This window comes from Kiloniella laminariae DSM 19542 (genome assembly GCF_000374005.1).
GTDB lineage: Bacteria > Pseudomonadota > Alphaproteobacteria > Kiloniellales > Kiloniellaceae > Kiloniella > Kiloniella laminariae.
This window is the reverse complement of the sequence record NZ_KB893137.1, coordinates 1-57671: the sequence shown is the minus strand read 5'-3', so window position 1 is coordinate 57671 and position 57671 is coordinate 1. Positions and strand designations below refer to the sequence as shown.

The 57671-nt window shown below is 52.5% G+C and carries 48 protein-coding genes (1 of these 48 running past the window's edge); 25 read left to right on the top strand and 23 right to left on the bottom strand.

Annotated features, from left to right (window positions below):
• Together cimA and mgtE are read right to left on the bottom strand one after the other, a co-directional pair.
• Window positions 1-25, bottom strand: partial view of a citramalate synthase gene (gene cimA / locus B152_RS0108435; RefSeq protein WP_020591970.1) — the start only. 1574 nt of this gene lie to the left of the window's left edge; the window shows 25 of its 1599 coding nt (coding positions 1-25); its start codon is at window positions 23-25; its stop codon lies beyond the left edge, outside the window.
• A gap of 200 nt (window positions 26-225) precedes the next feature.
• Window positions 226-1617 carry a magnesium transporter gene (gene mgtE / locus B152_RS0108430; RefSeq protein ID WP_020591969.1) on the bottom strand — a complete coding sequence of 464 codons (1392 nt, stop codon included), beginning with the start codon at window positions 1615-1617 and terminating at the stop codon, window positions 226-228.
• 115 nt (window positions 1618-1732) lie between these two features.
• Between mgtE and B152_RS0108425 the strand changes: the two genes are divergently transcribed.
• The 6 genes from B152_RS0108425 to B152_RS0108400 all read left to right on the top strand — a co-directional run bounded on the left by B152_RS0108425 (window position 1733) and on the right by B152_RS0108400 (window position 5922).
• Window positions 1733-2014 (top strand): hypothetical protein, encoded by a 282-nt coding sequence (locus B152_RS0108425; RefSeq protein ID WP_020591968.1) that lies wholly within the window; start codon window positions 1733-1735, stop codon window positions 2012-2014.
• A gap of 10 nt (window positions 2015-2024) precedes the next feature.
• On the top strand, window positions 2025-2495 hold the full coding sequence (locus B152_RS0108420; protein ID WP_245549959.1) for an ATP-dependent zinc protease family protein: 471 nt from the start codon (window positions 2025-2027) through the stop codon (window positions 2493-2495).
• A 59-nt stretch (window positions 2496-2554) separates the two neighbouring features.
• A complete protein-coding gene (gene rimK / locus B152_RS0108415) occupies window positions 2555-3460 on the top strand; it encodes a 30S ribosomal protein S6--L-glutamate ligase (protein WP_020591966.1) in 906 nt (301 codons plus the stop codon).
• Window positions 3460-4503, top strand: coding sequence for a succinylglutamate desuccinylase/aspartoacylase family protein (locus B152_RS0108410; protein ID WP_020591965.1), 1044 nt, complete (start codon window positions 3460-3462; stop codon window positions 4501-4503). Before rimK ends, B152_RS0108410 begins: the two co-directional genes overlap by 1 nt.
• 118 nt (window positions 4504-4621) lie before the next feature.
• Window positions 4622-5272, top strand: a complete 651-nt coding sequence (locus B152_RS0108405) for a LysE family translocator (RefSeq protein WP_157230990.1) — start codon at window positions 4622-4624, stop codon at window positions 5270-5272.
• A 161-nt stretch (window positions 5273-5433) separates the two neighbouring features.
• A complete protein-coding gene (locus tag B152_RS0108400) occupies window positions 5434-5922 on the top strand; it encodes a hypothetical protein (protein ID WP_157230989.1) in 489 nt (162 codons plus the stop codon).
• Window positions 5923-6038: 116 nt separating this feature from the next.
• Here the strand turns inward: B152_RS0108400 and cysS are convergent, their stop codons facing one another.
• From cysS to B152_RS0108355, 8 genes are all read right to left on the bottom strand, one after another.
• On the bottom strand, window positions 6039-7424 hold the full coding sequence (cysS, locus tag B152_RS0108395) for a cysteine--tRNA ligase (protein ID WP_020591962.1): 1386 nt from the start codon (window positions 7422-7424) through the stop codon (window positions 6039-6041).
• A 96-nt stretch (window positions 7425-7520) separates the two neighbouring features.
• A complete protein-coding gene (gene gltX / locus B152_RS0108390; protein ID WP_020591961.1) occupies window positions 7521-8906 on the bottom strand; it encodes a glutamate--tRNA ligase in 1386 nt (461 codons plus the stop codon).
• 16 nt (window positions 8907-8922) lie between these two features.
• A complete protein-coding gene (locus B152_RS0108385; protein WP_020591960.1) occupies window positions 8923-10644 on the bottom strand; it encodes an NAD+ synthase in 1722 nt (573 codons plus the stop codon).
• A gap of 159 nt (window positions 10645-10803) precedes the next feature.
• Window positions 10804-12087: an MFS transporter gene (locus B152_RS0108375; RefSeq protein WP_157230988.1), complete on the bottom strand. Its 1284-nt coding sequence runs from the start codon at window positions 12085-12087 to the stop codon at window positions 10804-10806.
• Window positions 12088-12172: 85 nt separating this feature from the next.
• Window positions 12173-12883 carry a TetR/AcrR family transcriptional regulator gene (locus B152_RS0108370; protein ID WP_020591957.1) on the bottom strand — a complete coding sequence of 237 codons (711 nt, stop codon included), beginning with the start codon at window positions 12881-12883 and terminating at the stop codon, window positions 12173-12175.
• A gap of 198 nt (window positions 12884-13081) precedes the next feature.
• The gene (locus B152_RS0108365) at window positions 13082-13516 is read right to left on the bottom strand and encodes a SufE family protein (protein ID WP_020591956.1); all 435 of its coding nucleotides are present in this window, start codon (window positions 13514-13516) and stop codon (window positions 13082-13084) included.
• 10 nt (window positions 13517-13526) lie between these two features.
• Entirely contained in the window at window positions 13527-14708 is a 1182-nt protein-coding gene (locus B152_RS0108360; protein ID WP_020591955.1) for a beta/alpha barrel domain-containing protein, read from the bottom strand.
• A gap of 28 nt (window positions 14709-14736) precedes the next feature.
• Window positions 14737-16122: a class II 3-deoxy-7-phosphoheptulonate synthase gene (locus B152_RS0108355; RefSeq protein ID WP_020591954.1), complete on the bottom strand. Its 1386-nt coding sequence runs from the start codon at window positions 16120-16122 to the stop codon at window positions 14737-14739.
• Between the two features lie 277 nt (window positions 16123-16399).
• On the opposite strand from B152_RS0108355, the gene B152_RS0108350 reads away from it, so the two are divergent.
• Window positions 16400-17191: an aspartyl/asparaginyl beta-hydroxylase domain-containing protein gene (locus B152_RS0108350; RefSeq protein WP_020591953.1), complete on the top strand. Its 792-nt coding sequence runs from the start codon at window positions 16400-16402 to the stop codon at window positions 17189-17191.
• 115 nt (window positions 17192-17306) lie between these two features.
• Here B152_RS0108350 and gor read toward each other — a convergent pair whose 3' ends face one another.
• The 3 genes from gor to B152_RS0108335 form a co-directional block, all read right to left on the bottom strand.
• On the bottom strand, window positions 17307-18683 hold the full coding sequence (gene gor / locus B152_RS0108345; RefSeq protein WP_020591952.1) for a glutathione-disulfide reductase: 1377 nt from the start codon (window positions 18681-18683) through the stop codon (window positions 17307-17309).
• A 180-nt stretch (window positions 18684-18863) separates the two neighbouring features.
• Window positions 18864-19865, bottom strand: coding sequence for an NADP-dependent oxidoreductase (locus tag B152_RS0108340; RefSeq protein ID WP_020591951.1), 1002 nt, complete (start codon window positions 19863-19865; stop codon window positions 18864-18866).
• 61 nt (window positions 19866-19926) lie between these two features.
• Window positions 19927-21390 (bottom strand): NAD-dependent succinate-semialdehyde dehydrogenase, encoded by a 1464-nt coding sequence (locus tag B152_RS0108335; RefSeq protein WP_020591950.1) that lies wholly within the window; start codon window positions 21388-21390, stop codon window positions 19927-19929.
• 316 nt (window positions 21391-21706) lie between these two features.
• On the opposite strand from B152_RS0108335, the gene B152_RS0108330 reads away from it, so the two are divergent.
• From B152_RS0108330 to B152_RS0108305, 6 genes are all read left to right on the top strand, one after another.
• Window positions 21707-22501: a DeoR/GlpR family DNA-binding transcription regulator gene (locus B152_RS0108330; protein ID WP_020591949.1), complete on the top strand. Its 795-nt coding sequence runs from the start codon at window positions 21707-21709 to the stop codon at window positions 22499-22501.
• Between the two features lie 237 nt (window positions 22502-22738).
• Window positions 22739-23782 carry an ABC transporter ATP-binding protein gene (locus B152_RS0108325; RefSeq protein WP_020591948.1) on the top strand — a complete coding sequence of 348 codons (1044 nt, stop codon included), beginning with the start codon at window positions 22739-22741 and terminating at the stop codon, window positions 23780-23782.
• Between the two features lie 89 nt (window positions 23783-23871).
• Complete coding sequence (locus B152_RS0108320; protein WP_020591947.1) at window positions 23872-25161, top strand: ABC transporter substrate-binding protein; 1290 nt, start codon at window positions 23872-23874, stop codon at window positions 25159-25161.
• 96 nt (window positions 25162-25257) lie between these two features.
• Window positions 25258-26139: a carbohydrate ABC transporter permease gene (locus B152_RS0108315; protein WP_020591946.1), complete on the top strand. Its 882-nt coding sequence runs from the start codon at window positions 25258-25260 to the stop codon at window positions 26137-26139.
• A complete protein-coding gene (locus B152_RS0108310) occupies window positions 26136-26963 on the top strand; it encodes an ABC transporter permease subunit (protein ID WP_020591945.1) in 828 nt (275 codons plus the stop codon). The genes B152_RS0108315 and B152_RS0108310 overlap by 4 nt, the downstream gene beginning before the upstream one ends.
• Window positions 26960-27823 (top strand): endonuclease/exonuclease/phosphatase family protein, encoded by an 864-nt coding sequence (locus tag B152_RS0108305; protein WP_020591944.1) that lies wholly within the window; start codon window positions 26960-26962, stop codon window positions 27821-27823. Before B152_RS0108310 ends, B152_RS0108305 begins: the two co-directional genes overlap by 4 nt.
• Before the next feature lie 27 nt (window positions 27824-27850).
• Here B152_RS0108305 and B152_RS0108300 read toward each other — a convergent pair whose 3' ends face one another.
• From B152_RS0108300 to rbsD, 5 genes are all read right to left on the bottom strand, one after another.
• Entirely contained in the window at window positions 27851-28867 is a 1017-nt protein-coding gene (locus B152_RS0108300; protein WP_020591943.1) for a LacI family DNA-binding transcriptional regulator, read from the bottom strand.
• Window positions 28868-28944: 77 nt separating this feature from the next.
• Window positions 28945-29826 (bottom strand): ribose ABC transporter substrate-binding protein RbsB, encoded by an 882-nt coding sequence (rbsB, locus tag B152_RS0108295; RefSeq protein ID WP_020591942.1) that lies wholly within the window; start codon window positions 29824-29826, stop codon window positions 28945-28947.
• Window positions 29827-29870: 44 nt separating this feature from the next.
• Window positions 29871-30815, bottom strand: a complete 945-nt coding sequence (gene rbsC / locus B152_RS0108290) for a ribose ABC transporter permease (protein WP_020591941.1) — start codon at window positions 30813-30815, stop codon at window positions 29871-29873.
• A 72-nt stretch (window positions 30816-30887) separates the two neighbouring features.
• Window positions 30888-32369: a sugar ABC transporter ATP-binding protein gene (locus B152_RS0108285; protein ID WP_020591940.1), complete on the bottom strand. Its 1482-nt coding sequence runs from the start codon at window positions 32367-32369 to the stop codon at window positions 30888-30890.
• Between the two features lie 11 nt (window positions 32370-32380).
• Complete coding sequence (gene rbsD, locus B152_RS0108280) at window positions 32381-32800, bottom strand: D-ribose pyranase (RefSeq protein ID WP_026261385.1); 420 nt, start codon at window positions 32798-32800, stop codon at window positions 32381-32383.
• 192 nt (window positions 32801-32992) lie between these two features.
• On the opposite strand from rbsD, the gene B152_RS0108275 reads away from it, so the two are divergent.
• Window positions 32993-33541, top strand: a complete 549-nt coding sequence (locus B152_RS0108275) for a type II secretion system protein GspD (protein WP_020591938.1) — start codon at window positions 32993-32995, stop codon at window positions 33539-33541.
• 7 nt (window positions 33542-33548) lie between these two features.
• Complete coding sequence (locus B152_RS0108270; protein ID WP_020591937.1) at window positions 33549-34382, top strand: type II secretion system minor pseudopilin; 834 nt, start codon at window positions 33549-33551, stop codon at window positions 34380-34382.
• A gap of 31 nt (window positions 34383-34413) precedes the next feature.
• On the opposite strand, the gene B152_RS0108265 is transcribed toward B152_RS0108270, so the two are convergent.
• From B152_RS0108265 to glmU, 4 genes are all read right to left on the bottom strand, one after another.
• Complete coding sequence (locus tag B152_RS0108265; protein ID WP_157230987.1) at window positions 34414-34920, bottom strand: hypothetical protein; 507 nt, start codon at window positions 34918-34920, stop codon at window positions 34414-34416.
• 133 nt (window positions 34921-35053) lie between these two features.
• Window positions 35054-35758, bottom strand: coding sequence for an RHS repeat-associated core domain-containing protein (locus B152_RS26525; RefSeq protein ID WP_211212170.1), 705 nt, complete (start codon window positions 35756-35758; stop codon window positions 35054-35056).
• Window positions 35759-35896: 138 nt separating this feature from the next.
• Window positions 35897-37720, bottom strand: coding sequence for a glutamine--fructose-6-phosphate transaminase (isomerizing) (gene glmS, locus B152_RS0108255; RefSeq protein ID WP_020591934.1), 1824 nt, complete (start codon window positions 37718-37720; stop codon window positions 35897-35899).
• Between the two features lie 6 nt (window positions 37721-37726).
• Window positions 37727-39121 carry a bifunctional UDP-N-acetylglucosamine diphosphorylase/glucosamine-1-phosphate N-acetyltransferase GlmU gene (glmU, locus tag B152_RS0108250; RefSeq protein WP_020591933.1) on the bottom strand — a complete coding sequence of 465 codons (1395 nt, stop codon included), beginning with the start codon at window positions 39119-39121 and terminating at the stop codon, window positions 37727-37729.
• A 281-nt stretch (window positions 39122-39402) separates the two neighbouring features.
• Between glmU and B152_RS0108245 the strand changes: the two genes are divergently transcribed.
• The 10 genes from B152_RS0108245 to B152_RS0108200 all read left to right on the top strand — a co-directional run bounded on the left by B152_RS0108245 (window position 39403) and on the right by B152_RS0108200 (window position 51255).
• A complete protein-coding gene (locus B152_RS0108245; RefSeq protein WP_083921843.1) occupies window positions 39403-40119 on the top strand; it encodes an HAD-IA family hydrolase in 717 nt (238 codons plus the stop codon).
• 240 nt (window positions 40120-40359) lie between these two features.
• Window positions 40360-40737, top strand: coding sequence for a c-type cytochrome (locus B152_RS0108240; RefSeq protein ID WP_020591931.1), 378 nt, complete (start codon window positions 40360-40362; stop codon window positions 40735-40737).
• 200 nt (window positions 40738-40937) lie between these two features.
• Window positions 40938-42263 (top strand): NAD(P)/FAD-dependent oxidoreductase, encoded by a 1326-nt coding sequence (locus tag B152_RS0108235; protein WP_083921842.1) that lies wholly within the window; start codon window positions 40938-40940, stop codon window positions 42261-42263.
• Between the two features lie 132 nt (window positions 42264-42395).
• Window positions 42396-42770 carry a c-type cytochrome gene (locus B152_RS0108230; RefSeq protein WP_020591929.1) on the top strand — a complete coding sequence of 125 codons (375 nt, stop codon included), beginning with the start codon at window positions 42396-42398 and terminating at the stop codon, window positions 42768-42770.
• 315 nt (window positions 42771-43085) lie between these two features.
• Window positions 43086-45353, top strand: coding sequence for a type I secretion system permease/ATPase (locus tag B152_RS0108225; RefSeq protein WP_020591928.1), 2268 nt, complete (start codon window positions 43086-43088; stop codon window positions 45351-45353).
• 61 nt (window positions 45354-45414) lie between these two features.
• A complete protein-coding gene (locus tag B152_RS0108220; protein ID WP_020591927.1) occupies window positions 45415-46743 on the top strand; it encodes an HlyD family type I secretion periplasmic adaptor subunit in 1329 nt (442 codons plus the stop codon).
• Window positions 46744-46941: 198 nt separating this feature from the next.
• Window positions 46942-47628 carry a transglutaminase-like cysteine peptidase gene (locus B152_RS23045; protein WP_020591926.1) on the top strand — a complete coding sequence of 229 codons (687 nt, stop codon included), beginning with the start codon at window positions 46942-46944 and terminating at the stop codon, window positions 47626-47628.
• Window positions 47629-47676: 48 nt separating this feature from the next.
• A complete protein-coding gene (locus B152_RS0108210; RefSeq protein ID WP_020591925.1) occupies window positions 47677-49773 on the top strand; it encodes an HD-GYP domain-containing protein in 2097 nt (698 codons plus the stop codon).
• Window positions 49770-50891 carry a trypsin-like serine peptidase gene (locus B152_RS25215; RefSeq protein ID WP_020591924.1) on the top strand — a complete coding sequence of 374 codons (1122 nt, stop codon included), beginning with the start codon at window positions 49770-49772 and terminating at the stop codon, window positions 50889-50891. Before B152_RS0108210 ends, B152_RS25215 begins: the two co-directional genes overlap by 4 nt.
• A gap of 97 nt (window positions 50892-50988) precedes the next feature.
• Complete coding sequence (locus B152_RS0108200; protein ID WP_020591923.1) at window positions 50989-51255, top strand: hypothetical protein; 267 nt, start codon at window positions 50989-50991, stop codon at window positions 51253-51255.
• 164 nt (window positions 51256-51419) lie between these two features.
• On the opposite strand, the gene B152_RS0108195 is transcribed toward B152_RS0108200, so the two are convergent.
• Window positions 51420-57671, bottom strand: a 6252-nt coding sequence (locus B152_RS0108195; RefSeq protein WP_020591922.1) for a DUF5801 repeats-in-toxin domain-containing protein, incomplete at its 5' end; no start/stop codon positions are given.

Sequence of the window (57671 nt, the reverse complement as noted above, 5' to 3'; positions counted from 1 at the left end):
ACAGATAAACACGATTTTCGTTCATGGGTCCTGATCGGGATTCTGGCGACATATTATTTCTTGTTTCTGGGTAAATTTATTCCATACCTGCTTTTGACCATAAGGATAACGAAAGGTCAATGCTGCCACACGCCTGCAGCGCGGGAGGTACCACTTCTCAGTTTAACAATATTCGCCTGCTGCCTATCCAGACAGATACAGACCACATAACGCCCCAAAGAGTCTTCAGACGAGCAAGGGCATGAAAAGTGTCGCAAGGCTAAGCACCAGAAAAAAACCAGCCATATCAGTGATGGTGGTCAGCAAAGGCCCACTGGCTACAGCCGGATCCTGGCCAATCCGGCGGAGCAACAGGGGAACAACACCTCCAATCGAGACTGCAATCATCGTATTGAGGCTAAGTGCCAACCCAATCACCAGACCCAGGAAGACATTCCCCTTCCAGACCCAGGCAACAACCCCGATCAACAATCCCAGAATCACTCCATTGATAACCCCAACGGATACTTCCTTGAGCCAGACCCGTGCCGCATCAACCGGACGAACCAGACCAAGGGACAATTCACGCATGGTCACCGCCACAGCCTGATTACCGGAACAGCCACTCATGTCCGATACCATCGGCAGGAAGATGGCAATCGCGATCACGGCAGCCAGAGTTTCTTCATAGGCCGAGATAACACTCGCCGCGATGACATTCAGAACGATATTGGCCGACAGCCACGCCAATCTGCGGCGAGATCGCAATATCAGCGGCATGGAGCGAACTTCTTCGCCCATAACCCCCTGCATACGCAGGCTTTCACTTTCAGCCCGTTCCAGCGCTGCTTCATCTACTGCCGAGCGGGAAACCACCCCGACCAGCTGTCCCTCGCTCTCGACAACAGGAACCCCGAGAAAAGGATAAGCATCAAAAATATCCCGCAACTGATCCAGCGGCAGATCAGCAGTCACTGTCATGGGCTCAACCATGATTTCGGTCAGTTTATGGCTGCGTTTTGCCGTCAACAACCCTCGTAAAGAGACGACCCCGATGGGCTGGTTTGCTGCATTGAGGACATAGGGATGTTGACCGCGATAGCGTTCAAAGTCGTCATCTTCACTCACCATTCGCCGCAGCACATTACCGACAGTGTCGGTTTCGCTAAAGGTGAAAGCCTCGGCAATCATCAAAGCTCCAGCCGTGTCTTCTGCATAGGCAGCCAGACGCCGAACATCAGCAGCATCTTCTGCATCCATACCGGCCAGAATTGCCTCGGCATCCTCTTCATCCATCTCCCCGATAACATCAGCCTGAACATCCGAGTCCAGTTCGTCGATAATCTCGACCGCTGTTTCCAGCTCAAGCCGTTCCATCAACTCGGCAGCAAGTTCGCTCGGCGCTTCCTCAATCAGTTCAGCTGCAAGTTCAGCCGGAATCAAGGTTAACAGTCGGTCTCGCTCGTCCGGGGTCAGTTGAAGAATTTCACGCAGGGCCTCACTCAAGGCCAGCGGATCAAGAAGATCAAACAGGCCTTCGGCATCATTCACTGCCAGATATTCCCGCAATCGGACTTCCACCAATGGTTCGGGCAATGGCTCCGGCACTTCTTTGTGCTGTTCTTCCATGTCTGTCATTGGTGCTCCCTTTCAGTAGCAGGGTGAGGCCATGGCTCAATAAGACAGCAATATCCACCCATAAGTAAAGTTTTTATTCTATAGACAAAAAATATTACATGTTTATGATTGCTGCATGGAAATAGACACCCATAGTTTCACCCATATTGCGGATCGGCTGGCAACCTTATACACCCAGTCTTTTGGCGGGAAGGCAAACGGACGCTACCGGATTGCGTCAAAGCTTGTCCGCAAACTGGCGAAACGCCGCCGTCTTTACGAAGAAGACGTCCTTGCCCTGACCCGGGCAATGATTGAACGCGGTTACATCCTCATCGATATGGACAATTTCTTCGTGGTTATGAACGCCAACACCTTTGTAAATTACAGACGCGTCAACGAAGACAGCCTGGAGTAAGCCCGAGTTGGTGCAAAAAAAACCGAAACTCACCACCGAGATTGGATGGCGGGAGGTCATTTCTCTCCCCACACTCCAGATCAAAGACATGAAAGCAAAGATCGATACCGGTGCCAGAACTTCTGCCCTTCATGCTGTCGATATCAAGCCTTTTATCCAGGACGGCAAGGACTGGGTCGAATTTTGGGTTCCCTTGCACCACCACCGACATGGAGTTCAATGTTTCTGTGAAGTGGTTGATCAGCGCCACATCAAAAACACGGGCGGGGAAGCACAGGAGCGCTATGTCGTAAAAACTACACTTGTACTGGGGCAACAAAACTGGCCAATTGAAGTCTCTCTTGCCAACCGCCGCTCCATGGGTTTTGCCCTGATCATAGGGAGAACGGCAATTCGGGGGAAACGCATTCTGGTCAATCCCGGCAGATCTTTTCTGGCCGGTCCTCCTGCGGTGTTGACGGCAACCACTCCGGAGGACTAAGAGACAGCATTAGCCGATAACAAGCTGGTTGCGAGACAACCAGTGACTGGAGAAACGTGATGAAAATAGCGATGATGGCCCGCAATGCCAACCTCTACTCGCACAAGCGATTACAGGAAGCAGCAGAAGCACGGGGACACGAACTCGATATCATCAATACACTTCGCTGTTATATGAACATCGCCTCCCGTCGGCCGGAAATCTATTACAACGGCGAGAAGTTGCCGCTTTATGACGCTGTCATTCCCAGGATTGGAGCCTCTGTCACCTTTTACGGAACAGCTGTCTTGCGCCAGTTCGAAATGATGGGCGTCTATCCCCTGAATGAATCCGTTGCTATCGGCCGGTCACGTGACAAACTGCGCTCGATGCAGCTGTTAGCCCGCGATGGTATCGGCCTCCCCGTAACCACCTTTGCCCATGATCCCAAACAGACCGAAGAGGTCCTGAATATCTCTGGCGGTGCCCCGGTTGTGATCAAGCTACTTGAAGGAACACAAGGTATCGGGGTCGTTCTTGCAGATACCGATCGCTCGGCAAAATCAGTGATCGAAGCCTTTCGCGGGGCAGGTGTAAACATTCTGGTTCAGGAATTCATCAAGGAATCAGCAGGAACTGATATCCGCGCACTCGTTGTTGGTGGCAAGGTCGTTGCCGCCATGCAACGCAAGGGCGCCGAAGGTGATTTTCGCTCCAACCTTCATCGCGGCGGCAGTGCAAAACCGATCAAGATTTCTCCCGAAGAACGGTCAACGGCTATCCGCGCGGCAAAATCCATGGGGCTCAATGTCTGTGGCGTCGATATGTTGCGTTCCAATCACGGTCCCGTTGTCATGGAAGTAAACTCCTCTCCCGGTCTGGAAGGCGTTGAAAAGGCAACAGGCATTGATATTGCGGGCCTGATCATCGAGTTCCTGGAGAAAAATGCCAAACCCGGGAAAACCAAAACCAGAGGCAAAGGCTGATGCCCCGTCGAGAACCTTTTGATATTGGCGGGAAGTCTATACTTCCCGGCACCCGCCAGACCATCGATGTTCCCGTCAGCTTCCTTTCTGATCACACACCTGTTTCCCTGTCAGTCCACGTGGTTCACGGCAGCCGCCCCGGACCAACACTGTTTGTCAGTGCTGCGATCCACGGAGATGAAGTCATCGGCGTCGAGATTGTCCGACGTCTGCTGCGCGCTCCCAATCTGGAAAAAATGCGCGGTACGCTTCTGGCCATTCCTATCGTCAATTCCTTTGGCTTTATGAACCACTCGCGCTATCTGCCTGACAGACGCGATCTCAATCGCTCTTTCCCCGGCAGTGCGCAGGGCTCACTGGCTGGCCGTTTGGCCGATATTTTCATCAAGGAGATTGTCTCGCGCTCGGATTACGGCATCGACCTGCACTCCGCTGCCATCCACCGCACCAACCTGCCCCAAATTCGTATTTCACCCAAAAAACCGGACACCCTGAAACTGGCCCAGGCATTTGGTGCGCCGTTGATACTGACTTCAAAAATACGTGAAGGGTCTCTGCGGCAGGCTGCTCAGGACCATGACGTTGACATCCTGCTTTATGAAGCAGGAGAAGGCCTCCGCTTTGATGAGTTTGCTGTACGTGCCGGTGTTTCCGGAATTTTACGTGTCATGCGTGAAGTCGGCATGATTTCGGCAAAAGGCGTCACAAAACCCAAGGCCCCTTCCATTCGCTCGACCTCCAGTTTCTGGCTCAGGGCCCAGGCCGGAGGCCTTCTGCGGACATACAAGACCAGCGGTGATGAAGTCAAAGCCGGAGATGTACTCGGTGCTATCTCGGACCCTTTTGGCGAGGTCGAGAGCGAAATCCTGGTTGAAGAAGACGGCCTGCTGATCGGCCGCACAAACCTGCCGATCGTCAATGAAGGGGACGGGCTGTTCCACATTGCCAGAATCAAACGTAGTGAAGATGCCGAAACCACTATCGACAGCCTGACGACCCAACTGGAAGAAGACCCGCTTTTCGATGAAGATGAAATCATCTAGGCCTCTCCAAGCCTCTTGACCAGGAGATATATCTGGCTCAATCTTCCCGGACGTTGCAAGATCAGAGTGCTCATTTCAGGCCCTGCCTTGCCTGCCTCTCATGGTCTCGGGTTTAAACATGCTCCAGCTTCTTCCGGAACTCTCCCTTCTCGTGCCCTTTATCCTTGCGGGGATAGCGCTCAACCTTACTCCCGGCGTTGATATGGCCTATGTTCTGGCAAAGACGACACAACAAGGACGGAATGCCGGGTTTTATGCTGCCCTGGGCATTTCTCTTGGCTCAATGGTCCATGTAACGGCCTCGGCACTGGGGATTTCGGCCTTGCTCGCGGCCTCTGAAACCGCCTTCCTTGTGCTCAAGATCCTCGGGGCCGCGTATCTTCTCTATATTGCCTTTAAAATCCTGACATCGCCCCCTTCAACCTCCTCCACAGAGGAAGGGGAAGAGGCACAAATACAGCCCTCTGCACTCAAGATCATTCTTGAAGGGGCGACCACCAACCTGCTCAATCCCAAGGTAGGCCTGTTTATGCTGGCCTTTCTGCCACAGTTTATTGATGCCGCTCCGGAAAATGTCATCTGGCAAACGCTTGTTCTTGGCCTCGTCTTCAATATCAACGGCTACCTTATCTTCGTCATCCTGATTACCCTGACCATGTTGGCCGCCACCAGAATCAAGGCCAGCACCAAAATACGAGCCCTGTTGCGCTGGTCCACAGCAGGCATTCTGGGTGGCATGGCTCTACGGCTGGCCTTTACAGATAAATAGCAGACTCCCCGGCATTATTTTCCTGTCTTCCCCCGCATATAACACCTGATTTCCGTCCAGCGTTTACCCGCAGGGTGGAAGATCAAATGCTTAGCGGAACTGGCACGCGATATGCGTTGGATTGTACAGGCGACCTGGATCAGATCAAAGGAGTCCAGCTCATGAACATTCAACAGACATTTGCGGCTTACCGTGCCTCACAACTGCGCAATGAACAAAACGTTCAGCGCATTCCTCCTCTGGCACGTGAAAAGGCAGCTACATCACGACGACAACAGCCCGAAGACAGGATCACTCTGTCACCAAAGGCCCGCGAAGCGATGAAGGTCCAACAACACGCCAGGAACTTTCACAAGACCAGCAATGGTCATGAGGGCAGAATTTCTGCACTGGAAAAGTGGATGAACAAAAACCTGTCGGGAGTTGAACAGAGTAACGATCCCCTGTCCACAGGAACGACCCGGAAACTCGAATATATCTCAAGCCGGATCAAAGAAGCGCTTTCAACAGATGCCGAAGGAAACTTCACCCGTCCAAATCTGACCGAAGACCAGCGCCTGAGGCTCAGAAACATTCAGGACAGGATCAACAATCTGCTCGCGCCACAACAGGCTGACGAAAAGGTTCTTTCTCCGGCAGGGGATGTCTAAAGCTTTTTCCAATTGACTGGGACCAATCAACAGACAAGAAATCGGGGCAAAACAGAACAGGAGCAAACCTTATTGGCCCGCTCCTGTTAGTCTACTTTGCGTTTAGAACAAAGGGGTTATTTACGGCGCCAGCTGGTGCCCTGCGGCGAATCAAGTAACTCAATCCCATCAGCAGCCAACTGATCCCGAATGGCATCAGCCCGGGCAAAGTCACGAGACTTTTTAGCCTCAACCCTTTCCGCGATCAGACTTTCGATTTCAGAGCTACCTTCACCCGCCCCCTTGAACCAGACTTCCGGGTCCTGCTGGAGAATACCCAACAGATACCCCCCCGCAAGAAGTTCACCCTTGAGGCGACCAAGCTTCTTGCGTTCCTTCTTACGATCATCACCAGTCTTGTTCAGCTCGGTTGTGATCTCATGCAGCACCGAAAGCGCCAAGGGCGTATTCAGATCATCCTTAAGTGCCTCAAGGAAGGCCTCGGAAGGTTGATCCGTATTAACCTCAACCTTGGCAACAGACTGTAACGCCCCATAGAAGCGATCGAGCTGGGTTTTAAACTCTGCTACCTTTTCACGGGTTACATCCAGCGGCTGACGGTAATGACCGGACAACAAGGTCAGGCGTAGAGCTTCACCATTCAGCCCTTCATCAAGCAGCTGACGAACGGTAAAGAAGTTCCCCAGAGACTTGGACATCTTCTCGCCGTTGACCACAACGTAACCATTGTGCATCCAATAGTTTACATAGGGCTTGTCGTTGCAGCATCTGGACTGGGCAATTTCGTTCTCATGATGCGGGAAGGTCAAATCCAACCCGCCACCATGCAGGTCAAAAGTTTCACCCAGGTGTACCCGCGACATAGCCGAACATTCAATATGCCAGCCCGGACGCCCCTTACCCCAGGGGCTATCCCAGCCGGGCTGCTCCTTGCTGCTCGGTTTCCAAAGAATAAAATCTGCAGGATCTTTTTTATAAGGCGCAACTTCAACCCGCGCCCCGGCAATCATGTCATCGCGGTTGCGGCGGGATAGCTCACCATATTCTGCCATGGACGCCACAGAAAACAGCACATGGCCTTCTGCTTCATAGGCATGCCCCTTGCGGATCAGCTCCGCACTCATGTCGATCATTTCCTGGATATGATCTGTCGCCCGGGGTTCGATATCAGGCTCCAGCGCCCCGAGCGCGGCCATGTCATCATGATAGGCCTGGGTCGTGCGCTTGGTAATGCTCTCGATTGGCTCGCCGGATTTGAGCGAAGCCTCGATAATCTTGTCTTCCACATCGGTGATGTTGCGCACATAAGTCACGTGCTCTGTGCCATAAACCGTCCGCAACAGGCGACTTAAAACATCAAAGACAACAACCGGGCGGGCATTGCCGATATGGGCCAGATCATAGACTGTCGGTCCACAGACATACATGCGCACGTTTTTAGGGTCGATCGGCACGAACTCCTGTTTTTCCCGCGCAAGTGTGTTGTAGACCTTGATCGTCATTTGTATTTCCCGTTTCTTTGGTATCTTGGTTTAAGCGTGGCCTTAAAAGCCATCGGGCGCCCAACATAGGCGCCTTTGTAAAATCAATCCAGCAAATTAAGCCGTTTTGCCCTGGAGGCGTGCAGCCGCATGAACCGGGCCAATCAACGGCAGGAGGTCCGCCAGTTCAGGACCATGATCCTGCCCGGTCAAAGCCTTGCGCAGAGGCAGGAACAGCTGCTTTCCCTTCCGGCCTGTTGCTTCTTTCAGCACCGTCGTCAGCTCTTTCCAGGTCCCCTTGTCCCAGGGTGCTGGCGGCAGATGTTCGGCGGCAAGCGCCAGAAACTCTGCGTCTTCAGCAAGGATATCGGGCTTCACTTCCCCCCGACAGATATCGTACCAGGCTTGGGCATCGGACAGCTTTTCTAGATTGGGGCGCACCACGTCCCAGAGCTCTGCATCAAAACCCTTCGGCAAACGAGACTGGACGGATGCGAAGTCAGCGGCATGCAGCACTTTGGCGTTGAGATGCCCCAGCTCAACCGGATCAAACCTCGGTGTCGCCCTGCCAAAACGGCTGATATCAAACAGCTCGGTCAGGGCCTGCGGGGTCTGACGCACCTCAATTGGATCAGGTGTGCCCAAGCGTGCCAGATAGCTGTTCAGTGCCATTGGCTCAAGGCCTTCATCCTCCCGAAGGGACCCAAGACTGAGACTACCCAGACGTTTCGACAGGCCCTGTCCGTCTGCCCCGACCATCAGGGAAATATGGGCAAAGAACGGTACGCGATTTCCCAGAGCTTCAAACAGCTGTACCTGAACAGCCGTATTGGACACATGGTCCTCTCCACGCAGGACGTGGGTGACATCCAGCTCAAGATCATCCACACAGGAAGTCAGGGTATAGAGCGGGCGGCCATCTTCGCGGATCAGCACCGGATCACTCAGGTTCTGTCCTTCAAAGTGGCTGTGTCCCCGGACCAGATCTTCCCACTCGATCACCGAATGATTGAGCTTGAAGCGCCAGTGTGGCTGCCGCCCTTCGGCTTCATATTTTGCCTGGTCAGCCTCGGTCAGCTTCAGGGCTTCGCGGTCATAGATCGGGGGACGCCCGGCCTGCAGGGCAATCTTGCGTTTGAGACCAAGTTCATCAGCGGTTTCATAACAGGGGTAAAGCCGCCCCTCCGCTTTCAATTTTTCTGCCGCCAACTCATAACGGTCCATCCGGTGCGACTGTACCGCAAATTCATCCCAGATCAGGCCAAGCCAGGCCAGATCCTGCTGGATTGCTTCGGCAAACTCTTCGGTAGAACGTTCCGTATCTGTATCATCCAGCCGCAGCAGGAAGGTTCCGCCTGCCTTTTTGGCCATCAACCAGTTCAATACGGCAATGCGGGCGTTTCCGGCATGCAGACGTCCAGTCGGGCTGGGGGCAAAACGTACTTTCATGAAATCAGTCTTCATCTTCCAATAGAGTTCGGCCTGTCCAGTAGGGACAAGCATATTATTAATCAGTCTGTCAGACCACGCTGCGCGGACGTCCCCGGAATGCGTTGGTTATCGGGTACCGCCTGTCGCGCGCGAGATCGCGCAAAGTCACACGCACGCCCGGGGCAGACTGACGCCGTTTGTATTCCGCCAGATCCAGCATACGCCAGATCCGATAAACCGTTTCCTCATCATAGCCACGGGCAAGGATATCTGCCAGTGGCAGTTCCTCTTCGATCAGACATTCCAGAATACCGTCCAGAACATCGTACTCTGGCAAGCTGTCCTGGTCCTTCTGATCCGGTTTCAGTTCTGCCGATGGTGGTTTGGTGATGATACGTTCCGGCATCACCGTGCCATCCGGCCCCAAGGTATCTGCCGGTTTATGCGCATTGCGCCACCGGGATAGTGCAAAAACCTTGGTTTTGTAGACATCTTTTAGCGCGTTGTAACCACCACACATGTCACCATAGAGCGTGGCATAGCCAACAGACATTTCCGACTTGTTTCCGGTAGAAAGCACCATGTAGCCAAGCTTGTTGGAAATCGCCATCAGGGTCAGCCCGCGAGAACGGGCCTGGATATTTTCTTCGGTAGTATCCGCTGCTGTACCCGCCATCATTGGTGCCAGCATTTCCTCAAAGGCTTTCATCGCTGGGCCGATGGAAATCGAGTCATAACGCACAGCAAGCATCTGCGCGGCCAGCTCTGCATCTTCCAGAGAATTTGCCGAGGTATAGGGGGATGGCATCATGACACAACGCACCCGCTCCGCCCCGATTGCATCCACTGCAAGCGCAGCAGAAAGGGCAGAATCAATCCCTCCGGACATACCAATGACAATACCGGGAAAATGATTTTTACGAATGTAATCCCGCACCCCCAGAACCAGCGCCCGATACACGGCGGCCAGATCTTCTTCCGGTGCATGCTTTTCTGCCGACTGGCAGGCCCAGTTGCCGGATGCGTCCCGTTTCCAGTCCGTGCTCAGGAAATATTCCGAGAACTGCGGGGCCTGGGCCTGAAGGGTGCAGTCTGCATTCAGAACAAAAGAACCACCGTCAAAAACAATGTCGTCCTGCCCACCGACCATATTCAGATAGGCCAAAGGCAATTCACATTCTGTAACCCGCTGCACAGCCAACTGCATACGGGTATCGCCTTTGCCGGAATTGAACTGCGATCCATTGATGCCGATCAGCATCTCCGCTCCGGCTTCTGCCAGCGTCTCGCAGACATCCGCATCCCACATATCTTCGCAGATAAAGACACCGACCCGTACTCCCCGAAAAGCAAACGGTCCGGTCAAGGCCCCTACCTTGAAAACACGCTTTTCATCAAACACGCTGTAATCACAAAGGAAATGCTTTCCCCGCCAGCCGACAAGTCCGCCCGCGTCCAGTAGAATTGCTGCGTTGTAGATCTCTGACCCTGCAGTTGTGAAGGCCTTTTTAAAAGGATTCTCCTGCAATTTCTGATCTGGCATTGGGGCACCGACCAGTATTGCAGGCCCCCCGTCAGCTGTATCCGCCATCAGATCACGCAACGCGGCCTGCGCTTCAATCAGGAATTCAGGTTTGAGCACCAGATCTTCCGGTGGATAGCCCACAAGGCAAAGTTCCGGAGTGACAAGCAGATCTGCTCCGGCTGCTGCCGCCTTTTCACGCGCAGCCCGGATCAGTTCAAGGTTCCCCCTGATATCGCCAACTGTGGGATTTATCTGGGCAAAAGCTATGGTCAGTTTATCGGTCATACCAGTTTCTTACCTCTATACGCAAAAGGCGGCAAGAGCGAACCCGCCTGTAACCAGAGAACATTATTATTTATTCTCTCAATGAGCATAACTGACAGGATATTCCCTGCCCTTTCAAGAAGAAAGAGCAAATCGTTCAATCCAGAAAATCTCTGTAGTTCAGAGCTCCCCAGTGCAGGAACCTGCCGTTGAAGAAATCATACGGCGCTGTGCCTGGCGACGAAAAATCCACAACAGTAACAGGGCACAGATCACTGCCGCCACTGCACCTGCCAGATAAGGAAAACCAGCGGCATAACCGGCAAGAACGCCGCCAACAAGTGCGATAACCAGTTCCGCGACAACCATGACCGAACGATAGAGCCCCATGACCTGCCCCTGCTCTCCGACAGGTGCTGCATTGGAGAGATAGAGCGAGGTGGCGACCTGAACAACTCCCGCCCCGGTAAAGGCAATACAGAAGGGAATAATCAGACCATTGATACTCTCAGGCAGGACATAGAGAACCAGCCCGATTGCGAGAACAAAATGACCAACAATCCCCAACGCAGCAGCCCCGACCCAGTCGTTCAACCGCCCGACCACCAGACCAATGACAATCATAGGGATTGCACTGAAAGCCGTATAGATCCCGAGCATACCCGGTTGCACTTTAAAGACCTGCACCAGATAGGGGGCAAAGAAGCTGAAAAGAGCAAAAACCGATACAAAGCTGAAGAAGGTAACCAGATAAAAGGGCGACAAGGCCGGATCAAGCAGCGTTTGCCGAAGCGTTCGTCTTTGACTTCCCTCAAACGGTCCTGCCGCCGGAGTTTCCCCGCCCCCAGTTTTCTTTTTCGGTTCGACAAGAAAATAGCGCACAATCAAAAGGTTTGCCGCCATCAAGGCTGCCCCTGCCCAGAAAGGAACCGCAGGTCCAAACCAGGGATGCAGAGTCTGGTCAGCCAGAACCCCGCCCAGAAGCGGCCCGAAAACAAAGCCAAGCTCAATCGCGATCGCAATCAGGGCAAAGTTTTTGGTTTTACGTTTACCGCTACTGATATCAGAAGCAATGGACTGAACAATAACCACATTACCTTCGCACAGCCCCGCAAGCAGATAGCCCCCAAAGACCAGGGGAATGGACAGGGTGGAAATCCCGGCTGCCATGATAATCGCCCCGGTTACCGTGCCAACCAGCGACAGCTGCAACACCTTTTTCCGGCCATAAAGATCCGACCAGCGCCCCAGAAGCGGACCACCAACCATCTGCCCAAGCGGATACATGGCCACTGCCCCGCCATAGAGCATGGTTCTGTAACGCTCTGTTGTATCTGCACTGACCAGCCCATATTCCGGCGAGAGGAACAGATGACTAAAGATTGGAAATGGCAGGGAATAACCGATAAAAGCGGTCAAGACCGTCATAAAGACAACCGCCATGGTGCTTTTTTCTGTTGTCATCTCTGCCATACCTCAATCAATATTTAAATTCGAATTTCATTCATTTTCAGTCAAAAAACTGACCCAGCCTTTACCATGCAAGCGCTTAGTGCGGTTTTTGGTTCTTTCGATAATCAGCCAACCGTCCGCTTAATCCGGCAATAAAAGCTTCCCCGTCTGCTTGCTGCCAGCCACAGCCTTTCAGAAAGCAGTTCAGGTTGGCGTGATGAATACCCGCCCAATGACTCGGCAGTTTCGGGGCCTGTTCATCCTTGCTGTAGGACGAAATTGCAATAGCCTGAAGTCCAAAATTGAGCGACCAGGTACCGATACCTAAAACCCGGGTAAAATGTGCTTTGTCCTGTTCACCGCGAAGTTCCTCCACCACATCGTCCAGCAGTTGATCAAAAAATTCTGCAAATTGACGAAACAGGATTTCCATCATTTCATAGACTTGGGGCGAAGCCCTTTTCCAGATTGAAGGTGCCTTCACCAGCAACTCGATCTCGGCAAAAACCGGCTGCTCCTGCAGTAGGCTGCTGCAACTGATATCGGCCAGTACAAACTTCTCAATGGCATTATGCCCCAGGGCCGTGGCTTCCCGCACCAGCTTAAAAGCCTTCCGGGTCTCCCGGATTTCCAGCCCGAGCAGCAGATCTTCCTTGCAGGAAAAATGACTGTAGATCGTGCCGATCGAAACACCACAACGCTTCGCCAGATCGGAAATCTTGAGATTAAAAAAGCCCTCTTCCTCGATCATAACCAAAGTCTGGTCGAGAATTTCCTGCTCTCTTAGCTGTCTTTTTTCAGCTGACATTCTTCCATCTTACCAGTAAGAAACCCCTGAATGCACAAGCACGGGAGCCTTAGCACGCCCAAATAAATAATGTTCGAATATCATTCACAAACAAGATAAAGTCAATACCACTCACCCGGTACAACCGGGGCCACGACAGGAAAGTCGGGGTATCTCCGTAATCAACCCTTCAAAAAGGCCTGTGCCGAAGCAGAGGAATTAACGATAATTCTCGGCGGTTGCCTGTATCCGTTTGACCATCGCGTGGAGACCGTTGGCCCGGTTCGGGCTGAGGTGCTGGGCAAACTCCAGACGCTTGAGAATATCCTCGATATCGGTATCAAGAATTTCCTGTGCCGTCCTGCCCGAGAAGATCATCATCAGAACCGCAACAAGTCCGCGGACAATGTGAGCATCGCTGTCGGCAATAAAATTAAGTCGCACCGGTGTCTGTTCCTGATCCGGATTACAGACCAGCCAGACCTGGCTGGTGCAGCCCTGTACACGAGAGCTTTCCGTCTTGAGTGCCTCATCCATTGGCGACAGTTTGCGCCCCATATCAATGATGTAGCGATAGCGTTCTTCCCAATCGTCCAGGAATTCAAAACTCTCGATCAGATCTTCAATAGAACTTTCGGTTACAGCAACTGACATCTCGGTACTTTTACTTTCTTATCAGGAACTCACGTCCCACTTTGACCCGGGCAACACCATCGTATTCAACGATGTCAGCCGTGGCATAGGTTTCTGACCAACTGTTCGGCAGATAGCTTCCGGTTCCGACGACATCCAGCGGCACTTCTGCTTCAGCCATCAGGCGGCATTTTGCCGGATTAAAGCCCGAGGAAGCAACAATCTTGACCTTGTCAAAACCTTCCGCATTCAGGGCCTCGCGCATGGTCCAGATCGCCGCAGCCGACACGCCCGGCCCGACCAGATACCGCAGCTCTTCTTCATTGCGATAACCGCGAATGGCTTTTGGTACATTGCGTTCGAGAACCGCATAGGAACTCGGCGGATCAAGCGATTCAATAAAGCGGCTGCCTGCAGTATCCAGCCGGACAGACAGCCTTCCATCCGCAGCGCGACGCGGGAACCGCCGACAAACAGTCAAGGCGTCTGTAATCTCGCGGGCGAAATAATCAACCAGCACTGTCATGGAATCATTCGGGAATGTTTCATCAAACATTTCAGCCGCCCGCAGGGTTGACCCGGCATAGCCGACCAACGCATGCGGCATGGTTCCCAAACCGCCTTCCTGGCCGAAATAATGGGCTGTGGCATCCGTAGCGTTGCCAATAAACCCGATGGCTCCGTTTTTACGTCGCGCCCGATCCGCACCAACCGCTGCGGCGTAAGCCATCATTTCGGCCATATCAGATCCGGCGCAGTGCCGGGCATCCATCGCCAGAAAAGCAACGGAAGCCAGATCGGAACACATGGTAAAGGCATTGTAAGCCGCCACACAGGCGGGGCCCAGGCGTTGCAGCAGCAAAGTCTCCAGGTCAACAAGATGACAAAGTGATCCGGTGAGATACATGATAGGCTCACCCGCGCCAACCCAACGACCTTCGGCATAACGCAGATCAATATCAAGCTGGAAGCCGCGTTTTCTCGCAACTTCCTCCAGCCAGCGGATCGCCAGACCGGGTGCAGAGACCACCGGGCGGCGCATAAAGACCGCATAGGTGACCTTCTGGTCGCCAAACTTCTCAACCACTTTTTTGCTGCGATTGAAATAGTGATCGGTCCAGGCTGTAACGTCCCTGTCTTCAACAGGCCAGAGGGAGGATCTCTCCTCCCCCTGTTGTACGGCTTTTGTCTTGGCATTTGCACTGTCAGGCATATTTACCTTCCTGCCGTCGCGAGTGATATCAGGAAGCTTCAGCAATCTGTTCTGAACGAAGGCTGATGCGTTCTTCCTTCAGATGTTCAGCAATCAGGAAGGCCAGTTCCAATGCCTGGCTGGCATTGAGACGGGGATCACAATAGGTGTGATACCGCGCCGACAGGTCTTCATCCGTGATCGCCTGGGCACCACCGATACACTCTGTCACGTCCTTGCCGGTCATCTCGAAATGTACACCACCGGCATAGGTTCCCTCTGCCTTGTGCACCGCAAAGAAATTCCGGACTTCGGTCAGAACCCGGTCGAAAGGCCGGGTCTTGTAGCCGCTGGAGGACTTAACAGTATTGCCGTGCATAGGATCACAGGACCAGACCACCTTTTTGCCTTCACGTTCCACAGCACGAATCAAGGCTGGCAGATGAGCCTCAACCTTGTCATGGCCCATGCGCACAATCAGGGTCAGACGACCAGCATCATTGTTCGGGTTGAGACGGTCAATCAGTCTGAGCAGATCATCCGGTTCGGACGAGGGCCCGCACTTCATACCGATCGGATTGTGAATACCGCGCATGAACTCGACATGAGCTTCATCGATATGACGAGTCCGATCACCAATCCAGAGCATATGGGCAGAACAGTCGTACCAGTTGCCCGACAGACTATCGACACGGGTCAGAGACTGCTCGTAATTCAGCAGCAGCGCCTCGTGGCTGGTATAAAAATCTGTTTCGCTCAACTGCGGAACTTTGTCAGCGGTCAGACCACAGGCTTCCATGAAGCTCAGCGCTTCCTCAATTCGGGTTGCCATCTCTTCATAGCGCGCGCCCAACGGGGAATTACGAACAAAGTCGTGGTTCCAGGCGTGAACCTGACGCAGATTGGCATAGCCGCCCTGGGCAAAAGCACGCAACAGGTTCAGTGTAGATGCTGACTGATGATAGGCCTTGATCAGGCGCTCAGGATCGGGAATGCGATCTTTTGGGGTAAACTCGATCCCGTTGATGATGTCACCACGATAACTCGGCAGCTCGACACCATCGATTGTTTCGGTCCCGGCAGAACGGGGCTTGGCAAACTGTCCGGCCATCCGGCCAACCTTGACGATCGGGCAGGCAGCACCGAACGTCAGGGCAACCGCCATCTGCAGCATAACCTTGAAGGTATCGCGGATATTGTCGGGGTGAAACTCTGCAAAAGCTTCGGCACAGTCGCCGCCCTGCAAAAGAAAAGCCCGGCCTTCGGCAACTTCGCCCAGCTGTTTACGGAGCCGACGTGCTTCGCCTGCAAAAACCAGTGGCGGTTGGCCCGCCAAGGTTTTTTCCACGGTCTCTACAGCAGCAGAGTCCGGGTATTCGGGCACTTGCCGAATATCCTTGGCGCGCCAGGAATCAGGTGTCCATTTCGCGCTCATTACAATACCTCAAAATCATAATAATATTTTACGTTTGACAGTTTTAATCACCTTTTCTGTCCATTACCAGCAGAAAGCCTTTCATATCTTCATATATTCATCAAATCCTTGCACTCAAGTGCTGACCGGGGAGCCCCTCCCAGTAAAAACAAATAGTGTTGATATCGATTCGCATGAAACCTATATGACCTGCTTGAAAGTCTGCCATCATGGCTTATAAGCTATGCCTGATATTGATCCATCGCCTGCCATGCCCTATTGCAACAGAGAGACATCCATGCCCAAGAAGTTCAGCCGGCTCCTGAGAGTCCTCCTCCCCTTGGCCCTGCTGCTGTATTTCATTCCAATCTTCACCCTTGCCTTTATCTGCATGGGGCTGCTTGATCTGGGCAGACACAGCAAGATCACGCCGGAACTTGCCAAGAAGTACTTTACCGGAAATGGTTTGCTCACCTGGGTATTGTCTCCGATAAACTTGCTTCTTGACCTGATTTCCCACCGCAACCGCTATATCTACAAGCTGGACGACTTTCCGACAGAGCAAAAAGCAGAAATCGCTTCTGTTCTGAAAGTCTTTGATGAAAACAAGACAGAGATCATCAGCGACATCCGGGCGCAGCTTGAAGGCAAAAGCCGGGGCATGCTGTTCTACAAGTGGTACGGCAAGAACACCAACGACGCTGTTCCGGCTTTTAACGCGGAATACAAATACATCAAGACCATCGGTGTCTCGGTCTTCAACAAAAAGAAATCGACCTCGCTGCATTTCGGCCCGCTGCGCCTGACCCTGCGCGTGCTCTACAACCTCACCCCGATCAAGAGTGACAACATCTTTATCGAGGTCGATGGCAAAAAGCACTTCTGGCATGACGATCCGCTTTTCATCTTTGATGACACGCTGCAGCACCAGTCAATCAACGAGGAAGATCATGAACGCTATTGCGTCTTTGTCGATGTGCTGCGTCCGTCACAATTCACCGGGCTACAGAATCTGCTGATGAAGCTGATGCAGCAGGTCTTCATCAAATTCAACGGCATCTTCTACAAGAACTGGACCTTTCTGAAGTAAGCCCTTTCAGGCACACGCCGGTACACCCAAGTTCAGCCAGAGTACAAAAAGGGGCAGAGATTTTTCTCCGCCCCTTTTCTTAATTGATCCCCACCAATGCATTGAGCATTTAGCCCTAGCGGCTGACAGGCTCGCGCATGGTGACAAATTCTTCTGCTGCTGTGGGGTGAATGCCCACCGTGGCATCAAACATCGCTTTGGTGGCTCCCGCCTTGATTGCGACAGCAAAGCCTTGAACAATTTCAGGAGAGTCTGCTCCCACCATATGCAGGCCAACAACTTTTTTACCGTGCTTCTCAACAACCAGCTTCATCAGGGTCTTTTCATCGCGGCCGGACAGGGTGTGTTTCATCGGCCGAAAGCTCGAACGATAGACCTCAACATCACCATAGCGCTCAATCGCCTGCTCTTCTGACAGCCCGACAGTACAGACTGGCGGGTGGCTGAAAACGGCCGTCGCAATATTATGATGGTCCATGGCGCGTGGTGTGTCCCGGAAAGCCGTATCAACAAAAGCCATAGCTTCCTGAATTGCCACCGGTGTCAGATTGACCCGATCTGTCACATCCCCCACCGCATAGATATTCTTTGCCGTCGTACGCGAGAACTCATCAACCTGAATTGCCCCTTTTTTTGTCAACGCCACACCGGCTTTCTCCAGCCCCAGCCCCTCGACATTCGGGCTGCGACCTGTTGCAGCAAAGACTGCATCGACTTCCAGTCTGGTTCCATCGGACAGGGTCACCTGCAGAACGTCACCTGCCTTTGTGATCTCCTCAATGGTTTTGTTGAGCTCAAGCTTGATACCCTTCTTGACCATCTCAGCCCCCAGGAATTCGCGCACATCCCGATCAAAGCCCCTGAGCAAGGCATCACCGCGATATACCTGGGTTACATCCGATCCAAGGCCATTAAATATCCCGGCAAACTCAACCGCGATATAACCGCCACCATAAACGATAACCCGCTTGGGCAGTTCTTCTAGATGAAAGGCTTCGTTAGAGCTGATTGCATGCTCCCAGCCCTTGCCCTCGGGAAAGGTTACATGCCCACCTGGTGCCAGAAGGATCTTGTTGGCGGTAAAGGTCTTGTCTCCTACCCGTACAGTGTGGCGATCTTCCAGTGTAGCCCGCCCGTCATAACGAATGACCTTGGCATTATCGAGCAGGTTCTTGTAGATCCCTTCCAGCCGATCAATTTCCTTGTCCTTGTTGGCAATCAGGGTTTTCCAGTCAAAGGACCGCTCGCCAACGTTCCAGCCAAAGCCAGCAGCGTCTTCAAATTCCTCATGAAAATGACTGGCATAGGAAAAGAGCTTTTTCGGCACGCAGCCCCGGATCACACAGGTTCCGCCATAGCGATATTCCTCTGCAAGAGCCACTCGGGCACCTGTGGCTGCAGCCATACGGGCGCCACGCACACCACCAGAACCACCGCCGATGACAAAAAGGTCATAGTCATACTGGATATCATCGTCGTGATAAGTCGGCATCAAACTGTCTCCCGCAACAGGTTAGTATTTGTTCCCCCAATATCTAGGGTAGAAGGGCCTCGAATTAAAGCGGCCTTTTCCGCAGCTCTTTGAAAAGCGGATCAAAGCCCGGAAAAATGGCTCAGAACGGCTGTCACAATAGCGTGATGCCATTTCCCCAAAGCTTTCGCGTAAGCCAGCTCAAAGTTTAACCAGAACCTTGCCCTGATTGCTCCCGGCCAAAAGATTTTCCAGCCCGACCGGCGCCTGTTCCAGTCCTTCATAAATTTCTTCGCTGTAGTTCAGCTTGCCTGCCTTGAACAGCGGCAACAGGCCTTCGACGGCTTCGGACAGACGATGCATGTGATCAAATATCAAAAAGCCCTGCATGCGCGCGCGTTTCACCAGCAGGGTTCGAGCAACCCTTGGACCGCTCAAATGCGCCGGAGAGATACCGATCACCCCGCAAACCGTCATTCTCGCACCAACATTAAAAAAGCTCATGACTGCGTCCGATATCGGGCCGCTGACATTGTCGAAATAGACATCCACACCTTTAGGGCAGGCCGTGGCCAGTTCCGCCGACAGGTCTTCTCCCTGGCAGGTCTTGTAATTGATCACCGCATCATAGCCGAACTCTTTACGGCAACGTTTCGCCTTGTCATCACTGCCGGTAATTCCCACCGTGCGACAACCTCTTGCCTTGGCAATCTGCCCGACCATGGAACCCACAGCACCCGCCGCAGTTGACACCACCACAGTCTCGCCTGCCTGGGGATTGCCAATCTCTGTCAGGCCGAACCAGGCTGTAGCCCCCGTCATCCCCAGCACATGCAGATTGGCCGAAAGCGGCGCAACTTGAGGATCAACTTTGCGCTCAACATCCGATCCATCACTGACAGCCAGCTCCTGCCAGCCAAAACGTCCATAGAGTGTCTCTCCCGCAGCATAGTCGGGATGGCGGCTTTCGATCACCTCGCCCACAGCAAAGCTGCGCATAACAGCGCCAAGCGCAACCGGCGGGATATAGTTTGGCATGTCAGCCACCCAGCCCCGCATGGCCGGATCGACCGACAGAAACAGATTCCGGACCAGAAACTGCCCTTGTTTCAAAGGCGCAACTTCGGCTTCTTCCAGACGGAACAGCTCTCTGTTTACGGCTGGATCAGGGCGCTTTGCCAGAACAAGTTTGCGGTTTTTCATATCAAAATCTTCCTTGTCTTTATCAGGCCCGGGGCGTTTTCAGAGAGCCCAAGTCTTGGGCTTATGCATCAAATCCCATATTGATGTATTTGATTTCCAGATACTCCTGGATACCATACTGCCCACCCTCACGACCAATACCGGACTCCTTGATCCCGCCAAAGGGGGTGGCCTCCGAAGACAAAGTACCACTGTTGGCTCCGACCATGCCGTACTCCAAAGCTTCCGATACCCGCCAGACCCGTCCCACATCCTGTGAAAAGAAATAGGCGGCCAGTCCGTAACGGGTGGCATTGGCCAGAGCCACCGCCTCTTCTTCACTGTCGAAGCAATAGAGCGGCGCAACCGGGCCAAAAATTTCCTTGTGAAAGACCTGCATGTTCTGCGTGACATCCGTCAGCACCGTCGGCGCATAGAACTGTGTCCCCAGCTCTTTCAACGGTACCCCGCCGACCAGTGCCTTTGCGCCCTTGGACAGGGCATCCCGAACCAGATCATCCACCTTGTCTATGGCGCGATCATCGATCAAGGGACCAAGGAATACTCCCTCGTCAGTGCCCGGACCCGTTTTCAGATCGCGAACCCGATCAGCAAGGCGTTTGGCAAAGTCATCATAGACACCCCTTTGAACCATAATCCGATTGGCACAGACGCAGGTTTGCCCCGCATTGCGGAACTTGCTGGCGATGACATGGGTAACGGCGCGCTCCAGATCCGCATCATCAAACACGATGAAAGGCGCATTTCCGCCCAGCTCCATCGAAACCTGCTTGACCGTCAGCGCACATTTTTCCATCAAGACCTTGCCCACCACCGTTGATCCGGTGAAGGACAGCTTGCGGACGATATGATTGCTGGTCATCTCGTCACCGATTTCCCCGGCCTTGCCCGTGATGACATTGAACAGGCCATCCGGCAGTCCGGCGCGCTGGGCCAGATCGGCAAGGGCCAAAGCAGAAAAAGGAGTCTGAGGCGCCGGTTTCATCACCACAGCACAGCCTGCAGCCAGGGCAGGCGCACACTTTCGCGCAATCATCTGGATCGGGAAGTTCCAGGGCGTGATGGCCGCAACAACCCCGATGGGCTGGCGAATGGTCAGCAGCTGTTGCCCTCTGCTCCCTGCCGGAATGGTTTCGCCATAAGCCCGCTTGGCTTCTTCAGCAAACCACTCGATGTATCCCGCGGACGAGGCAATCTCCCCCCGAGCTTCAGACAGAGGTTTGCCCTGCTCTGCCGTCATGATTTGTGCCAGATCTTCCTGATGGAGCAGGATCAGGTCCCGCCAGCGCCGGAGAACAGCCGCGCGATCCTTCGCTGTCCGTTTCCGCCAAAGGATAAAAGCCCGTTCTGCTGCTTCAATCGCCCGTCGGGTTTCAGCCGCACCCATCCAGGGCATTCTGCCGATCTCCTCGCCTGTCGCCGGGTTAAACACCGGGGCCTGCCGAGCGGAATCTGCATCAACCCAGCTGCCATCCAGAAAGGCCTGTTGATGAAACAGCGATTTATCCTCTAGCGGAACAGACATACCAAATACTACCAGCCAAATACGATCAGGACGGAACTGCAGGAAGTCCAACAAGACACCTGAGAATTGAAAATACAGGAGAAACGCTATCCGAGCAGGCAGGCCTTCACAAGGTTGATTTCCCCTTATCCTTTCTTGCCCCCTTTGTAACCTGACAATTTTCTACAGCAGGCATAAAAAAGTGCTCATTAAAGCCTGCATGTAAAATAAATGTAAGAAGATTTACATTCCTTTCCCTTATTACTAGAGTGTTCAGAAGCACTCATCAAAATAAGCCTTTGGCCAAAGTCGCGAAAAACCAGATCGAGAGAAACCTGTGACAGATCAGAAACGTTTGGGCCTTAATGGCCGCCAGGATCAGATCATCAATCTGGTTCGGGAAAGAGGCTATGCCTCGATCGAAATGCTGGCTGAAAAATTCAGGGTATCCCAACAGACAATCCGGCGGGATATCATCTATCTGAACGAACGCAACCTGCTTCAGCGTCACTATGGCGGGGCTGGTCTTCCCCCAGGTATCGACCGCCTTTCCTACCCGAACAGGAAGGTGCGCAATGCCCGGGAAAAAGCCATGATAGGAAAGGCTATTGCCGCCCAGATCCCTAACGGCGCCTCACTCTTCATCGATATCGGAACAACCATGGAAGCCGTCGCCGAAGCGCTTATCCATCATGAGGGACTCCGTGTTCTCACCAATCATATCGGTGTTGTTTCAATCCTTTGCGAGAACACAGACTTTGAAATCATCCTCTCGGGCGGGCTGGTTCGCAACCGGGACAGAGCCATAACCGGGGAAACCACAGCCGAGTTTCTTCGCAAGTTTCGTGTCGGGTATGGCATTTTTGGTATCGGCTCTATAACTGATGACGGCCAGCTTCTTGATTACGACTACCGCGACGCCCAGGCCTCTCGCGCTGCGCTGGAAATATCCCGCTGTAAATTTGCCGCAGGCGATCACTCCAAATTCAACAACGACGCCATGATGCCCTTTGCCCATGCCTCTGAAGTCGACGGAATTTTCACAGATCAGACACCCCCTCCAGCTATTGTTGAAGCGATTGAACAGGCAGGCACAAAGCTCTTTGTTGCAGAAAATCTTCCGTTAAAATAAACCCGGTGACGCTCCTCTTGCGATCACGAACAGCTCCACTGCAAAATCTCTCATTTTTCTCCCGCTAAAATTTCATGGTATTTTTTTATCACAAAATGTAAGATAATTTACATTAGTGTCATCAAACCTACATAAACCAACGATAAACAGGACACATCAGATCATCGGCTCCCCTTCACCAAGAAAACAAAGGGGATGTCGCGGTACTGGCGGAAATAAGGGAAGGCCTAAGAAAGCATGTCAGCCATAGAACTATGCGGCATAACCAAACGCTGGGGTGATACGGTCGCCGTCAGGGATGTCAGCTTCAAGGTAGAGCAGGGAACATTTGCCGTCCTGCTGGGTCCTTCGGGCTGTGGCAAGTCCACATCCCTGCGGATGATTGCCGGGCTGGAGGATATCAGCGATGGTCAGCTGTTGATCGGTGATGTTGACATGACCACAGCCCAGCCTGCCGAACGCAAGCTCTCCATGGTCTTCCAGTCCTATGCACTTTTCCCCCACCTCGATGTTCGGGAAAACATTCTCTTTGGATTAAAAATCCGGAAGATCCCCGCAGCTGAGCAGGAAATTCGACTGACCAGGGTTGCCGAACTGGTCGGACTCTCCGCACTGCTTGAACGCAAACCGGCTCAACTCTCTGGCGGTCAAAGACAGCGAGTAGCCCTCGCACGGGCCTTCATTGCAGAAAATCCGATCTGCCTGATGGATGAACCTCTGTCCAATCTGGATGCCAAGCTGCGCCACGAGATGCGGATCGAAATCCGCGCCCTGCAACAGCGCCTGCAAACCACGGTCGTCTATGTGACCCACGATCAGGCGGAGGCCATGAGCATGGCCGACAAGGTTATCCTGATCCGCGAAGGACAGATCGAGCAGGAGGGAACGCCTGACGAGCTTTACAACAAACCTGCAACTACCTTTGTCGCTGCTTTTGTCGGCACACCACCGATGAACCTGATTGACCCAAAGAAAATGGGCCAGATACCTGCCCTGACCGATACTTCAGATGGATCTCCGATCCTTGGAGTTCGGCCGGAAAACATCACTCTGGTCACCGAAGGTGGACTGGAGAGCGAATTGCTCTCCGCTGACTATCTCGGGGCAGACACCATTATTACAGCCCGGATCGGCCAGGAAGAACTGCTGATCCGCGCGGCTGGCAGAGTAAACGTCCTGAAACCTCGTCCTGCGCGAATTCGCTGGCAAAAAGAGGATGTTCATTTCTTTGACCGCAACAGTGGAAAACGGACTGACCGGACCAAGGCGGTCGATTTTTAGACAACACAAGACCTGTGCCACAGCGTTGCGGCACAGGAACCAGAGGGAATACGCTGTCTGTGTCTTCCTCACTCACCAGGGAGCTAACCATGCTTACAACACTGAAACACAAAGCAGGAAAACTGACAATTGCTGCAGCTCTTGGCCTCGGTATGGCCTCCAGCGCTTCAGCCGTCGACCTGACCATGTATTACCCGGTTGCTGTCGGAGGACCTTTGACCAAGGTTGTCGATGGTATGGTTGAAGACTTTGAAAAAGCCAATCCCGATATCAATGTCAACGCAATCTATGCCGGGAATTACAACGATGCCCGGATCAAGGCCCTTGCCGCCCTGAAAAGCGGCGAACCCGCCCAGACATCGGTCATGTTTTCGATTGATATCTATGAACTGATCGAACAGGGGGCCATCGTTCCCTTCGATGACGTCGTTGAAACCGCTGACGAAAAAGCCTGGCTGGACGGATTTTATCCGGCTCTGATGGAGAACGGCAAAACCCGTGACAAGACCTGGGGCATTCCTTTCCAGCGCTCGACCATCGTTATGTATTATAACAAAGACGCCTTCCGTGCTGCCGGGCTCGATCCTGAAGCTCCTCCGGCAACCTGGGATGAACTGGTCGAAGCAGGCAAGAAACTCACCAAAAAGAACGGCGACACCGTTGAACAGTGGGGCGCCATGATCCCCTCGACCGGCTATCCTTACTGGATGTTTGGCGCGCTCGCCATGCAGAACGGCCAGACCCTGATGAACAGCGAAGGCAACGAAACCTATTTCGATGCCCCCGCAACAGTCGAGGCTCTCCAGTTCTGGCAGGATCTGGGCAACAAACACGGCATCATGCCCACAGGCACGGTGGAGTGGGCAACCCTGCGCCAGAACTTCCTCGAGGGCAAAACGGCCATGATGTGGCATTCCACCGGGAACCTGACTGCTGTCAAAAAAGACGCTTCTTTTGATTTTGGTGTTGCCATGCTTCCCGCACAGAAACGCCGGGGTAGCCCAACCGGTGGCGGCAACTTCTATATCTTTGAAAAGAGCACCCCGGAAGAACGCAAGGCAGCGATGAAACTGATCCGCTTCCTGACAGAGCCGGAACGCACCGCCCAGTGGAGCATTGAAACCGGATATCTGGGCACCCGCCCCGATGCTTACAGCACAGCCGAACTGACCCAGTATGTACAGGACTTCCCGCCTGCCGCCGTCGCACGGGATCAGCTCGAGTTTGCCACAGCGGAACTCTCCACCTTCCAGAATGGCCGCGTGCGCAAACTGCTTGATGATGCCATACAGTCGGTACTGGTCGGCGACAAAACCGCTGCCGAAGCCCTCGGAAGCGCCCAGAAGCAGGCTGATCGTCTGCTTAAAAACTACCGCTAGATCCAAAGACGTCCCGGACAGCTTCACCATGAGGCTGTCCGGGCAATTCTGCGTTCGATCTGCCCGCACCATCCCTTTTCCAGGAGCCTGCCCGAAATGAACCAAAGGCGCTCACGATTCCAAATTCATGGCTGGCTGCTCCTGATGCCTGCAGCAATCTTTCTGATTGCCTTCACCTATTACCCGACCCTTGCCACCCTGGCGAAAAGCTTCTTTTCCCAGGGAAATGCCATCAAGCCTTCCCGCTTTGTCGGGTTGGAAAACTATGAATTCCTCATTACTGACGAAGTTTTCTGGAAGGTTGTTGGCAACAACGTGATCTATGCCGCAACAACCATCCCCATATCCATCGCACTCGCGCTCCTGATGGCCGTCTGGGTCAACGGCCGCCTGCCGATGAAGTCGCTGGTCCGCATGAGCTTCTTCACCCCGACAGTTCTTCCAATGATCGCCGTCGCCAACATATGGCTGTTTTTCTATAGCCCTGACATCGGCCTGATTGACCAGATCACCAGCAGCTTTGGTATCGCCAGCCATAACTGGCTCGGCGATCCGGACACTGTTCTGGGCTGTATTATCGTTATCACCATCTGGAAAGAAGCCGGCTTTTTCATGATCTTCTATCTGGCCGCGCTCCAGACACTTTCACCCGAACTGGAAGAAGCCGCCCGCCTTGAAGGAGCCAGCCGCTGGTACTATTTCCGCCGGGTCATGTTCCCCTTACTGATGCCAACCACGCTCTTCGTCCTGATCAACGCCATTATCAATTCCTTCAAGCTGGTGGATCAGCTTTTCATTCTGACCAAGGGCGGCCCGGACAATGCCAGCTCCCTGCTGCTGTACTACATATACGAGGTTGCCTTCAGCTTTCTCGATCAGGCCTATGCCTCGACCCTGACCGTCGTGCTTCTGCTTGCCCTCGCAATCATTGCAATCGGCCAGTTTGTCTTCCTCGATAAAAAGGTGCACTACCGGTGAGAACAGCAAATCTGAAAGAGAAAATCTCCCTGCATTTTGAATATGGCGCAGCCTATCTCCTCGCTTTGATATGGATGTTGCCACTGATCTATGCCTTCTGGAGCGCGTTCCATCCGTCAGAATACGCGACCCGCTTTGACCTTCTCGCTCCCCTTACTCTCGACAATTTCCGCGAGGCCTGGTCGCAAGCCCCCTTTGCCCGCTATTTTCTCAACACCTTCCTGTTGGTCAGCATTATTCTTCTCGCCCAGTTTATCCTCTGTACTCTTGCCGCCTATGCCTTTGCCAGATTTGAATTTCCTGGAAAATCCATCGCTTTTGCCCTGGTCCTGATCCAGTTGATGATCATGCCCGAAGTCTTGATCGTCGAAAACTACGTCACCATGAGCCAGCTCAATCTGGTTGATAGCATCGTCGGGATCGGCCTGCCCTATATGGCCAGTGCCTTTGGCATTTTTCTTCTGCGCCAGACCTTCAAGACCATCCCGAAAGAACTGGAAGATGCTGCAAGGGTCGAAGGCTGTTCCGCCCTGCAGATCCTCTGGAAGGTCTATGTTCCCCTCGCCCGCCCCACCTATGTTGCCTTTGGACTGGTTTCGGTCAGCTACCACTGGAACAATTTCCTCTGGCCACTGGTGATCACCAACTCCGTCACAACACGACCACTGACGGTTGGACTGGCTATTTTTGGCGCCCCTGAATCCGGGGTCGACTGGTCAATTATCACGGCCGGAACCCTGCTTGCCGTTGCCCCGCTTCTGGTCGCCTTCCTGTTATTCCAACGCCAGTTTGTCCAGTCTTTCATGCACGCAGGTATCAAGTGATCAGTCTTGTCAGCTGGAACATCCAGTGTGGTCGCGGCACGGACAACCTGCTCGACCTCGAACGCATCGCCTCTATCATAAAAACCATGGGAACGGCAGATATCATCTGCCTTCAGGAAGTCGCCCGTTTCTATCCCGAACTCGACGACGGTGCCGGAGAGGATCAGGTGGCAGCCCTTGCCCGATTTTTCCCCCAACACCTACCGATCTTTGGCGCCGCGATCAGCAGACAAAAAGAAAAGGCCACCGAGCGTTCGGAATTTGGCAACATGATCCTGTCAAGATATCCGGTTTCTCAATTGTTTAACCACCAGCTCCCCCAGCCTTGTCCTGCACAGCCCAGCAAGCACATGCCCCGACAGGCTCTTGAGGCCATTATTATCCTGCCCGATGGCCCGCTTCGGGTGATCACGACGCATCTGGAGTATCACTCTGAATCACAACGCCTGGCCCAGGCAGCACATTTGACAGGGCTGCACCAGGAACTGGTCAGCAACAGCCAGTACCATACCCATGCCCCTGATCACGGTCCTTATGCCGCCGTTGCCCGACCGGAACGCACTCTTCTCTGTGGTGATTTCAACTCGGCGCCGGATGATGCTGTCTACAGGCTTCTCAGCAGCGCTCACGAAGATATATCCGCCCCTTTCCGGGATGCCTGGCGCAGGCTTTACCCGAAAGAACCACACGCCCCTACCTGTGGTATATTTGACCATATCCAATGGCCCGAAGGCCCCCACTGCCGCGATTTTTTCTTTGTAACTAAAGATCTCTTGCCCCGGCTCAACGATATATCCGTCCAGCAGGAAACCAACGCGTCAGACCACCAGCCTGTCGCACTGCGGCTTAAAATCGGATAGATTTCCGGATCATTTGACCGTCCCGGATCAAGGCCTCTCGCCTTGCCCGACAGACTCCCGGATCACCAGCTCGGGATTGAGCGTCAGACGCGGCGGCAAAGCTGTTCCCTGTTCCAGCCGGGCAATAAGGGCTGCTGCTGCACGGCCACCCAGCTCGAAACCGGATTGACGGATCGTGGTCAGGGCCGGGGTCAGATAGGGGGCCAGATCGATATCATCATAGCCGATGAGCGACAGGTCCGTAGGAACGCTCAGTCCTCTTTCCCCCAGGGCGCGCAAAGCGCCAAGGGCCATCAGATCATTAAAGGCAAAAACCGCTTGGGGAAGCTGCCCTGCCCCCACACGATCCAGAAGACTGATCATCGCCCGATACCCCCCAGCGGCATCAAGCCCTCCGGCGACACACCAGCTTGAGTTGACTGAACACTTTTCTGCCTTCATGGCACGCTCAAACCCCTGACGTCTTTCCAGCGAACGGGGATGATTTTCCGGACCAGACAAAATGGCGATCCGGCGAAAACCCCGCCCGAGCAAAAACTCGGTTGCCATCTGCCCCCCCAAAATCGAATTATCCCCGACAACACAGACATTCTCAGCCGCCTGCGCATCCAGCACCACCATCGGCAATTCAGATTTACCACTTAAAGCCTGATCAAACGCAGGATCCCCATGGGTGGTCATCACCACCAGCGCATCAACCCGACGCATTGCCAAAGCGTTGAGATAGGCAAGCTGGCGCTCGGCCTTGTCGTCACAATTACAAAGAATAAGATTATAATTCTGCTCGTAGCAGCCTTCCTCGACCCCCCGCACAACATCGGCAAAAAATGGGTTGGTCGAGTTGGACACCAGCATCCCCAGTGTTTGGCTGCGGTTGGTCTTGAGCGCCCGGGCCAGAGAACTTGGCTGATATCCCAGAAAATTTACGATCTGCTGAACCCGCTCAGCAGTAGCAGGTGTGACATAGCGGGTGTTGTTCAATACATGGGAAACTGTCGAAACAGAGACCCCCGCCTCTCGGGCCACATCCTTGATGCTTACCATAATTAATCGCCGAAATTTCCAAATTAAAACAAGAACTGCACAGGCGCCGACTGACGCCTGTGCAGCAACATAACCGATTATTTTGTAATAACTTTCAACGCCACAGGCGTATAGGCTTCAACAGCTTCACCTTTCAGGATTTTCACCGCCGTTTCAACACCGATTTCACCAATCATACCTGCCTGCTGCGCGACTGTAGCCAGCATCGAGCCATCCTGAACAGCAGCAACTCCGTCATCCGTCCCGTCAAAGCCGACAACCAGGATGTCGCGTTTTGCCGCTTGGATTGCCTTGATCGCCCCCAGCGCCATTTCGTCATTGTGGGCAAAGACCGCAGCCACATCAGGCTGGGCCTGCAGAATGTTTTCCATCACGTTCAGTCCCTTGGTCCGGTCAAAGTCTGCGGGCTGCGCCGTGACGATTTCCAATCCACCAGCAGCCTCAACTGCCTTGTTAAAACCTTCGCCCCGATCTCTTGCGGCAGAGGTTCCCGGCACGCCCTGAAGCTCAACCAGCTTTCCTTTGCCCCCCAGCGTCTGAACAATCAGATCGCCAGCCATGCTGCCGCCGAGCACGTTATCAGAGGCCACGTGGGAAACCACTTCACCACCGGAAGCTCCCCGGTCCAGCGTCACAACTGGCACGTTCTTCCTGTTTGCCGCCTTGATCGCGCTTTTCACCGCATCTGAATCGGTCGGATTGATCAGCAGAACCTTCACGTCCTTGTTCAGAACGTCTTCGACATTGGCCAGTTCCTTTGCCGGATCATTCTGGGAATCAAGCACGACCAGCTGATATCCCAGTTCAGATGCTTTGGCTTCGGCACCTTCCTTGAGCGTGACAAAAAACGGATTGTTCAGGGTCGAGATCACCAGCGCCAGGGTATCTTCGGCCTTTGCTGCGGCAAAGGAGCCGAGCAACAGGGCCAGGGATGAAAGTGAAACGATAATTTTCCGCATTTATTTTCCTCCTGTTGGAATAACCTGTATAGGCCCCATGCCTGTCAGGCCTTTGATTTCACACGACTGTCCACCACCACCGCCAGCAGGATCACCGCTCCCTTGGCAATCTGCTGATAGTAGGAAGAGACATCCATGAGATTGAGTGCATTATTCAGGACCCCGATGATCAGGGCACCAATGAGTGTCCCGATCAGGGTTCCCCGTCCCCCCATCAACGAGGTACCACCAAGAACCACCGCAGCAATCGCATCCAGCTCGTACCCCAGTCCCGCGGTTGGCTGGGCAGATTCAAGCCGGGCCGTCAAAATCATCCCTGCCAGCGCAGCCATGACACCCGACAGCGCATAGACGATAATCTTGACTCGGCGCACATTGATTCCGGCAATCCGGGTCACCTGTTCGTTGCCACCAATGGCATAGACATAGCGGCCAAAGGCCGTTCGATTAAGGATGAGCCAGCCGATCAGGAAAACCCCTGCGGCCAGAAGTATGGGTATCGGAATTCCGACAAAATACCCCCCGCCCATCTGATAGAAAGCCTCTGCCACTTCGAAATCCCCGGTGGAAACCGGCCGTCCGTCGGTAAAAACCAACGTCACCCCCCGCAGCATCGTCATACCGACAAGCGTGGCGATAAAGGGCTGGACCCCGAACAGCGAGATCACCACACCATTGGCAGCACCAAGCAGGCCTCCAACGCTGAGTGTCACCAGAAGAGCCAGAACCAGCGGTGTATCCGCCGCCAGCAGGCTGGCACAAACCGCCCCGCAAAGCGCCAGTACCGATCCGACGGACAGATCGATTCCAGCAGTGAGAATCACATAGGTTATGCCCAGCGCGATAATCGCGTTGATCGAGGTCTGGCGCAGGATATTCAGCAGATTATCCACACTCAGAAAACTTGGGCTATAGAGTGAAACAGCAGCCATAAGCAGCAACAGTGCAACCAGCGACTTGTTATCAATCAGAATTTTTTTAACTGGCATCACACCATCCTGTCTTTTATCACCTGCCGTTTATGCAAGCTGTCCTTTGTTCGGGTCTTTTTGCATCCAGTATCAGGCAACCGCCGCGCACATGATCTTCTCCTGATCAGCCTCGTCTCTTGAAAAGCTTGCACTCAAGCACCCGCGGGAAAGCACCATAACCCTGTCACTTATGCCCAGTACTTCGGGCAGATCCGAGGACATCAGCAGAATACAGAGCCCCTGTTCCTTCAGGCTCTGGATCAGGGCATAGATCTCGCGTTTGGCCCCGACATCCACCCCCCGGGTTGGTTCGTCCAGAATAAGGATGCCGGGTTCAGCCATCAGCGATTTGGCCAGGGAAACTTTTTGCTGGTTGCCCCCGCTCATCTGCTCAACAGACATTTCCTGCCCTTTGGCCCGGATCGAGAAAAGCTCGACAAAACGTCCCACTTCCTGACGTTCCCTTCTTTGATCCAGAAAACCGGACCGGGTCGCAAATCGTCGAAGGGTTCCCAGCGTCATATTGTGTTTCAGGCTGTGCATCTGGATCAGCCCTTCGCCCTTGCGATCCTCGCTGACATAACCAATCCCCGCAGCAACACCCTCTTCGGGCGATTTCAGCCGGACGTCCTGCCCTTTGATCTCAACCCGCCCCGAGGTCTGCGGAACAAGACCATAAAGCACCCGGGCCAGTTCGGTTCGCCCCGCCCCGATCAAGCCGCTAAAACCGATAACCTCCCCGGCATAGGCTTCAAAGGAAATCTTGTCGACCCCCGGTGCGCTGAGTTCCTCAACCCGCAGACAAAGCTCTCCTCGGGGGACAGCTGCGTAGGGGTATCTTTCCGACAGCTCCCGTCCCACCATGTGGCGGATCAGTTGGGCTTCATCAATTTCGTCTGTCGGGCCAACATGAACCATCTGTCCGTCGCGCAGAATGGCGAGCTGGTCACACAGTTCAAAAATCTCGTCGAGGCGGTGTGAAATAAAGATCAGTCCCTTGCCCTGTTTTTTCAGACTGAGCACGACCTCGAACAGCACCTGCGTTTCCACATCACTCAAAGCATCCGTCGGTTCATCCATGATGATGACCTCTGCATCCAAGCTCAAAGACTTGGCAATCTCGACCATCTGTTGCTGTGCCAGTGAAAGGCTGGTAACCAGCCTATCGGGTTCAATATCTTGTTTAAGATCACGCAACAGTTTTGCAGTTGCCTGTTCCATTTGTGCAGACTGAAGTAATCCCCAGCGATTGCGGATTTCCCGCCCGAGAAAGATATTTTCACTGACCGTCAGATTGGGCAGCAGGTTCAGTTCCTGATGGATGATGGCAATCCCGGCATCCATGGCCTGGCGTGGAGAGGTAAAGGAAACAGGCTGGCCTCTGTAAAGGACCTGCCCCCCATCACAGGAATAAAGCCCCGTGATGATTTTCATCAGGGTAGATTTCCCCGCCCCGTTTTCTCCGGCCAGAGCCAGAACAGAGCCCTGTTTGAGAGAAAAACTGACCCTGTCCAGTACCGTTACAGCGGAAAAGGACTTGGATACGGCTTCAAGCTGCAGGAGATCACTCATCTCGTCATCCGTTAAAAATCAACACCGGCAGTGAGAATAATATTGGCAAAGGGCGTGTATTCCCCGGTTCGGATCACGGCGCGGCAATTGGCAAGGCGCAGCTTGAATTTTTCATGGCAAAGTGTTTGCAGAGAAATCCAGTTCCCCTGGGCGGTCTCAAGCGCACCAATGCGTTCGCTGATCGTGCTGTGCAATACCCTGTTGGACTCTGAAAGCTCTTCAGCAATGAGCGCCTTTTCGACCATCATCTCGCTGACAAGAGCATCGAAGACATCGAGAAAAGAAGGAATCCCCCGGGTCAGGGCCAGATCAATCCGGGTAACGGAATCAGGAATAGGAAGCCCCGCATCACCGATGCAGATCTCTTCGCCATGGCCCAGCCGTGCGACAAGCGTCGACAAGGGCCCGTTTAACAAGGCTGTTTTTTTCATGTTTTCTCCCACCCGCCTGTTTTTCAGCGGTTTGTTACAGTGATGCTACGTCAGAAAAACGTTTGCGCAAACGTTTTTCTGACTACTTTTAGTTATTTTGGGAATTTTTTCGAACCAAACAGATGATTGTTTCCCCCTGTTTTTATCCAGAAGTTATAACTGCAGCAGCCAGTTCAGGAACATAAAGTTCAAATGACGGCTTCACATTTAAGTGATCAGGTTCCAGATAATCCGGTTCCTGTGGCAACCCAGTCTTCTGTCAGCAATACCGACCCCAACGCACCGACGGTCAACACCATCGAATTTCGCGATACAGGTGTCGTGCTCCAGGTTACCCCCCGGGTTAATACCAGCGGCATCATCAATCTGGAGATCGAACAGGAAGTCAGCGACGTGGTCTCAACCACCACCTCCGGCATTGATTCACCGACTATCCAGCAGCGCAAGGTTTCCAGCCATGTGGTGGTCAAATCCGGCGAGTCCATAACCCTTGGCGGCATGATCCGCGACAGTCAGACAGACAAGGAATCCGGGCTGCCTGTACTTTCCGGCCTGCCAGTTATCGGCAAGCTGTTTGGCAATACCGACAACGATCACAAACGCACCGAGTTATTGATCATCATCACCCCGCGGATTGCCCGCAACTCTGTCGATGCTCGCGAAATCACCAATGAATTCAAACAACGCCTTAAACAGACGGTATTTCCAAAGCCCGATGATCCAGAAACATCATCGGAATAGGCAGTCCTTGTGTCCACTAGGGCAGAGCGCTGCGCTGACGGAAACTGCCAGTAACAGTAACAGCCAACGTGGCAGCGCATTGATTGCCGCGCTCTGGGTCTCCATTGCCCTGTCCGTGCTGATCAGCAGTATGATTTTTTCAGCCCGGACCGATATCGCCCTGGTGCGAAACGCCAAAGAACAGGCCCGGGCCGAGGCCGCCATCGACGGCGCGATCAATCTGGCGATCACCAGCCTACCGCAAGCCCGCAATGTAATTGGCCGGGACGGTCCAACAGTTATTCAAAATTATCTTATCGGTGATTTGGCTGTAGAGGTTACGATCTCGGACGAGGGTGGAAAGATCGATCTCAATGCCGCACCTGAAGCCCTCTTGCTGCTGTTTTTTGACCGAGCCTCTGCCCTGACCGCCGGAGATCCCGGCGAAGCCCGACAGCTGACCGATGCCCTGCTCGACTGGCGCGATACCAATAATATTGCCCGGCTGATGGGCGCAGAAAAAGCGGATTACCGCCGGGCGGATTACAGTTACAGCCCGCGCAACGCGCCACTGACCAATCTTGCTGAACTCAAAGGACTGCTGGGCATGCGGGAAGAACTCTACCGCAAGATTGAACCGCTGGTCACCCTGCACAGCCAGCAACGCGGCTTTGATCCGGACCTGGCGCCGCCTGAGTTGTTGTCCGTTTTGATGGGTGGTGATTTTGTGGAGGACGAAAATAATGATACTGTTCTGCCTCTCGCTCTTCAGAGATTTAGGACACGGTCAAGGCGTCAGGTATTTCATATTGAAACAAAAGTCAGCAGAAAAAAATTGGTGAGTATTATCACTGTAAAATAATTTATACTAAATATTCATGAAGTTTTCCCAGTTATTCTTTATTCTGGATTTTTTTACAGAGTAAACTTGCTCTTTTCCACTCTAAACTATCAGTATCCAAATGATACATAATAGATTCTAATGCTACTAAGATTTCATGAATCTTTTCAAATTCGAATTTTTTCTCAAGATCTTCAAAAATAGCAATACAAGTATTAGCTTCAAAACATTTAGCGAAAAAAGTACAAATCCAAAGCCTGAAATCGATTCCATCGTAAAACTCAAAATTATTTACAAGGACTCTTAACAATTCCTGTTTTTGAGGCTCAGACAGTTTATATACTTTTGAATACAATCCAGAAACAAAATGATAAGCACCCTTTTTGCAACAAAACTCAATATCCTTAAAAAGAGTAATATATAATCCAAAAATATCATCCGGAAGTACTGAATGCCCCAAAGATTCCATCTCTAATTCAAACGCAATATCTTCTAAGTATTTTTTTACCGTTCTATTTGGAATGTTATTTAGTTTTTCCCTGTACTCTTCAACTTTCATAACAATTCTCCTAATAACAAAGCAACCCTTTTGCATAGGCTGAATGATACCTTAAAAACTGAGATGTCATTCAGCCTCAAAACTAATTTCAACTACAAATTTAGTTCATATGATAAGTCCTTAACATCGTTTATTAGAAGCCTAGCATCAGTAACTGAGGTAATGGAAAACCATTGAGTCCTGGTTTCGGCCCTCCTCCCCCTGGGCGGGGGTTTATACGGGGCAGAATAAACGGTGGAACTGGTGGTAGACCTTCAAACAAAGGATCTTCCTCCTCCTGTTCAGGAATTGGACAAAGCTCCGGATAGATTTCTTTTCCGCCACCACATTCCTCTGTGTATCTTTTTTGTTTTTTCTTATTAATGGTGATTAGTTCATTTATAATGCTACGATGTCCACGGCGAGTTTCTGCCCTCCTCTCTCCGGGCCCTATCCGTTCTGGTAGTTCACCCGCATCCTCATCATATTCTTTTTGTTTATCTCTTATTTCCCTTGCCCCTTCAGTAATCTCACCTGCAAGATCTATACATTCCTGCCCATTAGGATCTCGCTGCCTCGCTAACCCATCAGGGTCAAAATACGACACAGGGTTACCTCCAACATAAGCATAGGTATTTACTCCTCCCGCCAGACCAATTGGATCAACCTGAGTATAACGCCCGGTCGCCGGGTCGTAATCGCGGTTATAGTTGTAATAAAGCGGGTGGGTCAGGCTCGAGGCTCCGCCCCGCCCGGTTTCCTCATCGACATATTGACCGGGCAAGCGCAGCTTCATTACCGCCGCGCCAAGGACTGAGCTTTCACCGCGATAGGGGGTCAAGGCCGCATCCCAGGTCACGCTGCCCGAACTGTCCACCAGCTTGGTCGGAGGTCACCTGGCCTTGAGACAGTTATTTATTCAGCGTACTTCGGATTGCACCAGAATATGATACGTATTACTCAAGCCAATGCTACCAAAAATTGTACTAAATAATAGCTATTCCACCGTAACCGACTTTGCCAAGTTCCTTGGCTGATCCACATCTGTGCCCTTGATAACTGCTGTGTGGTAGGCCAGAAGCTGGATCGGCAGGGCATAGAGGATCGGGGCGACAAAGGGATCGACCTTCGGTAGCTCGACACTATGTTTGGCGATTGATCCGGCCCGTTTCAGGCCTTCCTTGTCCGACAAAAGGATAATCTGCCCACCGCGGGCGGCGACTTCCTGCAAGTTGGAGATGGTTTTTTCCATCAAGGGGCCGCTTGGGGCGCAAGCAATCACCGGCACGTTTTCATCTATCAGCGCAATCGGGCCGTGCTTCATTTCGCCTGCGGCATAGCCTTCGGCGTGAATATAGCTGATTTCCTTGAGCTTGAGCGCGCCCTCCATCGCCATGGGATAGAGATTGCCACGCCCGAGATAGAGCACATCCCGTGCTTCGCTGACTTCAACTGCAATCTTGCGGATGATTTCATCTGTGTTGAGGATTTCAGCAATGCGTGCTGGAATTTCTGTCAGGGCCGTGGAAAGCTCGGCTTCTCTTGCTGGCGAGATTGTCCCCTTTGCCCGGCCGATACCAATCGCCAGACAGGCAAGAACCGTCAGCTGCGTCGTAAAAGCCTTGGTCGAGGCCACACCGATTTCCGGTCCAGCCAAGGTCTGGAGCACCATGTCCGATTCACGGGCAATGGTTGATTCCGGCACGTTGACAATGGAGACAATCTTCTGGCCCTGTGACTTGGCATAGCGCAGGGCTGCCAGAGTATCAATGGTCTCGCCCGACTGAGAGATAAACAGGCTGACGCCTTTTTCCGGCAAGGGGGCTTCGCGGTAGCGGAATTCCGAGGCAATATCTACCTCAACCAACTGGCGGGCTTCCTGTTCAAGCCAGTATTTGGCCACCATTCCCGCCAGGGATGCGGTACCGCAGCCAACAATGGTCAGACGGGAAATATCGGCCAGATCAAAAGGAAATTCCGGCAGCTGGATCGTCCGCGCCAGAGGGTTGAACATGGCGTGCAGCGTATCGCCGATCACCGCGGGCTGTTCAAAGATTTCCTTCATCATGAAGTGGCGATACTGCCCCTTACCGATCATCGCACCCGAGACTGCCGTCTGCACCACTTCACGGTTCAGCAGGTTTCCATCCAAATCGCGAATGGAGGCACCATTGTTGTCCAGTACCACCCAGTCGCCTTCTTCCAGATAACAGATCCGGTTGGTCAGGTGAGACAGCGACAGAGCATCCGAACCAAGATACATTTCGCCGTCACCATAACCGACAGCAAGCGGGCTGCCACGGCGGGCACCGATCATCAGGTCTTCACGTCCGGCAAAAACGATTGCCAGGGCAAAGGCTCCTTCGAGACGCTTCAAGGTTGTCTGTACCGCTTCTTCCGGGGACAGCCCATCGCGTAGATAGTGAGTGATCAAATAGACCACCACTTCGGTATCAGTTTCAGTCTGGAAAGTCTGGCCCTTGGCATCCAGCTCGGCCCGCAGTTCCTGAAAATTCTCGATGATCCCGTTGTGGACCAGCGACACCAGATCACTGGCATGGGGATGTGCATTGATTTCGTTGGGGCGGCCATGGGTGGCCCAGCGGGTGTGGCCGATCCCGGTCATGCCCCCCAACGGCGCTTCTGCAACCCGGTTTTCCAGATTGACCAGTTTGCCCTGGGCCCGGCGACGTTCCAGTCCACCATCGACCAGCGTTGCAATGCCCGCGGAATCATACCCGCGGTATTCGAGGCGCTTCAGCCCGTCAAGCAGCAGAGGTACAACGGGTTTGGTTCCGATAATGCCGATAATGCCACACATTGTTGTCTAACCCTTTTTCTCTGCGTTTTGTTCTGCTGTCTTTTGGTCTTTGATCTTTTTACGCCCGGCCCGGAAGGAGGCTCCACCCCCGGCCTTTTCAACCAGTCGGCCCCGGACCACGGCAATAGCGTCTTTCTCGACTGCCTTGGTCAAGGTGCTTCCGGCACCGACAATTGCCCCGGCACCAACGTTAACAGGTGCAACCAGCGCCGTGTTCGAACCGATAAAGGCGTCTTCGCCAATCACGGTTTTCCACTTGTTGTAGCCATCGTAATTACAGGTAATGGTTCCAGCGCCAATATTGGCCCGGGCCCCGATTTCCGCATCGCCGATATAGCTGAGGTGGTTGACCTTAGCCCCTGCACCAAGCACAGCATTCTTGGTTTCGACAAAATTGCCGACCTTGCCTCCGGCTTTGATCTCTGTCCCCGGACGCAAGCGGGCATAGGGCCCGATCACAGAACCTTCGGCAACCGTAGCTCCCTCCAGATGAGAGAAAGCCTTGATCGTCACATCATCCGCAATAGATACGCCGGGGCCAATAAAGACAGAAGGCTCAATAATAATATCGCGACCAAACAGAGTATCTGTTGAAAGCCAGGTCGAAGCTGGATCAATCAGAGTGACGCCCTGTACCATGGCTTCATTCCGCAAGCGCTGCTGCAGCACAAGTTCGGCGGCGGCAAGCTCCTGGCGGGAGTTTACCCCCATCACCTCTTCTTCGCTGGCCTCAACTGCACGGGTATCCAGTCCTTCGGCATAAGCAAAATCGAAAATAACCGGAAGATAATATTCGCCCTGGGCGTTGTTGTTATCCAGCTGGTGAATCAGACGGCAGACGGTCGGACCATCGCCCAACAAAATTCCGGCGTTGCAAAGATCAATGGCTTTTTCAGCATCCGTCGCATCAGCAAACTCGACAATCCCGGCAACCCGCCCTTCTTCATCAAGCTTAACCCTGCCATAACGTCCGGCATCTTCCGGGCGAAAGGCCAGTCCAAGCAGAACCGGCCCCTGTTCCTCGCGTCGCCGGGTTAACATCTTTTCAAAGGTCGCGCTCCGGATCAGCGGCGTATCCCCGAAAATCACCAGAATATCGGCCTGATCACCGGGATCACAAAAACCTTTAAGGGCCGAGAAAGCTTCCCGCACCGCATGGCCGGTTCCCAGACGATCCTGCTGCACAGCTGTCTTGTGAGGAGCAGCTGCCTTTTCCACCGCCTGTGCATCGGGACCAACAACAACGACAATTTCATCCGGCGACAACTTTTCAACCCCGGACAGTACATGCGCCAGCATGGATTTTCCTGCCAGCCCGTGCAGAACTTTCGGCAACTTTGATTTCATACGGGTACCCTGGCCGGCAGCCAGAACAATTACGGCGAGTTTGCGAGCGTTCATTGGTCCTCAGGTCACTATTCGTGAAGTCGTCTCTGTGATTACCTGCTGCTGTGCCTGCAATCAACAACTAGTAGACATCTTGATGAGAAAATCAGGCAAGATTATTGCGGTTCGAAAATGCCATGAGGCCTTTTTCATCTCAAATCACCTTTTGTTTCGGCCTGTTACACAATATTTCCAATTATTACAGCCTGATCTCTTTTCTCCTCCCTCTTGCCACCAGGGCAACAGCTGAGTAGCGTTGCCGAGCTTATTACAACAAAACAGATACCAGGCCTTACATGTCGCAATCATCAGAAATACATGCCCCCAAGATGCAATCAGCTGACAAACAGCGTAATATTCTGGTTTGTGATCTTGATGGCACAGTGATTGACAGTGCGCCGGATCTGGCTCTCACCCTTTGCCTGCTTTTGCGTCGGGATGGTCGGCGTGAACCGGAACTCGCGGAAGTAAAAAACATGATCGGCGACGGAGCAACCAAGCTGGTCGAGCGCGGGTATGCAGCAACCGGCGCCAAGCTCTCCCCGGATGCCTTGACTGAAAAGGTCCGGGAGTTTTTAACAATCTACAATGATCATCTGGCCGTCGGCACAATTCTCTATCCCCATGTGATCGAACAGCTTCGGGCGTTAAAAAATCAGGGCTGGCGGCTGGCGATCTGTACCAACAAGCCTTTTGCCCCAACCCAGAAAATATTAAATCTCTTTGGTCTGGAAACCTTGTTCGAAAAAGCAGTCGGCGGTGATAGCTATCCGGTCAAAAAACCTGACGGAGATCATATTCTTCACCTGCTGAGAGAAATGGATGCCGACCCTTCACAGGCCGTCATGTTGGGCGATGGCAAGAACGACATTCTTGCCGCCCGCAATGCCGGGATCCCCTCCATCCTCTTTACCCAAGGGTACGGAACGGAAGCAGCCAGGGCACTAAGTCCGGACTATATCCTTAACAGCTATACAGAACTTTCCTCACTTCCTCTTTTTACAAAAGAATAATGCGGCAAACGAGGCGATAAATGATGCGACAAGACAGCGCGGTTTTTATTTTTCCACACAAAAAACCTGAAAAGAGCTTAGTATTGTGCAAAATCAAATCGCAAGGTGTTCATCGGAACTAGACTGCCCCAAGACAGTTTTCTTAACGAAACTTTGATTCCTGTATAGGGTTATCGAAGCTTGTCAGACAACCGACCCCTTGCCGGGACACACTAACTAACCGCTCAGGAGAGAGTTCTTATGAAAAAAATTGCCCTGATGGCTTTTGGACTGACAGCCGGGATTGCCCTTGGCCTTGGTACAGCTCAGGCTGGTGACGCCGCTGCAGGGGAAAAGGTATTTAAAAAATGTAAATCCTGCCACACTATTGAAGCTGACGGGAAGAACAAGATCGGGCCGAATCTGCATGGTATTATCGGCAAGGCCGCCGCCACAGCAGAAGGTTTCAAGTATTCTGATGCCATGGCGGAATCCGGCGTGACCTGGACAGAAGAAACTCTTACAGAGTTCCTGACCAAGCCAAAAGATTTTATACCGGGTACAAAAATGTCATTTGGCGGCCTTAAAAAAGCAGACCAGATCGAAGACCTGCTCGCCTATCTGCAGGCCAACAGCTAACCTGCTGATCTCCGTAGAAAACAAAGAAGCCCGGGCATGAAAATGCCCGGGCTTCTTTGTTTTCTACGACTGTTTTTCTGAAAACAACTTCTAGGATTTTCTGGCTTTATATATTTATTTGAGCATTTAGATAAAATAATATAATCTACTATCTGGCCGGGCTCAAAAGGGCCACCCGCTGTTCGGAGGACTTTAACCGTATGCCAGGTACAAATGCCATGCCCTTGCCTCATAAACCTATGGATTATCCCCAGTCCTATTACCTTGCGACAGCAACAGAACATCCTCGTCACTCCCCTTTGACCGAGGATCTTTCCTGCGATGTCTGTGTAATCGGAGCAGGCTATACAGGATTGTCAGCTGCTCTTCACTTGGCACAAAGGGGGTACAGCGTTGTCTTGCTGGAAAGCAACCGGATTGCCTGGGGAGCATCAGGAAGAAACGGGGGGCAGCTTGGCAGCGCCCACACCGTGTTTCAGCCGGACCTGATCCGCAAGTACGGCAAAGAACGTGCCCGGGCGCTGTGGGATATTGCCGAGGATGCAAAATCACTGGTGAAAGACCTGATCCGGGAACACAATATCGAGTGTGACTACACCCCCGGAAATATGGGCTGCGCCGTGACAAAAGGCGATTTTTCCTATTACCAAGAACATACTGCCATCGTCCGTGACGACTATGGGTACGGGCATTATCAGTTGCTGAATAAAGAAGAAACAAACGATATCAGCGGCTCAAACGCCTATGTTGGTGCTCTCTATGATCCAACAGCAGGGCATCTCCACCCCCTTAATCTTGCACTCGGCTACGCCAGGGCCTGTATCAAAGCCGGTGTCAGAATATTTGAAACATCAGCTGTGCAAGACATCCGGAAAACCGACCCCGCAAGGGTTACAACCGCCAACGGATCTGTAACCGCCAGCTTTGTCATCGTGGGGTGTAACGGTTATCTCGGTCCCCTGAACAGAAAGATGTCCCGGAAAATTTTACCCGCAGAAAATTTTCAACTGACCACCGCACCACTTCCGGATCACCTGATCGAGAATATCATCAGGAACAGAAGTTGCCTGTGGGACTCACATAACCAGGTCTATTACTATCGCCTCACTCCTGACAACCGCCTGATTTTTGGCGGAGGGCTGGGTCTGCCGGGCCGCCACCCCAAAGGTATCGACAAAATAGTGCAGGCTCATATGTTGAAAATATATCCCCAGCTCGCCCGGGTTCGGATAGATTATTCCTGGGGCGGGACCTTCTGTAATACCTTTAGTCATTTACCGGATTTTGGCAGGTTGGCACCAAATATCTTCTATGCCCAGGGTTATACCGGACACGGCCTTGCACTGGGTGCTTTGGGCGGGAAACTAATGGCTGATCTGGTCACGGGCATTGCAGAAAAATTTGATCTGCTCGCCTCGGTTCCCCAATGGTCGATACCGGACAGCCCCTTTCTTAAAAACCAGATCTTGAGACTGGGTTTTCTCTATATCGGCCTGAAAGACAAGCTCCGCTCCCTGCAAAGATAACACGAACGTTCACTTGTTCGCGAGACAGCAGACAAAGCGGTTTTCCCACGCCATCATGCTTTCAGGAACAGGGCAAAGGAGGCAAAACCTGCTTGAGATCTGTTTCCAGCAACAAAATACGGAGAGAATTCGATGGCGAGGAACACAAAGACATTTTGGGGTATTGTCCTTACCCTTTCCTTGGTGGCTTCAGCTGCTGCAGCAGCCGATGTTGACGCAGGAAAAAAGGTATTTAACAAGTGCAAAGCCTGTCATGCCATCGGCAAGAGCAAAATTGGCCCTGACCTTGCCGGTATCATAAACCGCCCCGCAGCTTCAATCGAAGGTTTCAAATACTCGGACCCGATGCAAAACTCCGGCCTGACCTGGACAGAAGAAAATCTTGCCACCTTCCTCAAAAAGCCCAAAGCCCTTGTCCCCGGCACTCGAATGTCTTTGGCCGGGTTGAAAAAAGATGAAGATATTCAAAACCTGATCGCCTATCTGAAAGAAGCAACCGTCCCCTGATATGGAAATTTGTGTGATAATAATTTGAGCAGGCCAAATTCGATTAATAGCAAAACTCTTGCTTCTGCTTTGGGATTTCCCCCTTCCCCGAAATACCGGAAAAATTTCCTGGAATTTGTTAATATGATCTTTCCCGATCAGGTTTAGACTCGGAAACTCTGTGCCTATTCAATTATTCGTTAACCTTAAACAGTCAAAGTAATATAAAGATTAAGGTTAATTGGATATAAACAAGACAAACAGTTATACGTAACCGGATCCTGCAACTCCCAGCAGGGCTATCCGGAAATTTGGTATAGGGGGATCGGGGGTATAATGAGTTCAAAAAAAACGGCGACCCAACCTATGGATGGTGACAAGGTTTCCGGTGACGAACAGAAAGCTGCTGTTCTAAAACCGTCAGATGTAATCGAGGGTGGCCTTCCACCCAAGGCCGAATGGCAACTTGATCCAGGATCAGTAAACTTCGAAGACCCGCTGCTGGAGTGTGTCTTCATGTTGGCCTCGATGATGCAACGACCGATCTCGGTTGAGGCCTTAAAAGCAGGCCTGCCGCACAGCGGTGCCCAGTTCTCGCCGGATCTCGCAGTCCGGGCGGCAGAACGAGCAGGACTGACAGCACGTACTGTGCGCCGGGCAACGATCAAAGACATCCAGCCCATGACCCTGCCCTGCATTCTGCTTCTGAAGCAGGGCGGCGCCTGCATTCTTTTGAGCTACAATCCCTCTGGCACCGCTTCTATCGCCGTTCCAGAAGGCCGGGGAGAGAAAAGCGTACCTCTCGCCGAGCTGCAAGAGCAGTATATGGGTTTCGCCATTTTTGCCCGCGCCGAATATAAGTTTGATTCCCGTGCGTCGGACATACAGCTCAAGAAACCCAAAGCCTGGTTCTGGGGCACACTGTTAAAATTCTGGCCAATCTACAGCCATGTGATGATGGCATCCGTTCTTATCAACATGTTTGCCATCGCCAGTCCGCTCTTTATCATGAACGTTTACGACCGCGTGGTGCCAAATGGTGCCAGTGAAACACTTGCTGTTCTGGCCATCGGTGTGGCGACGGTATTTACCTTCGAATTTGTCATGAAAAACCTGCGAACCTATCTGGTTGATGTCGCAGGAAAGAACGCGGATGTCATTATCGCCAGCCGGTTGCTTGAGCAGCTCATGGCCATGAAACTTTCCAACAAACCCCCCTCAACAGGGGCCATGGCAAACAATCTGCGCGAGTTTGAATCACTGCGGGATTTCTTTACTTCGGGAACTCTGGTCGCCTTGATCGATCTTCCCTTTATTTTCCTCTTTATCTGGATCATTTCGCTTGTCGCGGCACCCCAGATTGCCATAGTTCCCCTGGTTGTCGTTCCTCTGGTTATCGGCGTTGGTTTTATTCTCCAGATCCCGCTGCGCAAGGTGATCGAGAAAACCCACAAGGAATCAAGCCAGAAACACGCCTTGCTGGTGGAAACTATTGATGGGCTCGAAACCATCAAGACCTGTGCCGCAGAAGGACGTATTCAGCGTTCCTGGGAACGTTTTGTCGGCTTGACTGCAGATTCAGCAGGCAAGGCCAAACTCCTTTCCGGGATTTCGACCACCTTTGCCCAGCTCGCAATCCAGATGACAACCGTTGTTGTCGTGATTGTCGGTGTTTTCCTGATCATCGAGAAGGAAATGACTATGGGTGCCCTGGTTGCCTCGACCATGCTCAGCGGTCGTGCCCTGGCCCCGCTGGGAACCATCGCGGGTATGCTGACACGGCTGCAGCAGTCTCGTGTTGCCCTCAAGTCACTTGATAACATCATGAATGCCGAGGTTGAGCGCTCTCTCGACAAAACTTATCTGCACCGACCAAGACTGAGCGGTGAAATCGAGCTGAAAAAAGTTACTTTCAACTATCCCGGACAGGAAGTGAAAGCACTCGACAACATCAGTCTCAAGATCAGGCCTGGCGAACGCGTCGGGGTTCTGGGACGCATCGGGTCCGGCAAGTCAACCATTGCCCGCCTGATACTCGGCCTCTACGACCCGACCGAGGGATCTATTCTGGCGGACGGTACCGACATCAGACAGATTGATCCTGCAGATCTAAGACGGAATATCGGCTATGTCTCTCAGGACAATTACCTGTTTTTCGGCTCGGTGAAGGAAAACATCTCCTTTGGGTCGCCTCATGTGGATGACCAGACGATCCTGCGCGCAGCGACCCTCGCAGGCGTGACCGACTTTCTCAAAACCCATCCTCACGGATTTGACCTGCAGGTCGGCGAACGTGGCATGTCACTTTCCGGGGGACAAAGACAGGCCGTCGTAATCGCCCGCTCTCTGTTGCTTGACCCTCCAGTCCTGCTAATGGATGAACCGACAAGCGGCATGGACAACTCATCAGAGGCAGGTTTCAAGACCCGTCTGACAAAGGTGGTTGCCGGGAAAACTCTGGTGTTGGTGACACACCGGAGCTCGCTGCTCACCCTGGTCGACAGGCTTATCATTGTTGATAGTGGACGTATTGTTGCTGACGGACCAAAGGCCGAGGTCCTGGAAGCCCTGAAACAGGGGCAGATCCGGGCCAATGCAGGCTAGGGCTCCGCAACAGCAAGTTCCTCTTAAACCACGACCTTAAGGCACAAGGAAAAGGACTGTTATGTCTTCCATGTCTAAAAAAGACGAAGATCTGCTTTTTATGCCGGATCTCCATGCGGCCACCTTTCGCAAGGGACGGCGCATCGCCTATACACTGACCTTTACCGCTTTTTTGTTTTTCCTGACTTTTGGCATCTGGGCCAGCCTGGCCGAACTCGACGAAGTCACCCGGGGGGAAGGCACGATTGTCCCTTCCAGAAAAACCCAGGTTATTCAAAACCTGGAAGGTGGGATCATCTCGGAAATTCTCGTCCGGGAAGGGGATGAGGTAAACATTGGTGATATTCTGGTGCGGATTGATAACTCTGCGGCTATCGCTGATGCCAACCAGTCCCAAAGCCAGCTGGAAATTCTCACTGCAACCGTCGAACGCCTCACAGCAGAGTTGAGCGGGGAAAAACTGATTTTCTCGGATACAACCAAAGAGACTGCTCCGGATCAGGTCAGAGACCAGCAGGCCCTCTATGACGCACGCATGCGTCAACAGGAAGCCCAGATCCAGGTTCTGGAAAACCAGGCCCGCCAGCGGCAACAGGAAATTGCAGAAGTCAAAAGCCGGATTTCCCAGCTCAGCAACAGCCTCTCCCTGGCAACAGACGAGCTCAACATTACAAAACCTCTTGTACAGAAGGGTATTTCTCCCCGTCTGGAACTGATCCGTATCGAGAGACAGGTTGCCGATCTGCAGGGGGAAATCAGAACACTGCGGGTCGGACTACCCCGCCTTGAGGGAGCCGCCCTAGAAGCCAAACAACGCATTGACGAGCTGGTTCTCTCGACCAAGGCTGAAGTTTCCGACGAACTCAACCGGGCCCGATCAGAATTAAAAGCCATTACAGAAAGTAGCGAGGCTGGTGAAGACATCGTGCGCCGGACAGATGTCCGTTCCCCTGTCCGCGGAACCATCAAGGAACTCCACCGCAACACGGTCGGCGGGGTGATCCGTCCCGGCGAGGATATTGCCGAGATCATTCCCCTTGATGACACCCTGCTGGTCGAGGCACAGATCCGCCCGTCCGACCGTGCCTTTTTACGCGCGGGTCAAAAAGCGACAATCAAGATCACAGCCTATGATTTCTCGATCTATGGCGGCATGGAAGGCAAGCTTGAACGTATTTCCGCCAGTACAATCAAGGATGAACAGGGCGAAAGTTTCTACCGCGTTTATCTTCGTACGGACGACAACAAGATTGTCAGCAAAGGCAAAGAACTTGATATCATTCCCGGTATGACTGCGAATGTCGAAATTCTGACAGGCAAAAAAACCGTCATGGACTATCTGCTCAAGCCGATCCTGAAAGCCCGGGATTCGGCCCTGCGCGAAAAATAGCTCCAGATAAACAACTCAGGGCGGGGAGAGTTTCTCATTTTTCCCGCCCCGAAAAAACCGCTGTAGCAATCAACACAGCGTGAACGAGAAAAAGAAGCAAGCCCTCAAGCAAAAAGTTAACTGTCTCTTAAGCTGTAATTGTCATCTTGAGAACTTGTTTTACAGACGAGATCAGGCGAGCGTGAGCACCCATCGGTGATGAACTTTAGGCAGTTAACAAAGGCAACTACTCTGGCCGCTGTTCTTTTAAGCGCCATGCCTGCCCCTGTTGTTCAGGCTCAGACCCTCGGTGATCTGGCCAAGGCTGCGAAAGGCAAGGGAACAGCACTTTTCAATACTGTCGAGTTTCAGTCAAAGTCGTTCAAGGCCTTGCCACAATGGGCGCGCGTGCTTGAGAAGGCCAAGACTGACATGAACCTGTTTCAGGCCTGCAGTAATGATATCAACAAATGTAAAACTGCTCAGCAGAACTCCTGGCGCAAAATTATACACGCAGCCCGGAATATGACACGTCGACAAAAACTCGATGCTGTGAACAGGTTTTTCAACAAATGGCCCTACAAACTTGATCAGGAAGTCTATGGCGTAAGTGAGTACTGGGCTTCACCAAACCAGTTTATGAAAACATCAGGAGATTGCGAGGACTACTCCATTGCCAAGTATTATGCCCTGAAAGAACTGGGCTTCCAGGATAGCGAGTTACGCATCGTTATTTTACTCGACCGTATCCGTGGCATTGGACATGCCGTTCTGGCAATCTATGAGCCAAACGACATCCTCATTTTGGACAGTCTTTCCAATCTGATCCTGACCCATACAAAATACCGGCATTATGTGCCACAATATTCAATGAATGCGACGACACGTTGGGCACATATCAAGTAGTGTACCAAGGTGGCAAGTATTTCTCCCTTGGGGGAAAGAGCGGAGAAGATGAAGAATAAAAACGGTAAAGACAAATTTGAATTCCACGCCATCAACTCTATGGCGACGAGCAGCAGCGCCATGCCCCGACGCACCCTGATAACAGGTCTGCTGGTCATTGCGGCTCTGGTTCTCCTGTCAATCCTTGTCCCCGGACTGATCATCGAAAACCGCAAAAGCGAAATTGTGGCCAAGGTGCAGGAACGTCAGGAGATTCTGGCCACCGGACGAAGCGAGCTTATTCTTGCCTGGCTTGATTCCGTCAAGGCCCAGTCAGATCGCCTTGTCACCAACGAGCTTTTCCGCCTTTTTGCCTACGAAGTTGATCTGGCGGGCGGGGATTTCACCCAAATCACCCCGTCCCCCGAAGGAGAAGAACCGGATTCAGGTTTGGGGGTTTCACTTTTTGAACAGTTCCCCTTCATGGAACGGGTCCTTACCGATTTCACCATCAACAGCGATTTTACCACCAGCTACCTTTTTGGCCGGACAGGTATTGCTTATCTCACCTCAAGTGGGTCTGATCCTGTCAGTGCCGAACAACAGGCCCTCGCACTGGCTCATTTCGGCAATAAAGACGCAGCCTTTGGGCCAATCCGTCAGGATGCAACTGGACTGGTGATCGACCTGTTGCTCCCGGTTTTGCCTGCCCAGTCAGAAGCAGATGAAGAAATCCCGGTCGGCCTGATGTTGCTGACCTTCCCTGTTACAACAAAAATCAGTGAATTTCTCTCTCCCCGTGCCCTTTCCGAAATCGGCGAGGAAACCCGGCTGGTCCAGAAATCAGGCGACAAGTATCAGGAAATCATCCCGCAGGACTCCCGCCTGATCCGCCCGATTTCTTCTGACCTTTCCCAGAGCCAGCTGTTTGATTTCAACCTGCGCCCCAGCCTGGCTGGCGACGGAACCGACGTCTATGCTGCCGGCGCTGTACTTCTACCCGATCAGCTCTGGATAGTTCAGGAGATTGACCGTGCCCAGGCTGAAAAAAGTCTGGCTGAATTCCGGAACATTGCCATTCTCATGGCCACGCTGATCGTCGTGATTGTCGCCTCGGTTTTCCTGGCCTTCTGGTGGCGTCTGAGTTCGGAACACAACGGTGCTCTTGCCCGTCAATTCAAAGAGCTGGCCAACCGCATTCACGCCCAGAAACAGCTGCTCGACAAGATCAATGGCACCATCGCCGACTTTATCGGTCTGAAAGCCGTCGATGGCAGCTACCGCTATGTTAATGCTGCCTTTGCCAAAGGGGTTGGACGCGACGAAGATCAGCTGGTCGGCATGGACGATGCCGCAATTTTCGGTACCGGCACAGCAGCCCGCATGTCGATCACCGATCAACGGGCTGTTGCTTCCGGCAATGTCGTCACCGCCAATGAACGTGTCTTCCTTGATAACAAGGAACATCACTTGCAGATCAGCAAGGTTCCCTTTATCGGCGAAGATGACCAGGTCTCTGGCATCGTTTCGGTTTTCCGTGATGTCACCGATCTGGTCGAGGAACAGAGGAAAAAAGAAAAAGCCGTCCAGCAGATGGTCACGGCCCTTGTTCGTGCGGTCGAGCTGCGTGATCCCTATCTTGGTGGACATTCCCGTCGGGTCAGCCAGTTCGCGGTCATGGTTGGCAAACGCATGAATCTCAGCGACATCGAGGTTGCCACTCTGGAGATTGCCTCCAACCTGTCCCAGATCGGCAAACTTGCCATTCCACGGGAAATCCTCAACAAGCCCGAGCGCCTGACTCCGGAAGAGATCGCCGAGATCCAGAAACATCCCCAGCACACACAGCAGCTGTTGCGGGGCATCGATTTCGATCTGCCTGTTCTCGAAACCATCATGCAGATGCACGAACGCCTTGATGGAGAAGGCTATCCCAAAGGCCTGTCTGGGGATGATATCTTGGTCACAGCCCGTATTCTTGGGGCCTGTGATGTATTCTGCGCCCGTATCGAGCCCCGCTCCTACAGACATGGGCTGGAACCTCTACGGGCTCTGGAAATCCTGGATGATAACAATGATCGCTATGATCTTGCTGTCATCAATGCCCTGCGCAATGTCGTCAATTCAGTTGAAGGTGAAAAACTGATCGCCTCAATCCAGCATTGAGTTGGCAGCTGCCATTTAATGTCCCGAGGGAAAAGCCTGCTCCGGCTTTTCCCTCGGGGACCTTTGCTTTTGTTCACCGCCCGACCAACGCCCCTGTTTCAACAAAACTCCTGCTGTTGCTCTGGTTTGTATCCCTTCTCCTCTGCACGACAATTTCGCCGGGTCAGGCCGCTGGCAAAGAACAACGCATTCTTGTCAATGCGATGGAATACCCCTGGAGCACGCTGGGGCGTGTCAATGCTGCCGGGCGCGCCCACTGCACCGGTGTCATGGTCAGCGAACGCCATGTGCTGACAGCTGCACATTGCATCTATGATGTCAGAACCGGGCGCTGGCTTGCGCCGCAGGAACTGCATTTTGTTGCCGGATATCAGTTCAGCACCTATGAAATCCATGCTCCGGTAAAGTCATACCGAAAATCGGCAAACTACCGCCCCCTGAACGAGGCCTCTGCCCGCAACACCGAAACAGACTGGGCTCTGCTCGAACTCGCCTCCCCCTTGGGCAAACAAACCGGCTGGCTCGCTCTCGAAACTCTCTCGAACAGTATTCTGCAACGGATTAAACAAGGTCAAAGTGTCCTTCTTTCTTCCGGCTACCGCGCCGGGGCTCCGCATGCCCAGACAGTAGACTTTAACTGCCAGTTTCCCGGCCGGATTAAAAATAGTGACGGCATTGCCCATCGCTGTTTCCTCCAGAATGGCGACAGTGGCTCGCCTCTTCTGCTCTATGATCAGGGGGAATTTTCTATTGTCGGCATCAATGTGGTTGGTTTCAGCTCGGACAATGGCCGCAGCAATGAATATGTCGGCGCCCTCACCTCTTCGCGGTTTCACCCTGAACGGGGCAGCAAGGATGTCAAACAGGCCATCGGCAAGCTTGCGTTCCTCTGGGACAAGGGCGCTTTGCCCGGGAACGGAAGCAAGGCCGGAAAAATGCCAGGGAAAACCATCGCCCTGCTGTTAGAACATCTGGGCTATCTTTCAAAAGCCGAAGCCGCTTCAGACCCGGCAGTTCTGCAGGCTGCCTTGCAGAAATTTTATAAAAAACGGGATAAACCTGCCCCTGCACAAACAAATTATCAGGTACTGGGTGACCTCATTCTCACCTTAAAGTAATATAACCCTGTAAGAAGGGGGACGACTGATTGAACCTGATTTTTCCAGAGCGCCAGAAACCGGTGGCGTAAAGACAAGGCATTTAAGGAGAAAACAATTGGACCATATTTTCACAGACGGGATCGGCGCCATCACCGTGGTCAACGGCACCGTGCGTGTTGAGCTACGCCAGATCGTGCGCGACCCTAAAAACCCCGGCAAGCTGATTTCTGAATCCACCTCGACCCTGATCATGCCGATGTCCTCGCTCAAGGATGTCACGCTAAAGCTGGCCAACACTATGGAGAAAATCCAGGCGGACGAAAAGGCCAAGGCCCAGATGGAAAAACAGGAAGACAACGAACACGCTCTGGCCCAGCTGTAACGAACAAGCGCTTAATCCAGCAGTTCTCTTCCTGCAGGATAGTCCCTGACGTGCAGAAACCCTGATCTTTATTGGTCAGGGTTTTATTTTGATCATTTCCCACACTGAACAGAAAAAAGGCGCCCCGAAGAGCGCCTTTTTATTAATCCAGATTAAACCTGCATCTAGAATGTTGTCATATTCAGGATGTGATCTTCGTCTACCTGTACTTTGACAACTTCGCTATCACCAACACCGTTCAGTGTCGCAACAGTCGTGAAACTGCCACCTCCACCAGAGGATACGGATACGGTCGTGACACCCGCGACTGAATCCAGATGGACATAATCGTTGATGTTTCCATCATTCAGACCATCAATAGCAGCCTGATCAAGTCCGGCTTCAACCAACAGATCGTGCAGGTTCAGAATATCTCCAGTTCCATCACTCCCGGAACCATTGAAATCTGTGATCACATCAACACTAGCCAACTCGCTCAGGACAAAGGTATCAGCACCGGTGCCACCGGTCAGGATGTTCACTCCGTCACCACCAAGCAGAATATCATCGCCGCCACCAGCATTGATGATATCAGCCAGAGAGCCACCGATAAGGATTTCACCATTACCAGTCCCTGTCAGCGTCAGACTATCGACTGTGGTAATCAGAACGGAAGCATCATCACTGGTCCCTCCGGCATCCTCCACGCTGTAATCGAAGCCTATCGTCGGAGTGCTGACACCACTGTTATCCACAGAGAGCCAGAGGTCATAATCACCATCATCATTCCGGCCAAATGATTCTACGCGTACATAGTATGTGCCATCCGATGAGGCAGTGTATTCCAGATAGGAATCCCGATCATCTGTCGATCCTGCCCCACCATTTGTGATCGCAGCATCGTCATTTTCGGCCAATTCATTGCCAGAAGCATCATACAGTCGAATACGCGTATCAACGTTCTGGCTGCCTGAACCACCCTGACCATTATCAATATCAAGGATCAGTTTTTCGCCAGCAAGAAGAGCAACTGCGACATAATCATAATCGCGATTATTACCTGTATCTCTGTTATCGATATCACCTCTAAAGAGAATACTTGGCAAAGCCGCATTCTTTACGTTCGCTGCATTACCATCAGTAACGGGTCCCCACTGGGTACGATCGGTCAGATCAACAGCCGTTCCTCTCGTATTATTCAATGGGTTATCGTAAGCATCATTAGCTGCTTCATTGACCACCGTATAACTGGAGCCAAATGGGCTGCTCGGTGGCAGTGTGAAGGTCACTTCATCATTGGTCCCGTCATGGGAGGTTGTCCCCCCCGTTGGGTTGGTGACGCCTGTAATATCCCGGGCGGTGTTGCCCCCATCGTTCTGGGTCAAAACCCAATCCGGAATGTTGAGGTCACCCGAGGTGATGTTGGTGATGATATGATCATCAACAGCACTCAGAGCCTGATAGGCCGTGATATTCAGTACTGCCGATGAGCTATCCCCATCACCATCAGTGATCGTGTAGTTCACTGTAAGATTTGTTGCTGCTCCGTCATCAAAGATCAGAACAAACTCATCCGCAACAGGATCGTAACCAAACTCGAAAGTGGCCCCGTCCAGTTCCCATGAATTCGTAGAACCGTTGAAAGTCGCAGCAACCCCGCCGATAGAGATCGCCGTTACACCTGCCCCATCTGCACCAAGATCATCATTGGCAAGCAGGGAACCTGATGCAATCTGTTGCGTCGTGCCAACGGCAGCCAGCAACTCATCAGCCAGATCACCAAAGTTCGGCACAGAAACAAAGCTGTACTGAGAAGCAGGAATACTCGGATTGCTGCTACTCTCACCAGATTGAGCCAAGAAGTAATCTTCCAGTCCATCTTCAACACCAGAGCTGGTACCGATACCGATCCCCGTTACAAGCACTGAATTGTTGACGATTGCCGTGGCAATGTCCTGATCAATCTCGTCGTCATTACTTGTATTTGTGGTATTTGGCTCACCATCACTGATGAAATACAGGCGATTCTGGCTAAACGGCAAATTGGTAACCGGGTTTGTCAGATACTCGGAATCACTCGCGAACAAGGACTGCATACCGGCATCATAGTTCGTTGAGCCACCGTTATCATAATTCCCCCGGACCGTGGTCAAGGTGTCATCCAGTGTAGTTGATGACAGAGTACCGTTGTTATTGATCCGAACAAAATCATCCAGATCAATGCCACCGACGCCATTATCCTTGAAAACAAAGGTCCCGTAATCCTCGGCATCAGAACCGAAAGTCACCAGAGAGAACGCCAGCTTGGCTGGTGTCCCGTTGGTAACCAGCTCGGTAATGAAAGTACGAACCCCGTCGATCTGGGTCTGGTAATTTGTCTGACCAACCGATCCGCTTTCATCCACAACAAAAGCGATATTCTGAGGCAGAACGCTCGCATCTGTCGTCGTGGTCGCCGCATCGTCAACCGCTGTCGGTACGTCATCAACAATCTTGATCGACAGGGTACTGGTCGCGCTATCGCCATCCGTATCCGTAACCGTCACAGTCAGGTTATCAAACAGGTTGTTTTCACCGTTATCAGCCGGGCCATGGCCGGTGGTGTTATCCACCAGGGTATAGCTGTAGCTGACTTTACCAGTCGCCGCATCAAACGCTGTGACTTCCAGCGTATTTCCTTCCGGTGTCGTGATCGAGACGGGCGTAAAGACACCGTTGGTAATAACCGCGGTTCCACCAATCGTCAGATCATCAAGACCATCCGGTGTCGAGATGTTGAAATCACCTGACTGTGTCAAAGCACCTGCATCCGGGCTTGAACCATCAGACAGATTATCTTCATCAACAACCGCGTCTCCACCATCAATCTCAGCTGTCAGGTTGCTGATACCAACATCCTGATCAGTGTTTTTGAGGGTCAGGGTCAGGGTTGCTGTATCGCCATCACCATCCCCATCAGTGATGGTATAGGTGAAGACCTCGGTCAGGGTTGATCCCCCGGCAAGGGCGATAACATCCGGATCAGTATAATCGAGGGCATAGCTGTAATTCCCGGCAGCATCAACGGTCAGGGTACCATAAGTACCAACAACTGTTGTCCCGCCTGTTGCACCGGCCCAGGTAATCGAACCAAAGCCGTCAGCCCCGAGATCGTCAGCATTGCCATCTGTCGTATTGGCATCACCACTTGCAACATCGATACCGGTAACGACGTTGCCGGTTGCGACATTGCCGCCTGATCCAACATTACCGTTCAGTGCATCAGCAAGATCGGCAAAGGCTGTTGTAACAACTTCGGATGGTGCATCAACAATACCGACACCAAAGAAATCTTCAAAGGTCTGGGTATTAATCCCGCTACCAATCGCCACAGCCGTCAGCTCAATCGCACCGCTGTTGAGCAAAGCCTTGCCATTGTTATCAAGAACAACATCGCTGCTGCTGATCGAAGAAGCACCATCATTCCGGTTACCATCGCTCAGGAAGAAGACCTGGTTATTCGCTCCTGGCTGCTCCGCATAACCGGCACCACCAGAATTGCTGAAGAGTTCTTCAAGACCGGCTTCGAAATCTGTGACACTGCCACCGGAATAGCTACCGCCACCAGGCTCGGTGAAGGAACCATCCGCAGCTGCATCCATTGCTGCATTCAATGTTGCCAGATCGGTGAAGACGCCTACTGTTCCCGCATCATCATCGAAGGCAACAATCGAGATCGTTACATTTGGATTACCGTTAAACAGCGTTGCGGCAAAAGCCTTCACACTATTCACCTGGGCTGTGCGGTCAGTAGAACCAACACTGCCACTGAAATCCATCACAATACCGATGTTCTGCGGTGCAAGTGTTCCGATGTCTACTTCGATACAGTCAACATCATCAACAGCAACCGGGACATCATCAACAACCGCCACGTTTACGGCTGCAGTCGCCTGGTCACCGTCCGTGTCTGTCGCAACAACCGTCACACCACTGATATCAATATCCGCACCGCCCAGATCATGCTTGAGCTCATCACTCAGTGTTGCAGTAACCGTTGCAGTACCAGTTGACCCGGCCGTTGCCGTGCCGCCGCTTACCGTAAGAACAATAGCGACACCTTCACTGTCTGATCCTGTCCAGGTCAGACCATCACCACTAAGTGACCAGGTAACACCTTCGTCGATACCAGCAATACTCGGATCGCTCGCGCCGTCAAATTTGACGGACACAATGTTATCTGAACCAGCCTGGAAGGTAACCGTGCCGCTATCGACATCGCTCACACCCAGATTGGTCTCATCAACAGAGAGATCAAGTGCTCCACCGACAGGACCCGTCGGGACACCGCCATCATTGATCGTGATAACCAGCTCTGCTGTATCCGTGTCACCGTCACCATCGGTAATTGTGTAGGTAAAGGTGTCAGTCAATGGAGAAGCATTGTTCAGGTTGCTGTTCGCAACATAATCATAGCTGCCATCCGCATTCAGCGTCAGGGTTCCATAAGTACCTGTCAGTGTGGCACCAACAGTTCCTGCTGTACCACTGCCGCCCTCTGCGCCCGTACGGATACCCGTAATTGCAGGTGCAGCCTGACCATCCGCCCCAAAGTCGTCGTTCGAAAGAACACCACCCGCAGCCGTAACAGTCAGCGTCGCACCTTCGGTAACAGAACCGGTATCATTATCGGCTTCCGGAACATCATCGATAATACGAACTGAAAGTGTATCGCTGGCGCTATCACCATCCTGATCTGTAACCACAACGGTCATGTTATCAAACAGGTCATTTTCGCCATCAGCTGTCGGATGATTTTCATTGTCGCCCAACGTGTAGTTATAGCTAACCTGTCCTGTTGCCGTGTTGAAGCCTGTAACAGTCAGGCTATTGCCCAATGGTGTGGTGACAGGGTTATTTGTCAGGACGCCATTTTCAATAACCAGAACGCCATTGATTGTCACATCATCAACACCATCAATCGCCGTAACAGTGAAGTCTCCTGCCTGGGTCAAAGCACCTGCATTAGGATTGGAGCCATCAGCAAGGTTCTCTTCATTAACAACTGCATCACCACCCGAGATTTCCGGTGTCAGATTGGTAATTGTGACATCGTGATCTGCCCCTTTGATTGTCAGGGTCAGGGTCGCGGTGTCTGTGTCACCATCCCCATCCGTAACGGTATAGGTAAAGACTTCCGGCAGGGTTGACCCCTGAGGCAGTCCTGTTACGGCTGAATTGCTGTAATCCAGGGCATAGCTGTAGTTGCCATTGGCATCAACGGTCAGTGTACCATAGGTACCAACAACCGTTGTTCCTCCGGTTGCGCCGGCCCAGGAAATGGAACCAAAGCCGTCTGCTCCCATCGTATCGGCATTACCATCGGTAACATTGGCATCACCACCGGCGACATCAATCCCGGTAACAACGTTACCCGTTGCCACTGGCGCAGATCCGGTCGTTCCATCCAGAGCATCCGCCAGATCGGCAAAGTTTGGTACGGAAACAAAGCTGTACTGGCTGGCCGCAATTGACGGGTTGCTGCTATCAGTACCACCTTGATCCAGGAAGTAATCAGCCAAACCGTTTTCAACAGAAGAGCTTGTGCCGATACCAATTCCTGTAACCTGAATATTGTTATTGGTAATCGCAGTTGCGATATCCGTATCAATTTCACTCGAGTTACTGGTGCTGCTTGCATTCGGACCACCATCACTGATGAAATAGAGGCGGTTCTCAGCACCGGAAAGACCAGACACAGGATTGGTCAGGTATTCAGAATTTGCCGAGAACAGGGACTGCATACCCGCATCATAGTTCGTCGAACCACCATTATCATAATCTGCCCGGACCGTGATCAGGGTGTCATCAAGTGTCGTCGAAGACAGTGTGCCATCATTGTTAAGACGGACAAAGTCATCCAGATCCAGAACCCCGTTACCATCATCCTGATAGACGAAGGTACCGTAATCTTCAGCGTCTGAGCCAAAGGTAACCAGAGAAATTGCCAGTTCTGCCGGATCTCCCTGTGTAACCAGGCTGTTCATGAAGGTACGCACACCATCAATCTGGGTCTGATAGTTTGTCTGGCCAACAGAGCCACTTTCATCAACCACAAAAGCAATGTTCTGTGGCGGCAGCCCACCAACAACAACCTCGACACAATCAGTGTCATCAACAGCCGTTGGACCATCATCCTTGAATACAAGATTACCACCGAGATCGATATCGGCAGAGGCGGTATCACTATCACCGTCGGTAACCGTACCTGTCAGCGTAACAAGACCATTACCAAGAGTAACTGGCTCATCATGGTTGTTAACGTTTGGATGTTTCAGAGAAGCCTGCTGATCAAGTGTCACAACACCGTTGCTATCAACAGAAACCTTGAAAGCAATCGGGCCTGCTGCTCCACCAGAGCGACCAACAACTTCGCCACCCTCATTGTAAAGTGCAAT

Coding starts and splice junctions, on each gene's coding strand:
- gor (WP_020591952.1), bottom strand. CDS start 18,683: ATGCCGACTTATCACGACGATGATATCCAGTATGACTATGACCTTTTT.
- B152_RS0108400 (WP_157230989.1), top strand. CDS start 5,434: ATGAACATTCAACAGACATTTGCGGCTTACCGTGCCTCACAACTGCGC.
- B152_RS0108315 (WP_020591946.1), top strand. CDS start 25,258: ATGAACCAAAGGCGCTCACGATTCCAAATTCATGGCTGGCTGCTCCTG.
- B152_RS0108325 (WP_020591948.1), top strand. CDS start 22,739: ATGTCAGCCATAGAACTATGCGGCATAACCAAACGCTGGGGTGATACG.
- B152_RS0108275 (WP_020591938.1), top strand. CDS start 32,993: ATGACGGCTTCACATTTAAGTGATCAGGTTCCAGATAATCCGGTTCCT.
- cysS (WP_020591962.1), bottom strand. CDS start 7,424: ATGACGATCAAGGTCTACAACACACTTGCGCGGGAAAAACAGGAGTTC.
- B152_RS0108220 (WP_020591927.1), top strand. CDS start 45,415: ATGTCTTCCATGTCTAAAAAAGACGAAGATCTGCTTTTTATGCCGGAT.
- B152_RS0108245 (WP_083921843.1), top strand. CDS start 39,403: ATGTCGCAATCATCAGAAATACATGCCCCCAAGATGCAATCAGCTGAC.
- B152_RS0108410 (WP_020591965.1), top strand. CDS start 3,460: ATGCCCCGTCGAGAACCTTTTGATATTGGCGGGAAGTCTATACTTCCC.
- glmU (WP_020591933.1), bottom strand. CDS start 39,121: ATGAACGCTCGCAAACTCGCCGTAATTGTTCTGGCTGCCGGCCAGGGT.
- rbsB (WP_020591942.1), bottom strand. CDS start 29,826: ATGCGGAAAATTATCGTTTCACTTTCATCCCTGGCCCTGTTGCTCGGC.
- rbsC (WP_020591941.1), bottom strand. CDS start 30,815: ATGCCAGTTAAAAAAATTCTGATTGATAACAAGTCGCTGGTTGCACTG.
- rbsD (WP_026261385.1), bottom strand. CDS start 32,800: ATGAAAAAAACAGCCTTGTTAAACGGGCCCTTGTCGACGCTTGTCGCA.
- B152_RS0108425 (WP_020591968.1), top strand. CDS start 1,733: ATGGAAATAGACACCCATAGTTTCACCCATATTGCGGATCGGCTGGCA.
- B152_RS0108320 (WP_020591947.1), top strand. CDS start 23,872: ATGCTTACAACACTGAAACACAAAGCAGGAAAACTGACAATTGCTGCA.
- mgtE (WP_020591969.1), bottom strand. CDS start 1,617: ATGACAGACATGGAAGAACAGCACAAAGAAGTGCCGGAGCCATTGCCC.
- B152_RS0108350 (WP_020591953.1), top strand. CDS start 16,400: ATGCCCAAGAAGTTCAGCCGGCTCCTGAGAGTCCTCCTCCCCTTGGCC.
- B152_RS0108225 (WP_020591928.1), top strand. CDS start 43,086: ATGAGTTCAAAAAAAACGGCGACCCAACCTATGGATGGTGACAAGGTT.
- B152_RS0108355 (WP_020591954.1), bottom strand. CDS start 16,122: ATGAGCGCGAAATGGACACCTGATTCCTGGCGCGCCAAGGATATTCGG.
- B152_RS0108240 (WP_020591931.1), top strand. CDS start 40,360: ATGAAAAAAATTGCCCTGATGGCTTTTGGACTGACAGCCGGGATTGCC.
- B152_RS23045 (WP_020591926.1), top strand. CDS start 46,942: ATGAACTTTAGGCAGTTAACAAAGGCAACTACTCTGGCCGCTGTTCTT.
- B152_RS0108375 (WP_157230988.1), bottom strand. CDS start 12,087: ATGACAACAGAAAAAAGCACCATGGCGGTTGTCTTTATGACGGTCTTG.
- B152_RS0108300 (WP_020591943.1), bottom strand. CDS start 28,867: ATGGTAAGCATCAAGGATGTGGCCCGAGAGGCGGGGGTCTCTGTTTCG.
- B152_RS0108210 (WP_020591925.1), top strand. CDS start 47,677: ATGAAGAATAAAAACGGTAAAGACAAATTTGAATTCCACGCCATCAAC.
- rimK (WP_020591966.1), top strand. CDS start 2,555: ATGAAAATAGCGATGATGGCCCGCAATGCCAACCTCTACTCGCACAAG.
- B152_RS0108265 (WP_157230987.1), bottom strand. CDS start 34,920: ATGAAAGTTGAAGAGTACAGGGAAAAACTAAATAACATTCCAAATAGA.
- B152_RS0108235 (WP_083921842.1), top strand. CDS start 40,938: ATGCCAGGTACAAATGCCATGCCCTTGCCTCATAAACCTATGGATTAT.
- B152_RS0108385 (WP_020591960.1), bottom strand. CDS start 10,644: ATGACCGATAAACTGACCATAGCTTTTGCCCAGATAAATCCCACAGTT.
- B152_RS0108360 (WP_020591955.1), bottom strand. CDS start 14,708: ATGCCTGACAGTGCAAATGCCAAGACAAAAGCCGTACAACAGGGGGAG.
- B152_RS0108340 (WP_020591951.1), bottom strand. CDS start 19,865: ATGAAAAACCGCAAACTTGTTCTGGCAAAGCGCCCTGATCCAGCCGTA.
- B152_RS0108285 (WP_020591940.1), bottom strand. CDS start 32,369: ATGAGTGATCTCCTGCAGCTTGAAGCCGTATCCAAGTCCTTTTCCGCT.
- B152_RS0108230 (WP_020591929.1), top strand. CDS start 42,396: ATGGCGAGGAACACAAAGACATTTTGGGGTATTGTCCTTACCCTTTCC.
- B152_RS0108365 (WP_020591956.1), bottom strand. CDS start 13,516: ATGTCAGTTGCTGTAACCGAAAGTTCTATTGAAGATCTGATCGAGAGT.
- gltX (WP_020591961.1), bottom strand. CDS start 8,906: ATGCTTGTCCCTACTGGACAGGCCGAACTCTATTGGAAGATGAAGACT.
- glmS (WP_020591934.1), bottom strand. CDS start 37,720: ATGTGTGGCATTATCGGCATTATCGGAACCAAACCCGTTGTACCTCTG.
- B152_RS0108405 (WP_157230990.1), top strand. CDS start 4,622: ATGCTCCAGCTTCTTCCGGAACTCTCCCTTCTCGTGCCCTTTATCCTT.
- B152_RS0108370 (WP_020591957.1), bottom strand. CDS start 12,883: ATGTCAGCTGAAAAAAGACAGCTAAGAGAGCAGGAAATTCTCGACCAG.
- B152_RS0108335 (WP_020591950.1), bottom strand. CDS start 21,390: ATGTCTGTTCCGCTAGAGGATAAATCGCTGTTTCATCAACAGGCCTTT.